Source organism: Streptomyces sp. NPDC046349, assembly GCF_055587885.1.
Map to the genome: position 1 here is coordinate 48442 of NZ_JBVJFK010000008.1, position 54951 is coordinate 103392.

General features: G+C 72.1%; 58 protein-coding genes and 2 pseudogenes (1 of these 60 only partly in view). 33 read left to right on the forward strand and 27 right to left on the reverse strand.

Annotated elements, in window-relative coordinates; all coding sequences use genetic code 11:
* From ACZ6JS_RS19620 to ACZ6JS_RS19660, 9 genes and pseudogenes are all read right to left on the reverse strand, one after another.
* Positions 1-1606 (reverse strand): annotated as a pseudogene (locus ACZ6JS_RS19620) (hypothetical protein); the annotation flags it as partial.
* A 151-nt stretch (positions 1607-1757) separates the two neighbouring features.
* Positions 1758-1916: a DUF6760 family protein gene (locus ACZ6JS_RS19625; protein WP_199820559.1), complete on the reverse strand. Its 159-nt coding sequence runs from the start codon at positions 1914-1916 to the stop codon at positions 1758-1760.
* Positions 1913-2410, reverse strand: coding sequence for a zinc-ribbon domain-containing protein (locus tag ACZ6JS_RS19630; protein WP_031153515.1), 498 nt, complete (start codon positions 2408-2410; stop codon positions 1913-1915). The genes ACZ6JS_RS19625 and ACZ6JS_RS19630 overlap by 4 nt, the downstream gene beginning before the upstream one ends.
* Complete coding sequence (locus ACZ6JS_RS19635; protein ID WP_030031999.1) at positions 2407-2847, reverse strand: phage tail protein; 441 nt, start codon at positions 2845-2847, stop codon at positions 2407-2409. Before ACZ6JS_RS19635 ends, ACZ6JS_RS19630 begins: the two co-directional genes overlap by 4 nt.
* A 53-nt stretch (positions 2848-2900) precedes the next feature.
* Positions 2901-4460 (reverse strand): phage tail sheath family protein, encoded by a 1560-nt coding sequence (locus tag ACZ6JS_RS19640; RefSeq protein ID WP_469299489.1) that lies wholly within the window; start codon positions 4458-4460, stop codon positions 2901-2903.
* Positions 4461-4641: 181 nt separating this feature from the next.
* Positions 4642-6864: an AAA family ATPase gene (locus tag ACZ6JS_RS19645; RefSeq protein WP_469299491.1), complete on the reverse strand. Its 2223-nt coding sequence runs from the start codon at positions 6862-6864 to the stop codon at positions 4642-4644.
* Positions 6861-7565 (reverse strand): Pvc16 family protein, encoded by a 705-nt coding sequence (locus ACZ6JS_RS19650; protein WP_469299492.1) that lies wholly within the window; start codon positions 7563-7565, stop codon positions 6861-6863. The genes ACZ6JS_RS19645 and ACZ6JS_RS19650 overlap by 4 nt, the downstream gene beginning before the upstream one ends.
* A complete protein-coding gene (locus tag ACZ6JS_RS19655; protein ID WP_469299494.1) occupies positions 7562-10690 on the reverse strand; it encodes a hypothetical protein in 3129 nt (1042 codons plus the stop codon). Before ACZ6JS_RS19655 ends, ACZ6JS_RS19650 begins: the two co-directional genes overlap by 4 nt.
* Positions 10691-10951: 261 nt before the next feature.
* The gene (locus ACZ6JS_RS19660) at positions 10952-11665 is read right to left on the reverse strand and encodes a helix-turn-helix transcriptional regulator (protein ID WP_469299495.1); all 714 of its coding nucleotides are present in this window, start codon (positions 11663-11665) and stop codon (positions 10952-10954) included.
* Between the two features lie 187 nt (positions 11666-11852).
* On the opposite strand from ACZ6JS_RS19660, the gene ACZ6JS_RS19665 reads away from it, so the two are divergent.
* Positions 11853-13196: a COG1470 family protein gene (locus ACZ6JS_RS19665; protein ID WP_469299496.1), complete on the forward strand. Its 1344-nt coding sequence runs from the start codon at positions 11853-11855 to the stop codon at positions 13194-13196.
* 336 nt (positions 13197-13532) lie between these two features.
* Here ACZ6JS_RS19665 and ACZ6JS_RS19670 read toward each other — a convergent pair whose 3' ends face one another.
* Positions 13533-14141 carry a hypothetical protein gene (locus tag ACZ6JS_RS19670; protein ID WP_387117521.1) on the reverse strand — a complete coding sequence of 203 codons (609 nt, stop codon included), beginning with the start codon at positions 14139-14141 and terminating at the stop codon, positions 13533-13535.
* 133 nt (positions 14142-14274) lie between these two features.
* Between ACZ6JS_RS19670 and hemL the strand changes: the two genes are divergently transcribed.
* The 8 genes from hemL to ACZ6JS_RS19710 all read left to right on the forward strand — a co-directional run bounded on the left by hemL (position 14275) and on the right by ACZ6JS_RS19710 (position 22562).
* Complete coding sequence (hemL, locus tag ACZ6JS_RS19675) at positions 14275-15597, forward strand: glutamate-1-semialdehyde 2,1-aminomutase (protein WP_469299498.1); 1323 nt, start codon at positions 14275-14277, stop codon at positions 15595-15597.
* Positions 15594-16292 (forward strand): histidine phosphatase family protein, encoded by a 699-nt coding sequence (locus tag ACZ6JS_RS19680; RefSeq protein WP_469299500.1) that lies wholly within the window; start codon positions 15594-15596, stop codon positions 16290-16292. Before hemL ends, ACZ6JS_RS19680 begins: the two co-directional genes overlap by 4 nt.
* Before the next feature lie 230 nt (positions 16293-16522).
* Positions 16523-17749: a polysaccharide deacetylase family protein gene (locus ACZ6JS_RS19685; protein ID WP_469299907.1), complete on the forward strand. Its 1227-nt coding sequence runs from the start codon at positions 16523-16525 to the stop codon at positions 17747-17749.
* A gap of 77 nt (positions 17750-17826) precedes the next feature.
* A complete protein-coding gene (locus ACZ6JS_RS19690; protein WP_469299502.1) occupies positions 17827-18453 on the forward strand; it encodes a TlpA family protein disulfide reductase in 627 nt (208 codons plus the stop codon).
* 4 nt (positions 18454-18457) lie between these two features.
* Positions 18458-19231 (forward strand): cytochrome c biogenesis CcdA family protein, encoded by a 774-nt coding sequence (locus ACZ6JS_RS19695; RefSeq protein ID WP_469299503.1) that lies wholly within the window; start codon positions 18458-18460, stop codon positions 19229-19231.
* Positions 19232-19244: 13 nt separating this feature from the next.
* Positions 19245-20942, forward strand: a complete 1698-nt coding sequence (gene resB / locus ACZ6JS_RS19700; RefSeq protein WP_469299505.1) for a cytochrome c biogenesis protein ResB — start codon at positions 19245-19247, stop codon at positions 20940-20942.
* On the forward strand, positions 20939-22021 hold the full coding sequence (gene ccsB / locus ACZ6JS_RS19705; RefSeq protein WP_469299507.1) for a c-type cytochrome biogenesis protein CcsB: 1083 nt from the start codon (positions 20939-20941) through the stop codon (positions 22019-22021). The genes resB and ccsB overlap by 4 nt, the downstream gene beginning before the upstream one ends.
* A gap of 25 nt (positions 22022-22046) precedes the next feature.
* Complete coding sequence (locus ACZ6JS_RS19710; RefSeq protein WP_469299509.1) at positions 22047-22562, forward strand: SRPBCC domain-containing protein; 516 nt, start codon at positions 22047-22049, stop codon at positions 22560-22562.
* Between the two features lie 55 nt (positions 22563-22617).
* On the opposite strand, the gene ACZ6JS_RS19715 is transcribed toward ACZ6JS_RS19710, so the two are convergent.
* Positions 22618-23094: a MarR family winged helix-turn-helix transcriptional regulator gene (locus ACZ6JS_RS19715; protein WP_469299510.1), complete on the reverse strand. Its 477-nt coding sequence runs from the start codon at positions 23092-23094 to the stop codon at positions 22618-22620.
* 88 nt (positions 23095-23182) lie between these two features.
* Here ACZ6JS_RS19715 and ACZ6JS_RS19720 point away from each other — a divergent pair, with 88 nt between their 5' ends.
* A complete protein-coding gene (locus tag ACZ6JS_RS19720; protein ID WP_469299512.1) occupies positions 23183-23548 on the forward strand; it encodes a cupin domain-containing protein in 366 nt (121 codons plus the stop codon).
* 35 nt (positions 23549-23583) lie between these two features.
* On the opposite strand, the gene ACZ6JS_RS19725 is transcribed toward ACZ6JS_RS19720, so the two are convergent.
* Positions 23584-23925 carry a PLD nuclease N-terminal domain-containing protein gene (locus ACZ6JS_RS19725; RefSeq protein WP_469299513.1) on the reverse strand — a complete coding sequence of 114 codons (342 nt, stop codon included), beginning with the start codon at positions 23923-23925 and terminating at the stop codon, positions 23584-23586.
* A gap of 90 nt (positions 23926-24015) precedes the next feature.
* Here ACZ6JS_RS19725 and ACZ6JS_RS19730 point away from each other — a divergent pair, with 90 nt between their 5' ends.
* Genes ACZ6JS_RS19730 through mqnP form a run of 3 tightly spaced genes read left to right on the forward strand, consistent with a single transcriptional unit; the run spans position 24016 to position 26863 of the window.
* Positions 24016-25473, forward strand: coding sequence for a menaquinone biosynthesis decarboxylase (locus ACZ6JS_RS19730; protein WP_046779341.1), 1458 nt, complete (start codon positions 24016-24018; stop codon positions 25471-25473).
* Positions 25470-25943, forward strand: a complete 474-nt coding sequence (locus ACZ6JS_RS19735; protein WP_469299515.1) for a hypothetical protein — start codon at positions 25470-25472, stop codon at positions 25941-25943. Before ACZ6JS_RS19730 ends, ACZ6JS_RS19735 begins: the two co-directional genes overlap by 4 nt.
* Positions 25940-26863, forward strand: coding sequence for a menaquinone biosynthesis prenyltransferase MqnP (mqnP, locus tag ACZ6JS_RS19740; protein WP_469299516.1), 924 nt, complete (start codon positions 25940-25942; stop codon positions 26861-26863). The genes ACZ6JS_RS19735 and mqnP overlap by 4 nt, the downstream gene beginning before the upstream one ends.
* A gap of 430 nt (positions 26864-27293) precedes the next feature.
* Here mqnP and ACZ6JS_RS19745 read toward each other — a convergent pair whose 3' ends face one another.
* Positions 27294-27905 carry a rhomboid family intramembrane serine protease gene (locus tag ACZ6JS_RS19745; protein WP_469299518.1) on the reverse strand — a complete coding sequence of 204 codons (612 nt, stop codon included), beginning with the start codon at positions 27903-27905 and terminating at the stop codon, positions 27294-27296.
* Between the two features lie 86 nt (positions 27906-27991).
* On the opposite strand from ACZ6JS_RS19745, the gene ACZ6JS_RS19750 reads away from it, so the two are divergent.
* Positions 27992-28696 (forward strand): UbiX family flavin prenyltransferase, encoded by a 705-nt coding sequence (locus tag ACZ6JS_RS19750; RefSeq protein WP_469299520.1) that lies wholly within the window; start codon positions 27992-27994, stop codon positions 28694-28696.
* On the opposite strand, the gene ACZ6JS_RS19755 is transcribed toward ACZ6JS_RS19750, so the two are convergent.
* A complete protein-coding gene (locus ACZ6JS_RS19755; RefSeq protein WP_276615830.1) occupies positions 28693-28827 on the reverse strand; it encodes a hypothetical protein in 135 nt (44 codons plus the stop codon). The genes ACZ6JS_RS19750 and ACZ6JS_RS19755 overlap by 4 nt on opposite strands.
* Positions 28828-28949: 122 nt before the next feature.
* Between ACZ6JS_RS19755 and ACZ6JS_RS19760 the strand changes: the two genes are divergently transcribed.
* From ACZ6JS_RS19760 to ACZ6JS_RS19780, 5 genes are all read left to right on the forward strand, one after another.
* Entirely contained in the window at positions 28950-29405 is a 456-nt protein-coding gene (locus tag ACZ6JS_RS19760) for an Lrp/AsnC family transcriptional regulator (RefSeq protein WP_030026281.1), read from the forward strand.
* Between the two features lie 61 nt (positions 29406-29466).
* Positions 29467-30630 carry an aminofutalosine synthase MqnE gene (gene mqnE / locus ACZ6JS_RS19765; RefSeq protein ID WP_030026283.1) on the forward strand — a complete coding sequence of 388 codons (1164 nt, stop codon included), beginning with the start codon at positions 29467-29469 and terminating at the stop codon, positions 30628-30630.
* Positions 30631-30739: 109 nt separating this feature from the next.
* Positions 30740-31264, forward strand: a complete 525-nt coding sequence (locus tag ACZ6JS_RS19770) for a GNAT family N-acetyltransferase (protein ID WP_469299522.1) — start codon at positions 30740-30742, stop codon at positions 31262-31264.
* A 195-nt stretch (positions 31265-31459) separates the two neighbouring features.
* A complete protein-coding gene (locus ACZ6JS_RS19775) occupies positions 31460-31732 on the forward strand; it encodes a DUF4229 domain-containing protein (RefSeq protein WP_051700822.1) in 273 nt (90 codons plus the stop codon).
* 370 nt (positions 31733-32102) lie between these two features.
* Positions 32103-33446: a dicarboxylate/amino acid:cation symporter gene (locus tag ACZ6JS_RS19780; RefSeq protein ID WP_469299524.1), complete on the forward strand. Its 1344-nt coding sequence runs from the start codon at positions 32103-32105 to the stop codon at positions 33444-33446.
* 88 nt (positions 33447-33534) lie between these two features.
* On the opposite strand, the gene ACZ6JS_RS19785 is transcribed toward ACZ6JS_RS19780, so the two are convergent.
* The 6 genes and pseudogenes from ACZ6JS_RS19785 to ACZ6JS_RS19810 all read right to left on the reverse strand — a co-directional run.
* Positions 33535-34065 carry a hypothetical protein gene (locus ACZ6JS_RS19785; protein WP_469299525.1) on the reverse strand — a complete coding sequence of 177 codons (531 nt, stop codon included), beginning with the start codon at positions 34063-34065 and terminating at the stop codon, positions 33535-33537.
* 38 nt (positions 34066-34103) lie between these two features.
* Positions 34104-34442 (reverse strand): hypothetical protein, encoded by a 339-nt coding sequence (locus tag ACZ6JS_RS19790; RefSeq protein ID WP_469299526.1) that lies wholly within the window; start codon positions 34440-34442, stop codon positions 34104-34106.
* Positions 34415-34735 (reverse strand): hypothetical protein, encoded by a 321-nt coding sequence (locus ACZ6JS_RS19795; protein WP_469299528.1) that lies wholly within the window; start codon positions 34733-34735, stop codon positions 34415-34417. Before ACZ6JS_RS19795 ends, ACZ6JS_RS19790 begins: the two co-directional genes overlap by 28 nt.
* Positions 34732-34878 carry a hypothetical protein gene (locus tag ACZ6JS_RS19800; protein ID WP_469299529.1) on the reverse strand — a complete coding sequence of 49 codons (147 nt, stop codon included), beginning with the start codon at positions 34876-34878 and terminating at the stop codon, positions 34732-34734. The genes ACZ6JS_RS19795 and ACZ6JS_RS19800 overlap by 4 nt, the downstream gene beginning before the upstream one ends.
* Positions 34879-35015: 137 nt before the next feature.
* On the reverse strand, positions 35016-35207 hold the full coding sequence (locus tag ACZ6JS_RS19805; protein ID WP_469299530.1) for a DUF397 domain-containing protein: 192 nt from the start codon (positions 35205-35207) through the stop codon (positions 35016-35018).
* Positions 35204-35596 (reverse strand): annotated as a pseudogene (locus tag ACZ6JS_RS19810) (Scr1 family TA system antitoxin-like transcriptional regulator); the annotation flags it as partial. The gene ACZ6JS_RS19805 and the pseudogene ACZ6JS_RS19810, both read right to left, overlap by 4 nt.
* 14 nt (positions 35597-35610) lie before the next feature.
* On the opposite strand from ACZ6JS_RS19810, the gene ACZ6JS_RS19815 reads away from it, so the two are divergent.
* On the forward strand, positions 35611-35859 hold the full coding sequence (locus tag ACZ6JS_RS19815; protein ID WP_469299948.1) for an ATP-binding protein: 249 nt from the start codon (positions 35611-35613) through the stop codon (positions 35857-35859).
* Between the two features lie 324 nt (positions 35860-36183).
* Positions 36184-36969 carry a helix-turn-helix domain-containing protein gene (locus tag ACZ6JS_RS19820; protein ID WP_469299531.1) on the forward strand — a complete coding sequence of 262 codons (786 nt, stop codon included), beginning with the start codon at positions 36184-36186 and terminating at the stop codon, positions 36967-36969.
* 27 nt (positions 36970-36996) lie between these two features.
* Here the strand turns inward: ACZ6JS_RS19820 and ACZ6JS_RS19825 are convergent, their stop codons facing one another.
* Positions 36997-37335, reverse strand: coding sequence for a CPCC family cysteine-rich protein (locus ACZ6JS_RS19825; protein ID WP_469299533.1), 339 nt, complete (start codon positions 37333-37335; stop codon positions 36997-36999).
* Between the two features lie 126 nt (positions 37336-37461).
* Here ACZ6JS_RS19825 and ACZ6JS_RS19830 point away from each other — a divergent pair, with 126 nt between their 5' ends.
* The 3 genes from ACZ6JS_RS19830 to ACZ6JS_RS19840 all read left to right on the forward strand — a co-directional run bounded on the left by ACZ6JS_RS19830 (position 37462) and on the right by ACZ6JS_RS19840 (position 41484).
* Positions 37462-39336 carry an AMP-dependent synthetase/ligase gene (locus ACZ6JS_RS19830; protein ID WP_469299909.1) on the forward strand — a complete coding sequence of 625 codons (1875 nt, stop codon included), beginning with the start codon at positions 37462-37464 and terminating at the stop codon, positions 39334-39336.
* 77 nt (positions 39337-39413) lie between these two features.
* Positions 39414-39899: a MarR family winged helix-turn-helix transcriptional regulator gene (locus ACZ6JS_RS19835; protein WP_469299534.1), complete on the forward strand. Its 486-nt coding sequence runs from the start codon at positions 39414-39416 to the stop codon at positions 39897-39899.
* A 106-nt stretch (positions 39900-40005) separates the two neighbouring features.
* A complete protein-coding gene (locus ACZ6JS_RS19840) occupies positions 40006-41484 on the forward strand; it encodes an MFS transporter (RefSeq protein WP_469299536.1) in 1479 nt (492 codons plus the stop codon).
* Between the two features lie 213 nt (positions 41485-41697).
* Here the strand turns inward: ACZ6JS_RS19840 and ACZ6JS_RS19845 are convergent, their stop codons facing one another.
* Positions 41698-41898 (reverse strand): hypothetical protein, encoded by a 201-nt coding sequence (locus tag ACZ6JS_RS19845; RefSeq protein WP_469299538.1) that lies wholly within the window; start codon positions 41896-41898, stop codon positions 41698-41700.
* A 331-nt stretch (positions 41899-42229) separates the two neighbouring features.
* Between ACZ6JS_RS19845 and ACZ6JS_RS19850 the strand changes: the two genes are divergently transcribed.
* Complete coding sequence (locus tag ACZ6JS_RS19850) at positions 42230-42730, forward strand: hypothetical protein (protein WP_469299540.1); 501 nt, start codon at positions 42230-42232, stop codon at positions 42728-42730.
* A gap of 51 nt (positions 42731-42781) precedes the next feature.
* Here ACZ6JS_RS19850 and ACZ6JS_RS19855 read toward each other — a convergent pair whose 3' ends face one another.
* Positions 42782-43378 (reverse strand): dihydrofolate reductase family protein, encoded by a 597-nt coding sequence (locus ACZ6JS_RS19855; RefSeq protein WP_469299542.1) that lies wholly within the window; start codon positions 43376-43378, stop codon positions 42782-42784.
* Positions 43379-43816: 438 nt separating this feature from the next.
* Here ACZ6JS_RS19855 and ACZ6JS_RS19860 point away from each other — a divergent pair, with 438 nt between their 5' ends.
* Complete coding sequence (locus tag ACZ6JS_RS19860; protein WP_469299543.1) at positions 43817-45478, forward strand: lytic transglycosylase domain-containing protein; 1662 nt, start codon at positions 43817-43819, stop codon at positions 45476-45478.
* A gap of 212 nt (positions 45479-45690) precedes the next feature.
* Here ACZ6JS_RS19860 and ACZ6JS_RS19865 read toward each other — a convergent pair whose 3' ends face one another.
* Positions 45691-45894 carry a cold-shock protein gene (locus ACZ6JS_RS19865; RefSeq protein ID WP_030012116.1) on the reverse strand — a complete coding sequence of 68 codons (204 nt, stop codon included), beginning with the start codon at positions 45892-45894 and terminating at the stop codon, positions 45691-45693.
* Positions 45895-46131: 237 nt separating this feature from the next.
* Between ACZ6JS_RS19865 and ACZ6JS_RS19870 the strand changes: the two genes are divergently transcribed.
* From ACZ6JS_RS19870 to ACZ6JS_RS19885, 4 genes are all read left to right on the forward strand, one after another.
* Entirely contained in the window at positions 46132-46995 is an 864-nt protein-coding gene (locus tag ACZ6JS_RS19870) for a menaquinone biosynthetic enzyme MqnA/MqnD family protein (protein ID WP_469299545.1), read from the forward strand.
* Between the two features lie 205 nt (positions 46996-47200).
* Positions 47201-48958, forward strand: coding sequence for a serine/threonine-protein kinase (locus ACZ6JS_RS19875; RefSeq protein ID WP_469299547.1), 1758 nt, complete (start codon positions 47201-47203; stop codon positions 48956-48958).
* Positions 48959-49036: 78 nt separating this feature from the next.
* Entirely contained in the window at positions 49037-50236 is a 1200-nt protein-coding gene (gene mqnC, locus ACZ6JS_RS19880) for a cyclic dehypoxanthinyl futalosine synthase (RefSeq protein ID WP_469299548.1), read from the forward strand.
* A 19-nt stretch (positions 50237-50255) separates the two neighbouring features.
* Positions 50256-50900: an imidazolonepropionase-like domain-containing protein gene (locus ACZ6JS_RS19885; protein WP_469299549.1), complete on the forward strand. Its 645-nt coding sequence runs from the start codon at positions 50256-50258 to the stop codon at positions 50898-50900.
* Here ACZ6JS_RS19885 and ACZ6JS_RS19890 read toward each other — a convergent pair.
* Both ACZ6JS_RS19890 and ACZ6JS_RS19895 read right to left on the reverse strand, forming a co-directional pair.
* Entirely contained in the window at positions 50866-51252 is a 387-nt protein-coding gene (locus ACZ6JS_RS19890; RefSeq protein ID WP_469299551.1) for a response regulator transcription factor, read from the reverse strand. The genes ACZ6JS_RS19885 and ACZ6JS_RS19890 overlap by 35 nt on opposite strands.
* 55 nt (positions 51253-51307) lie before the next feature.
* The gene (locus tag ACZ6JS_RS19895) at positions 51308-52213 is read right to left on the reverse strand and encodes a DUF3152 domain-containing protein (RefSeq protein ID WP_469299553.1); all 906 of its coding nucleotides are present in this window, start codon (positions 52211-52213) and stop codon (positions 51308-51310) included.
* Positions 52214-52478: 265 nt separating this feature from the next.
* On the opposite strand from ACZ6JS_RS19895, the gene ACZ6JS_RS19900 reads away from it, so the two are divergent.
* A complete protein-coding gene (locus ACZ6JS_RS19900) occupies positions 52479-53171 on the forward strand; it encodes a demethylmenaquinone methyltransferase (RefSeq protein WP_469299554.1) in 693 nt (230 codons plus the stop codon).
* Between the two features lie 16 nt (positions 53172-53187).
* A complete protein-coding gene (locus ACZ6JS_RS19905; RefSeq protein ID WP_469299911.1) occupies positions 53188-54117 on the forward strand; it encodes a glutaminase in 930 nt (309 codons plus the stop codon).
* 25 nt (positions 54118-54142) lie between these two features.
* Here ACZ6JS_RS19905 and ACZ6JS_RS19910 read toward each other — a convergent pair whose 3' ends face one another.
* Positions 54143-54685 (reverse strand): GNAT family N-acetyltransferase, encoded by a 543-nt coding sequence (locus ACZ6JS_RS19910; RefSeq protein WP_469299556.1) that lies wholly within the window; start codon positions 54683-54685, stop codon positions 54143-54145.
* A 97-nt stretch (positions 54686-54782) separates the two neighbouring features.
* On the opposite strand from ACZ6JS_RS19910, the gene ACZ6JS_RS19915 reads away from it, so the two are divergent.
* Positions 54783-54951: the beginning of a geranylgeranyl reductase family protein gene (locus ACZ6JS_RS19915; RefSeq protein ID WP_469299558.1), read on the forward strand. It continues 1115 nt past the right edge of the window; only the first 169 of its 1284 coding nucleotides appear in the window; the start codon lies at positions 54783-54785; its stop codon lies off the right edge, out of view.

The window sequence follows — 54951 nt, forward strand, 5'->3', positions numbered from 1 at the left end:
CGGTGAGTGGTGCTCCGAGTGGGGCGCGGGTACGTACCGGCTCTTCCGGAGTCGGAGTCGGGGTGTTCGCCGTGGGTGCGGCGTGGCGTTGCACGGTGGGCATGGCCGGGGTTGCCGGTGCCGGTGCCGGTGCCGGGTCGGTGGCGGTGGGCTGGGTCTGCCGTTGCACGGCCGGTGTGGCGCTGGCTGTGGCTGGCAGGTCGGTGAGTGGTGCTCCGAGTGGGGCGCGGGTACGTACCGGCTCTTCCGGAGTCGGAGTCGGGGTGTTCGCCGTGGGTGCGGCGTGGCGTTGCACGGTCGGCACGGCCAGGGTTGCCGGTGCCGGTCCCGGGCCGGTGGCCGCGGGTTCTGCCCGGCGTTGCACGGTGGGCATGGCCGGGGCCGGGGTGGCTGGTGCGGGGTTCGGCGGCGTCGTGGTGGCCGGGAGGTCGGCCGGCGGCGCTCCGAGCGGGGCGCGGGTGCGTACCGGCTGCTCCGTGGCCGGGGCGGCAGGTGTTGCCGGGGCGGGGACGGTGACAGTCGGTTCCGCCTGGCGCTGCACCGTCGGCATGGCCGGTGCGGCAGTGGGGACGGGGGGCGTCGGGGGCGCGACCGGGGGCGCCAGCTCGGTGGATGGGGTGCCGAGCGGGGCGCGGGTCTGCGCACGCTGCACCGGCATGTCGGGGCCGGCCGCGGGCAGAGCCGGGAGGCGGACAGCGGCCACATGGCGGCGGGGTGCCGCGGGGGCCCGCGCGGCGGTGAGCGCCGGCCCGACCGGGCGGGGCCGGACCACGGTGGCGCGGGGGGCGGCGCCGGGAGCCCCCTCGCCCGTACGAGCCGGCCGGGCGTCCGCGGCCGCACGTACAGGGGTGGAACCGGAGGCGCGCGCTGCCGAACGCTGGACCGGGGTGCCGGACACGCCCTCGGCGGTGGATGTTCCGGGGACCACCGCGATACGGCGGACCACCGGGAACTGTGCGGGTGGTGTCGCCCCGCGGCCGGGCTCGGTGGTCCGCTGCACGGCAGGTGCGGGAGCCCCGAGCACGGCAGCGGAGTGCGTGGACGTCAGGCCCCGCGCACCTGCCGCACCCGAGGGCCGGCCCGGCGCCGCGGCGCCGGAGGCCGTGTTCCGGGGCCGTACGCGATCGGTGCCGTGGGACGGTGCCGCGGATGCGGATGCGGGTGCGGGTGCGGGTGCGGGTGCGGATGGGGATGCGGGCGCCGGAGCCGTCGGCCGCGACGCGGACGTGCCCGCGCCGGGGTCCCCGGCAGGCGTGGGCACGTCCGCGGACCGGTTCGGCGAGGCGGCGCCGGGACGGACCCGGCGCGAGATCTGCGGGGTTTCACGTGCGGGCCCGGCCTGTTCGGGCTGCTGGTCGGCACCGGGCCCGGTGGGCTCCGGCAGCGCCCGCAGCAGCAGCGGTCCGCCGCCGCTCCGGGTGGGGCGGGCGGTGGCGGGGCGGGCGACCCCGCGGACGAGGCCCGCCGGGGCGGACGGCAGCAGGCCGTGGGCGAGTCCCGTGTCGAACGACGGGTTGCGCCACGCGGCCAGGCCGGAGCGGAAGGCGAGCCCGTCGCTGACCCCCGTGACCGACCGCGAGACGGTCAGCACGGGCGGGGCGGTCATGCGCCAGCCGCCGTCCCAGTCGCCGGGTACGGCGGGGACGGCGGGCCCGGCGACCGGGACTGCAGCACTGTCCGGTGCCGGTGCCGGTGCCGGTGCCCCGGCATCCGGCACGGCGGTGCGCCGCCGCAGCCTGTCCCGCCATGCCATCTGCTCAACCGCCTTCGTTCACACGGGTGTTGATACGAGCTATCTCGGTGACCCAGTCCTGCCGCTCGGCGTGGGTCAGGTCGAGGATCTCGTCGCGCCGCCAGTGGAAGTGGTAGGCGATGTACGCGATCTCCTCCCGGAGCCGGGGGAGCGCGTACGTCACGATTCCCCCAGGCGCCCACCGGAGAGGTCGACCTCGAAGCCGCCGTCGCAGTGCGGGCAGGTGACCGCCGCGCGGGTGTGGCCCTCGCTGTTGACGCGCCGGTAGAAGTCCTGGAGGAACGCGACGTCGGTCGCGTACATCCGCTCGACGACCCCGGCGTGCACGTCGGTGATGGTGCCGAGCCTGGTGATCACCTGGCTCAGCAGCACCACGCTCAGGTACGCCGGGTTCTCCTTGACCCGCAGGTCGATCTGCGGGCGGAGTTCGTCGCGCGCCGTGGCCAGGCGCATCGAGCCGTGCCGGTGCACCGTGCCCGCCTCGTCCACGTAGCCGCGCGGCAGCTCGAACTCGAACTCCGTGCGCAGCCCGTGGTCCTCACGGGGGGCCGGAGCGGCGGCGGCCGGGGGCGCCGCCGCCTGCTCCGGGGCTTGGGCGGGCGCCGTGACCTGGAGGATCTCCTCCAGGCTGCCCGCGGTGACCGTGCGGCGCCTCATTCGACGATGATCTCCTCGAACACGATGGTCACGGACTCGGTGGCCGCGGCGGACTCGCCCGCCTTGAGGGAGGGGCCCTCCCACTTGGACGCCCAGCCCTGCATCAGCTGGATGCGGCGGATCGTCGCGCCTGTGGAGTCCTTGATCTCGATCGTGAGGTTCTGCCGTGCGGTGTCGACGGCGCCGTTGTTCAGGGTCTCCTTGATCCACTTGGTGAACTCGCTGCTCTTGTCGAGTCCCCGGGTGATCGTGACCTCGCCCGCCTGGCGCGCGCCGGGCTGCTTGCGGATGATCTGCTTGCCCTCCGCGCTGACCTGGCGTACCTCGACGACCTCTTCCTCGACGGTCAAACCGCTGATCTCCTGGATCGATTCGACCAGGTAGCCGCCGAGCTGAACGCCGAAGATATGGGTGGAAAGAGCATCGCCCTCTGCCATGACTGTCCTTCACCTTTCCTTGCTGCTGCCGGTGCTGCCGCTGCCCCGGAGGGTCACTCGTCGACGAGGCTGGTGCTGTCGGAGAACTGGGCCAGCCGGAACACCACGAACTCGGCGGGCTTGACGGGCGACACACCGATCTCACAGACCACACGGCCCTGGTCGATGGACTCCTGCGGGTTGTTGTCCCGGTCGCACTTGACGTAGAACGCCTCCGCCGCCGTGCGCCCGAACAGCGCGCCGCGGCGCCACTCCTCGGTCAGGAACGCGGTGACGTTGCGCCGGATGCTGGACCAGAGCCGGTCGTCGTTCGGCTCGAAGACCACCCACTGGGTGCCCAGAAGGATGGACTCCTCCAGGTAGTTGAAGAGGCGGCGCACGTTCAGGTAGCGCCAGGCCGGGTCGGAGGAGAGGGTGCGCGCGCCCCAGATCCGGATGCCGCGGCCGGGGAAGGCCCGTACGCAGTTCACGCCGATCGGGTTGAGCAGGTCCTGCTCGCCCTTGCTCAGGCGCAGCTCCAGGTCCACCGCGCCGCGGATGACCTCGTTGGCGGGGGCCTTGTGCACGCCGCGCTCGGCGTCGCTGCGCGCCCACACGCCGGCGACGTGGCCGCTCGGCGGGACGGTCGTGTTGCGGCCCGACGCCGGGTCGAAGACCTTGATCCACGGGTAGTAGAGGGTGGCGTAGCGGGAGTCGTAGCCCGCCTCGTCGTTGCGCCAGGTGCGGACCTGCTGCGCGGACAGCGCGGGCGGGGTGTCCAGTACGGCCACCCGGTCGCCCATCTGCTCGCAATGGGAGATCACCGCGAGCTGTACGGTGCGCACGCCCTCGGCGTCGATGTCGCCGCGCTGGTAGGCGCTCATCAGGTCCGGCACCGCGACCATGGTGATTTCGTCGATGGTCTCCAGGCCGGCGAAACCGGTGCGGGCGCCCGCGTCGCCGACGTACTCGGCAGGGTCGAGCCGGGAGACGGTGCCCTGGCCGGTCGCGGTGGCCGCGGCGCCCGGGGCGTCGGGCAGGGCCACGGTCTGGCCGGCGGGCCGGGTCTGGGCGGCGGACCGCTGCTCGGTGACCTCGATCAGCTTCGAGGCGCGGGCCTGCGTGACGAGGTAGCCCTTGACGTTCTTGCGGGCGGAGGCCTCGTACGTCTCGGCGATCTGCTCGCCCTGGCGGACCAGGAGCTTGAAGCGGTCCTCCGGCGGGTTGTCCCCGTCGGCGTCGGCGATCTCCACGGACACACCGGTGATGCCCGGTCGCGCCGTGATCAGGAAGCCGCCGAGTTCGACGGGCTCCGCGGTGCGGGGCTGCGCGGCCGTTCCCGCGGCGGTCGGGGCGGAGGCGTCCGGGGCCGGCCCGCCGATGCGGACGACGTACGCGGCGCCGCCGCCGTTGGCGAAGTAGCCGTAGACCGCGTGGGGCAGGTAGGTGCCCTCGGTGAAGCCGCCGAAGTGCTGGGAGTACTGGTCCCAGTTGGTGACCAGCGTCGGTTCGTGGAAGGGCCCGCTCTGGGCGAACCCGACGAACGCGGCGACGGCGGTGCCGACCCCTTCGATCGGGCGAGCACCGGACTGCACCTCCTCCACGTACACGCCCGGGGTGAGGTACGTCGGCATGCTCGCTCCTTCGTCACGGCTTGCAATCAGGTCCGGTCACAGCCTTCCGCGCGACAGCATTCGCCGGCAGGGGCGTTCGGTCCTGGTCAGGGGCAAGTGCGCTGCCCTCCCGGTCGCCCCCGCCGGGCCGTCCAGGCAGCCGGTCCGCGGGCTCGGCCGGGGCCGGCCGGCACCCGGCCGGTCACACGTCCGCGACCTGGCCCAGGTACGGGCCGAACTCGCCCTCCAGGACCAGGCGACCGAGCTTGCGGTACTCCTGGGCGACGGCCGTCATCACCTGGCGCATGGTCAGCGGCTCACCGGACGCCGCCGCGAAGTAGGCGGCCGTCACCGCGCACGCCCGGATGGAGCCCCCTGCCAGTTCGAACCGGTCGGCGCAGAAGCCGAGATCGACGTCGTCGGCCCGCGGCAGCCGGCCGCCCAGGCAGCGTTCCCACAGGGCACGGCGCTGGGCGGCATCGGGCACCGGGAAGTCGGCGATCACGTCGAGGCGGCGGGTGAACGCCTCGTCGAGGTTGGCCCGCAGGTTGGTGGTCAGGATGGCGATGCCGTCGAAGGACTCCATCCGCTGGAGCAGGTAGGCCGACTCCATGTTGGCGTGCTTGTCGTGGGAGTCCTTCACGTCCGAGCGCTTCCCGAAGATCGCGTCGGCCTCGTCGAAGAGCAGCACCGCGTTGACGGCCGACGCCTCGGTGAAGATCCGTTCCAGGTTCTTCTCGGTCTCGCCGACGTACTTGTCGACGACCGTGGAAAGGTCCACCACGTACAGGTCCATGCCCAGGTCGGCGGCGACCACCTCGGCGGACATGGTCTTGCCGGTCCCGGAGGAGCCCGCGAACAGGGCGATCACCCCGCGCCCGCGCCCGCCCCCGGGCCGCATGCCCCACTGTCCGAGCACCTGGTCGCGGTGGCGTGCGCGTACCGCGAGGTCGCGCAGGCGGCGGTGGGTGGGGGCGGGCAGCACCAGGTCGTCCCAGCCCACGGCCGGCTCCACGCGGCGGGCGAGGCGGGCCAGGCCCGCGCCGTTCTGCGCCCGTACGGCGGACCGCAGGTCGTCGGGGGAGACGGGGCGGCCGTCGAGGGCTGCGGTACGCGAGGCGGTGTCGGCGGCGCGCCGCAGTTGCCCGGCGTCGAGGCGGTGCGCGGAAACGGACCGGGCGAGCGCCTCTGTTCCGCCCGTCTCCCCCGCCCGACCCGTGCCGCCCGTCGTGCCCGTCCCGCCCGTGCCGCCCGTCGTGCCCGTCCCGCCCGTGCCGCCCGTCGTGCCCGTCCCGCCGTGTTCGGCTGCGGCCCGGTCCAGCGCGTGCCGCCAGCGCACGGCCTGCCGGTCGGGGGAGGGCGCCGCCACCGTCAGGGAGACGGGGGTGGCGGCCGCCCAGGCGGGCTCCCACCCGCTCGTGCCGTGCGTGAACAGGGGGGTGCCGCGCAGCACCGTGCACAGGGTGCGCAGTAGCCGGGCCCGCTCGTCGGGCCTGTCGGGCAGTGCCTCCAGCGGCCCGAGCAGCACGCCGGCGCCCAGCAGCCGGGCTTCCCGGGCGGCGGCGCGGGCGAGTGCGGGCAGGGCGTGGGCGCGGTGGGCCAGCGCCGCCGGGTCCAGGGCCAGGGGGCGCAGTCCGCGGCTCCGCAGTGCGGCGGCGGCCAGGCCCTCGGGGTCGCCGCCGCGGGTGCGCAGGTGGACGTGGCCGGTGCCGTTCCCGGCCGCGGCGGCGGCCCGGTGCAGTTCGCCGGGGTCGACGGCCGGGTCGTCGGCGGCCTCGCCGAGCACCTCGGCCAGGTGCGGATCGGGCGCGGTGTCGCCGAGCAGGTGGGCGGTGACCCGGTCCGGGACGGCCAGCGCCCGGGACAGGGGCGGCCGTTCGGGCTCGGTGACCTCCAGCAGCCCGCCCGCTACGAGCGGTGCGCCGGGGGAGAGCCGGAAGCGGGCGGCGGCGGACCGGCCGCGGCCGCACAGTTCGAGGGCGAGTCCCACCGTCGGCCGACGCCGCGTCAGGTCGTCGTTGAGGTAGCCGTAGAGCCGCTCGAACCGGGCGTCCAGGTCCGGGGCGAGCGCGATCAGCAGCAGGTCCACGTCCAGGGGCTCCAGCCCGAACCGCGCGGTGAGGACGTCGAGCGGCGAGCCGGGTGGCGGCGGCCCGGCCGGTGCGAGGGCGGGCAGACCGGGGCCGTGCCCCTCGCCCTCGTCCAGGATCCGGGCGACCGCCTCGGGCGTGAGGTACTGCCCCCGGTAGGGGTCGTCCGGGTCGGGGTCCACGGCGCGGCGGGCCTCCACGGCCAGCCGGACCCGTTCCTCGACGAGCCCGAGCCGGGCCCACAGGTAGGGCACCTCGTCGCCGCGGACCGTGCCCCGGACCGGGTCCTGGGCGTGCTCCGGGCCCCGTGCCGGGGGCTGGAGGGTGTGCGTCACGGCTGGCGTTCTCCTCGTCGGCGGCGGGCGGGAGCCTTGGGCCGTTCCCGGGAGCCGCCGAAGCCTTCCGGCCCCGGCGCGCCCAGTTCGACGTAGCGCAGCCGGCGCGGGCTCCCGTCCCCGTCCGGCCCTGCCTGCGGTACGGAATGCACGACGAGGCCCTGGGTGACCGGCGGTGCGCTGACCTTGCTGATGCCGGCCAGCGGGGCCTTCACGCGCAGCCCGAGGGACGGCTTCAGTTCGCCGCCCAGCGCCGACCACACGTCGGAGGCGGCCGGCGCGTCCATTGCGGTGCCGCCCGCGTCCACGTCCACGAGCAGGCCGAGGTCGGCGAGCGTCCCGGTGAGCAGCCGCGGGGGCAGCGTGTCGGTGGCCACGAGGCAGGAGAGCACCTGGGACAGCAGCCGGTGTTCGTCCTGCGGCCTGCTCGCCCAGGCGGTGACCAGGTACGTCAGCTCGAACCAGCGCGGCGGGGTGCGGCGCGCGACGACGAAGCCGTCCGCGTCGTACACCTCGCCCGCGCCGCTGCCGCGCCGGGTCGGGTCCTCCCTGATGTCGTACAGGAACACGCAGACGGTGGGCGCGCTGCGGCGGGCGGCCCAGTCGCGGGTCGGCGCGTCGAAGACGACCTCGACCCCCGACGCCTCCAGACCGGATTCCGCGAGCAGCCGCCGCAGTCCTTCGTCGACCTCGTGGATCACCGGCGGGCCACCTCGTCGGGCGGTTGCACCGTGCCGTTGACCACGAGGAAGTCGGTCTGCACGGGGGAGAAGCCGGGTCCGCTCGCGGTGATGACGCGCGGACCGGTCTGGTCCTTGGCAAGGATCAGCAGCTGGCCGATGAACGTGCCGTCGGCCCGGGGGACGGTCGGCGCCGCCGCTGCCGTGATGCCCGGCTTCCACGCGAACCGCACCGGCGTGCCGGGCGGGAAGTCCTCGCCGCGTACCGAGGTGACGAAGCCGGGCTTGCCGATCGGCGGGACGGCGACGATGCGTGGCTGGAGGATGCGCAGCTGCTCCCGGGCGGTGTTGTCGCCGGGGTCGGCGTCCGTGCCGGTCGTGGTGAGGTTCGCGGTGACCTGGCCGGTGAGCGCCTTGTCGGGGCTGAGGACGATCCGCAGGAGGTTGCGGGCGCCCGGCGCGAGGTCCGGCAGCGTGCACGTCCAGTTCCGGTCGCAGCCCGGCGGTGGCCCGTCGTGGGGGACGCCCTCGGGCAGGCCGATGCGCAGCCGCAGTCCGGTGGCCAGGGCGCTGCGGCCGTTGGCGACGGTGAAGGTGACGACGACGCGGCCGCCGACGTAGCCGGGGTTCGGCTGCGCGGTGATGCCCACCCCGGGACCGGCCTCGGGCGCGGGCGGCTGCGGTGCGGGAGGGGCCGTCGTGGGCGGGGTCGTCGGCGGGGTCGGCGGCGCCGGCGTCGGGGTGGGCGGCGTCGGCTTCGGGGGTACGGGGGCCTCACGGACCGGCACCACGGTCCGGCCGGCGTTGTCACTGGGGCGGGGGTCGAGGACCGCGCCGGTGACCGACCACTCCACGGGCCGGTCTCCGGGGGTGACACCGGTGAGGGTGACGGTCACCGGGACGGCTGTACCGGGCGGCACGATGCCCAGGCTGCAGGTCAGCGCGGCGGCGTCGCAGGTGGCGCCGGGCGTGCCGGGTGCGGTGAGCGCGGTGACGCTCACACCGAGCGGGGGTGCGACGGTCAGCCGGGTGCCGGGGGAGGCCGCCGGACCCTGGTTGACGACGTCCACCCGGACGGTGGCCGAGCCGCCGACGGTGATCGGCGCGCTCTTGTCGGGCGCCCGCACCGCGAGGTCCACCGACTGCTGCACGCTGGGTTCCTTCTGACGACCCGGCAGGCCGGTGACGAGCAGGTTGTGGGCACCGGTCGCGACGTCCACCAGCTTCAGCTTCTCCGGGCTGTTGGCGGCCCGGGAGCCGCGGCCGGTGAGCACCAGGGACTTGCCGTCGGCGGTCCAGGCGGCATCGCGGGGCTGGTAGGGGCCGTTGCCGGTGGTCTCGGGCAGTTCGCGGCCGCAGGCAGCCGGCTTGTCGCGGGCGGCGTCGGGCAGCAGGACCCGGCAGGTGCCGCCCGCCGGGGATGCGAGCAGGATGCCGCTGCGCTCGTCGACGCGGCCGCCGCCGTTCTTGCGGTTGAAGGCGATGGTGGTGCCGTCCGGGGAGAACGCCGGGCTGTCGTCGATGACTTCACAGGCGCCGAAGCAGATCGTGGCGCTCAGGTCGCGCTGCCGGTCGAGGTGGTCCACGGGCACGGTCCAGATGTGCTTGTTGCCGCCGTGGCCGTTGATCACCAGGTTGCGGGTGAAGGCCAGCGTGGTGCCGTCGGAGGACCATGTGGGCTGGGCGTCGCCGCCCTTGGGCTGGTCCGCGGGCGGGATGATCTCGCCGCGGATCGCCCCGTTCGCGGCGTCCGCGATCAGGATGCGCCCGGGGCCGGCGGCCTGGCCGACGCCGCCGGGCGAGGTGCGGGTGAAGGCGAGGTACCTGCCGTCGGGGGAGAAGGTCGGGTCGGTGTCCCAGTCCTTCGGGCCTCGACCGGCGAGCGGCAGGGCCTCGGCGTTGGTGCCGTCGGCGTCCGCCGTCCAGATCCGCTGGATCCGGCTGCCGGGCTGGCCCTCGAAGCGGGTCACCACGATCCTGCGACCGTCGGGTGTGTAGTTCTGCCGTTCCGTCCACGGGTCGAAGTCGGGGCCGGGTCGGAACAGCGGGTCCTTGGCCGGGTCGGTGTTGGTGTCGGCCGCCGGATCCTCGTTGAGGATCGTCAGATTGAGGTCGCGGGGGTCGGAGCCGTCCATCCGCGCGTCCTGCAGGGTCACGACGTGCGGGCCGCCCGCCGAGATCCGCTCGACGACGGCGCCGCCGCCCTTGAGGGGGCCGAGCCAGGTGGGCGAGCCGATCTCGCGGTCCTCGCTGTACACGAGCTGCGGTGTGTCCGCCGAGTGCGCGGGCACCTGGAAGACGTGGTCCCAGTCGCCCTTGCAGTCACAGGTGCGGTCGGGGCTGAGGAAGAGCAGGCCGTTCCCGTCGGGCAGCCACGCTGCCCCCCGGGTCCGCCAGCCGGCCTGGGCGCCGGCCAGCAGCTGCCCGTCCGTGCGGCCGTTCGTCCACCGCAGGCGCGGCCCGGAGGCCCCGGTGGCGGTGTAGGCGATCACGTCACGGTTCGTGGCGTCGTCGACCGGGTTCCATACCGGTTCGGTGGCCCGGCCGTTCGCCGGGTCGGTGAGCCGGGTCGCGGCACCGCCGCGCAGCGGGCGTACGTAGACCTGGGCTCCGGCGGCCCGGTCGGCGTCGGAGGAGTACGCCAGGCGTCCGCCGTCCGCGGAGACCGTCGGGTGCTCCTCGTTCGCGGGGGTGTCGGTCAGCCGGGTCAGGCCGGTGCCGTCGGTGCGCACGAGCCACAGGTCGCGCTGGACGCCGCCGGCCGCGGCGCGCCGGGCCGAGTCGAAGACGACCGACCGCCCGTCGGGGGTCAGCCGCGGGTTGCCCGCGTCCATGCCGCTGGTCAGCCGGCGTACCGAGCCGTCCGCGGACCGCAGGTAGACCTGCGGGGTCCTCTCGTCGCGGCGGCTCGCGAAGACGAGCTTGTCGCCGAGCGCCGACGGCTGGACGTCCAGGTGGGCCGGCCCGTCGCCGAACAGCGGAGTGCTGGAGTCGGTGGTGCCGGCGGCCACCCGCCCCAGGCTGCGGTGGCGCGTACCGGCGTACGCGACCCTGCTGCTCCCGGCGTCGGCCGCGAGAGGCTGCGCCCCGGCGTCGTCCGGTCCGGCGGCCGCCGTCACCGCGAGCAAGGGCGCCAGCAGCAGCATCGACGCGCCGGCCCTCCCCCAGCGGTGTCGGCGACGGCCGGACCCATCCGTGCCCCTCACGGCCCACCTCACAGTCCGGTCCCGCATCCTGCCTGTCACCCCGCCACCCTGCCGGTCCGGCCGCGCGGACCGGCAGGGCCGCGGGGCCGGACCCGGGGGAAGCGTCTCCTGCGCTTTCGGGCAGTGGCGGGCGCTCGCCCCGCCCGAACAGCAGTCGGCGACGGCCCGCCCGGGCCGGCCCGCTGCGGGCCGTGCGTGCGGTCAGATCAGCCCGTTGCGCAGGGCGTAGCCGACCGCGTGCGTCCGATTGCGCAGTTGGAGTCGTGTGATGACCTCGTGGAGAACGTTCTTGACGGTCCGTTCGGAGTACGAGGTCTTGCGTGCGATCTCCGCGGTGTCCAGGCCCTCCGACACCAGGCGCAGCATGTCCGCCTCGCGCGAGGTCAGGGTGGACAGGGACACCGAGCGCGGGTCGAGCGTGGAGCGCTGCAGGCTGCCCATGTGGTCGAGGAGTTTCGCGAGCAGGTCGCCGGGCAGCACGCCCTCGCCGTTCGCGATCGCCAGGACCAGCCGCAGCAGCCGGTCCTGGTCGGCCTCGGCGCGCCGCAGCACAGCGCTGACCCCGCATTCGATGGCGCGCTGCAGCGCGTCCCCGGACTCGAACGTGCCGACCACGAGCCCGGTGCGGGTGTCGGGGTTGTGCCGCAGCCGGTAGAGCAGCGCGGCCGTCTCGTCGTCGACGCTGTCCACGGTCACGAGCGACACCTGCGCGGCGTCGGCGTCCGCGTCGGGGACGAGTTCGATCTCGGGGCGTTGGCGCAGCTGGTGGACGACCCCGACACGCAGGATCGGGTCCGAGGCGTACACGGCCACGGACACCCGCCGTCCCGTTCTGCGGGGAGGTGCCGGGGCGGGGGGCTGGCGTATGCCGGTGCCGGATGTGAGGACGGGGCTGTTGTTGTCAGCGCAGCGCATGTGTCGTACCTGTTCCGTGATGCGTACGTGGGTGACGGAATCGGCCGGCCCGGTCGGATCGCGACACTGGGATCCAACGGGCGGCCATGCATGAGGAGTTGGGAAAGTCTGTGGGGGCATCGGGACTGCCCGGGGCCTTGCCCCCGCGTCCGTGGTGGCGGCCGGGGCGGCGCCGTAGCGTCGTGGCGTGACATCCCCAGCTGCATCTCCCAGCCCTGGCGCGCCCGTCCTCGACATCGAGCCGGTGTCGGTGATGCCGGGCGGTACCGCCACCACGAGCCTGACCGTTCGCAACGACAGCGACATCGTCGAGGCGTACCGCCTGGAAGTCGTCGGCGACTGCGCTGCCTGGACCACGGTGGAACCCGAGCGCGTCTCGCTGTATCCGGGAACCTCGGAAACGGTGACGATCCGACTGGCGCCGCCCCGCTCCCCCCAGGTGCGGGCCGGGGACATACCGCTCGGCGTGCGCGTGCTCCCCACCGAGCAGCCCGAGGCGGTGCGGGTCCCCGAGACCACCGTGCACGTGGAGCGCTTCCGGGAACTGCGCGCAGAGAGCGCTCCCAGACGGCGCCGGGGATGGCTGCGGGGTCGCTACCGCATCGCCGTGCGCAATGAGGGCAACGCCCCGGTGACGGTGGGCTTCACTCCCGCGCAGCCGGGCGAGGAGCTGAAGTTCGACTTCGCCCCGCCCACGCTGAAGCTGGAGCCGGGCGAGTCCGCCGAGGTGGTGCTGAAGGTGCGCACCGCCGGCCCGGTGTGGTTCGGGTCCCCCGTCACCTGGCCGTTCACCGTGGAGGCGGCCGAGACCGCGGACGGCGGGGACGAGGACGCCGCGGCGCGCCCCGAGCAGGAGGCCGTACGGGCGCCGCTGGAGGTGGAGTTCGTCCAGATCCCGATCTTCCCGACGTGGCTGCTCGCGGTGCTGGCCGCACTGCTCGCGCTGCTGCTCGCCTGGTTCATGCTGGTGCGTCCGGCGGTGCGCAGCACGGCCAAGGAGGCCGCGGCCGAGGCCGCCAGGAACCCGTCGCCCGCCGCGGACGCGGCGGGGCAGACCCCGGTGACCGGTGACGGCAAGCAGCCGGGCGGCGCGGGTGCGGGCCCGGGCGCGGCCAAGGGCAACCAGCCCGGGGCGGGCGGCGCCGGTTCGGGTACGGGCGCGGCCGGCGGGGGCGGGCTGCAGAGCTCGGCCACCATCGACCTGCAGACCGGCGGCGGTCAGAGCAAGACCGGCTCGTACACGGTGCCCGCGGGCAAGGTGTTCGGGATCACGGACCTCGTGGTCGCCAACTTCCAGGGCGACGAGGGCGTGGTGACGATCAACTTCGGCGATCGGAAGATCACGACGATTGCGCTGGAGACGTTCCGAAACCAGGACTACCACTGGGTCACCCCCATCAGCATCACCGAGAGCCAGACTGTGACCGTCCAGGTGACCTGTGCAAAGCCGGGCACGCCGGCCACCGGCCGTCAGGCGCAGGAGTGCCACGAAGTCCTCAACGTGAGTGGTGTGCTGAGCGACCTCAGGTGACCCGAGCGGCACGGACATCGTCCGTCAGGCCCGGCCAGGAACAAAGCGGACCCGCACCGGTCCGTCCGGAAAGTGCTTACCGGGCGGACTGGTGACGGGTCGTCGCCATTCCCGCCCCTCCTGTGCGGTTGCGCCGTTCCACGGCTATTGCGCGCCTACTGGGCGGTAGCAAGGCGGTCGAAAAAATATGGCTGTATTCCGACTCTCGCGCCCCGCCTGCAACGGTCCCGCTCCCTGCCGCGCCCGGATCGTGGGAGCGGGCGGCGGCGTGTTCCGGCCAGGGCGGTGCCGCGCGGGTTCAGCGAGCCGCCGGACGCGGGGGAGGTGAGGGAGAGGTCAGGGCCAGACCAGGCAGTACGGCTGGTGTCCGGCTTCGTGGAGCCGGTGGCTGAAATCCTGCCACTCGTGGAGGAGCTGGTAGACGTTGAAGGCGTCGCTCGGGCCGCCGCGGTCCGGGACCGTGGACCAGATGAAGGCGGCGGCGCCCACGGACTCCTCGCCGATCCCGCGGAGCGGGTCGACCACCGTCATCGGGAGCTTGACCACCGCGTAGTCGGGGTGGAGGACGACCAGCTCCAGCGGGGGCACCTTGTGCAGGGGTATGCCCTCGATGCCGGTCAGGACCATCGCGGCCACCGTCTCCGGCTTGATCTTGGTGAAGAGGCCGCCCATGCCGAGTTCGTCGCCGCCGAGCTCCTCGGGCCGCATCGTCACCGGGACCCGCGCCGCCGTCGCACCGTCCGGGGCGCCGAAGTACTTGTACGTCACTCCCATGCCGCGACCCCTGGGCACGTCCTCCGGTGTCGTCGCGGGCTCCGGTACGGCGTCGGCCGCCTCGGTGGCGCGCCGGCGGTGCCTGCCCCGGCGGCGGGCCTCGCGGGCTTCGCGGGCGCGCTGCGGATCGAGGCCGTCCGTACCCTCGCCCGGTCCACCACCGCGTTGCATATCTCCACCCGACTGGTCTTGCTTGCCACGGCCCCGCGGCCTGCGCCACGCAGCCTGATCATCATGGCAGTGACCTCCCCCGCGGCGACGCGGTGAAACGCCCGCCCGCAAGTCTGTCGCAGCCTCTGAGACCATGGCTGGTGTGAGCTACCCGTACCCGTATGAAGCCCCAGTTTCGCAGACGCTCTTCGAGCGCGCCTCCCTCGTGACCCCCGGCGGCGTGAACTCTCCCGTGCGCGCCTTCCGCGCCGTGGGCGGTACGCCCCGGTTCATGGTGTCCGGCACCGGTCCGTACCTCACCGATGCCGACGGTCGCGAGTACGTGGACCTTGTCTGCTCGTGGGGGCCGATGATCCTCGGCCACTCCCACCCCGAGGTGATCGAGGCCGTCCAGACGGCCGTCGCACGCGGCACCTCCTTCGGTACGCCCGGTGAGGGCGAGGTGGCGCTCGCGGAGGAGATCGTGGCGCGCATCGAGCCCGTGGAGCAGGTGCGCCTGGTGTCCTCCGGGACGGAGGCGACCATGTCGGCGATCCGGCTGGCGCGCGGCTTCACCGGTCGCGCCAAGGTCGTGAAGTTCGCCGGCTGCTATCACGGTCACGTGGACGCGCTGCTGGCCGCCGCCGGTTCCGGGCTCGCCACCTTCGCGCTGCCGGACACCCCCGGCGTCACGGGCGCGCAGGCCGGCGACACGATCGTGCTGCCGTACAACGACCTCGAAGCGGTCCGGGCGGCCTTCGCCGCGCACCCCGGCGAGATCGCCTGCGTGATCACCGAGGCGGCGCCCGGCAACATGGGCGTGGTCACCCCGGCCGAGGGCTTCAACCAGGGACTCGCCGACCTCTGCCGCGAGAACGGCGCGCTCTACATCTCCGACGAGGTCATGACGGGCTTCCGGACCTCCCGCGCCGGCTGGTACGGCGTCGACGGGGTCAAGCCCGACCTGATGACCTTCGGCAAGGTCATGGGCGGCGGCTTCCCCGCCGCGGCGTTCGGCGGCCGCGCCGACGTCATGGGCCACCTCGCCCCCGCGGGCCCCGTCTACCAGGCCGGCACGCTCTCCGGAAACCCGATCGCCACCGCCGCCGGCCTCGCGCAGCTGCGGCTGCTCGACGCGGCCGCGTACGAGAAGGTCGACGCCGTATCGGCGGAGATCCAGGCCCTGGTCACCGGGGCGCTCGCGAAGGAGGGTGTGGCGCACCGCCTGCAGACCGCGTCCAACATGTTCTCCGTCTTCTTCACCGGGGACGCGGTGCGCAACTACGACGACGCGAAGAAGCAGGAGAGCTTCCGCTTCAACGCGTTCTTCCACTCGATGCTGGCGCAGGGCGTCTACCTGCCGCCGTCCGCCTTCGAGTCCTGGTTCGTGTCCACCGCCCACGACGAGAAGGCGATCGAGCGCGTCGCGGCAGCCCTGCCGGCCGCCGCCCGGGCCGCCGCGGAGGCCACCGCATGAGCGCCGTCGGCCGGGACGTGAAGTCCGACCTCACCGTCGTACACCTGGTGCGCCACGGTGAGGTGCACAACCCGGACGGGGTCCTGTACGGGCGCCGCGAGGGCTACCACCTCTCGGAGCTGGGCCGGCAGATGGCGGACCGGGTCGCCGAGCACCTCAAGGGCCGGGACATCGCCTACGTGGTGTCCTCGCCGCTGGAGCGCGCGCAGGAGACGGCGGAGCCGATCGCCAAGGCCCACGGCCTGGACCTGGCGACGGACTCGCGGCTGCTGGAGGCGGAGAACGTCTTCGAGGGCAAGACCTTCGGTGTCGGCGACGGCGCGCTGCGCAGGCCCGGCAACTGGAAGCACCTGACGAACCCGTTCAAGCCGTCCTGGGGCGAGCCGTACGTCGAGCAGGTGGTGCGGATGATGAGCGCGCTGGAGGCGGCGCGCGACACGGCCCGCGGCCGCGAGGCGGTGGCGGTCAGCCATCAGCTGCCGATCTGGATCGTGCGCAGCTTCGCGGAGAAGCGCCGGCTGTGGCACGACCCGCGCCGCCGCCAGTGCACCCTCGCGTCCCTGACGTCCTTCACGTTCCAGGGCGACAAGCTGGTGTCGGTGGGCTACAGCGAACCGGCGCGGGACCTGGTCCCGGCCCATCTGCTGGCCGGGGCGAAGCCGGTGAAGGGCGCCTCGAAGGCGTTCGGCGCCTGATCCGCGCCCGCCCCGCCCCTGGTCCGCCCCTGGTCCGCCCTGATTCGCCCTGATTCGGGCTCCCCCGGGGGGCGGTCCGACGGTCTGTTACGGGCCGTTACAGGCCTGTCTAATTAAATACAAGATGCGCGGGAATCACCGTGTCAGCACACATGTCCGGTCAACTTGTCCGTTTATAGGGACTTTGGTTCGGGTGTGGTGACGACGATGGGGACGGTGACATGCGTGACATCAGGGGAGTGAGCCGGAGGGGGTTGCTGGGACTGGGACTTGGCGCCGCGGCCGCGATGGGAGTCGCCGGCTGCGGATTGCCCGATGTGTCCGGTCCCGGCGCTCCCGGAACCGTGAAGAACCCGAAGTCCGGCGAGAAGGCGCCGGCCAGGCCCATCGGTGACGGCTCCACCGCCGACACCGGCCCGCAGCCCAACCAGCCCGACCGGCCCGTGCCCCTCCAGCCGGGCGAGACGCCGCCGCAGTTCGTCGTCTTCAGCTGGGACGGCGCGGGAGAGATCGGCAACGGTCTCTTCCCGCGCTTCCTCAAGCTCGCCAAGGACCACGGCGCGGCCATGACCTTCTTCCTCTCCGGCATCTACCTGCTGCCCGAGTCGAAGCGGAACCTCTACCAGCCGCCGAACAATCCCCTTGGCGCATCCGACATCGGCTACCTCAAGGACGAGAACGTCCGGGCCACCCTGCGCTACGTCCGCGAGGCGTGGCTCGACGGGCACGAGATAGGCACGCACTTCAACGGCCACTTCTGTGCGGGCTCCGGCTCCGTCGCCCGATGGACCCCGGCGGACTGGGAGAGCGAGATCGACCAGGCCGTGTCCTTCGTCACAGGCTGGCGCACGAACACCGGCTTCACCGATGTGGAACCGCTGCCCTTCGACTACCGCAAGGAACTGAACGGCGCCCGCACCCCCTGCCTCCTGGGCCGGGACAACCTCCTGCCCACCGCCCGGAAGCTGGGCTGGCGCTATGACTCCAGCTCGCCCGGAGGCCTCCAGGTCTGGCCCGTGCGCAGGTCGGGCGTCTGGGACCTGCCCCTGCAGTCCCTGCCCTTCCCGGGTCACTCCTTCGAGGTGCTGTCGATGGACTACAACATCCTCGCCAACCAGTCGAAGAACACCACGAAGGGCGTCCCCGCCCACTACCCGGCCTGGCGCGCCCAGGCCACGGCCACCTACCTCGGCGGGTTCCGCCGGGCCTACGAGACCAACCGCGCGCCGCTCTTCATCGGCAACCACTTCGAGGAGTGGAACGGCGGCATCTATATGGATGCCGTGGAGGAATCCCTCAAGGGCATGGCGGACAAAAGGGATGTAAGGCTCGTATCCTTCCGGCAGTTCACCGACTGGCTGGAGGTCCAGGACCCCAACGTGCTCGCCCGACTGCGTGCCCTCGGCCCCGGCCAGTCGCCCGCCGGCGGCTGGAACGCGTACCTCACCGCGGCCTGAACACCGCCTGACCAGGGCATTGACACCCGCCCGGGGGGTGCGGAAAATCCGCGAATTGCTCATGCGAAACTTTTCACATGAGCCTTAGCCGCGCCCCCCGACGCCGCTCACCCAGCGGCCGCGCCCTCCTGCTGACCGCGGTGACCGTCGCCGGCGCCCTCACGCTCACGGCGTGCAGTGGTTCGGACAGCGGCAAGCCGACCGGTACGGGCGGCAACTACGTCACGGGTGCGAGCGGCATCTCCACCTCGGCCCGGGGCGATCGCACCGAGGCCCCCAAGCTCGACGGCGAGACGGTCGACGGCAAGACCCTCGACACGACGGCGCTCAAGGGCAAGGTCGTCGTCCTCAACGTGTGGGGCTCCTGGTGCCCGCCGTGTCGTGCCGAGGCCCCGGCCTTCGCGAAGGTGTCGAAGGAGCTCGCGGACGCCGGCAAGGACGTCGTCTTCGTGGGCGTCAACGTCCGCGACAACAGCAAGCAGAACGCGGCCTCCTTCGAGGAGACCTTCGGGATCACCTACCCGAGCCTCTACGACCCCGACGGCAAGCTGCTGCTCCGCTTCCCCAAGGGCAGCCTCCACCCGAACGCCATCCCCTCCACGCTCGTCCTGGACCGGGAAGGCAAGATCGCCGCGCGCACCCTGGCCCCCCTGGGCGAGGACCAGCTGCGCTCGATGATCGACCCCGTCCTCGCGGAGCAGTGACCTCGTGGTCGAGTACGTCCTCGCCGCCGAGGCCACGGGTGTGAACGAGACGGTCCTGAACGGCGCCCTGCTGCTGGCGGTGCCGATCGCGCTCCTCGCGGGACTCGTCTCCTTCTTCTCGCCCTGCGTCCTGCCGCTGGTCCCGGGCTACCTCTCCTACGTGACCGGCGTCAGCGGCGCCGACCTCGCCGAGGCCCGCCGCGGGCGGATGCTGGCGGGCGCCGCCCTGTTCGTCGCCGGGTTCACCGCCGTCTTCGTCTCCACGGGAGCGCTCTTCGGGTACTTCGGCTCCGAGCTCCAGGAGAACAAGGAGATCATCTCCCGGGTCCTGGGCGCCCTGGTGATCGTCCTCGGCCTCTTCTTCATGGGCGCCATCCCCGGCCTGACCATGCGGGAGTTCCGCTTCCACAGGAAGCCGACCGCGGGCCTGCTCGGCGCGCCGCTGCTCGGCGTGCTCTTCGGTGTCGGCTGGACCCCCTGCATGGGCCCGACCCTCGCGGCCGTCAACACCCTCTCCGTCGACCAGGCGAGCGCCGGCCGCGGCGCCCTGCTCACCGTCGTCTACTGTCTGGGCCTCGGCGTGCCCTTCATCCTCGCCGCGATCGCCTTCCGCAAGGCGCTCGGTGCATTCGGCTGGGTGAAGCAGCACTATGCATGGGTGATGCGTATCGGCGGCGGCATGCTGATCCTCACCGGCCTGCTGCTCGTCACAGGTTTGTGGGACAGCATCGTCACCGACATGCAGAGCTGGACCCAAAGCTTCACGGTGGGGATCTGAGGAACCGACGGACATGAGTACGACAGACAAAGCGTCCACCGAGACGTCGCCCGAGCCCTCCCCGGCGGACCCCTCCGAGGCCGCGGCCGGCTCCCAGCTCTCCACCGCACCCGTCGAGGACAGCGGTCCCGTCGGCATCGGCGTGACCGGCTGGGTCCGCTGGTTCTGGCGGCAGCTCACCTCCATGCGGGTGGCTCTGATCCTGCTCTTCCTGCTGTCCCTGGGCGCCATCCCCGGCTCCCTCGTCCCACAGACCAACGTCGACGCGCTGAAGGTCGCCGAGTGGAAGCGGGAGCACGCGTCCTACGTCGGCGCCGCCGAGGCGCTCCAGCTCTTCGACGTCTACAGCTCCGTGTGGTTCTCCGCGATCTACCTGCTGCTGTTCGTCTCGCTGATCGGCTGCATCGTCCCGCGCGCCTGGCAGTTCGTCGGCCAGCTCCGCGGCCGCCCGCCGGGCGCGCCCAAGCGGCTCGACCGGCTGCCCGCCCACACCACGTGGCGTACCGGCAAGGCCCCCGACGAGGTCCTCTCGTACGCGAGGACGCTGCTCGCGGGCAAGCGCTTCCGCATCGAGGCGGGCAGCGGCACCGTCGCGGCGGAGAAGGGCTACCTCCGCGAGGCCGGGAACCTGATCTTCCACGTCGCGCTGATCGTGATGCTCGTGGCCTTCGCCTGGGGCCAGTACTTCAAGTCCGAGGGCGGCAAGCTGGTCCTGCGCGGCAGCGGCTTCTCGAACACGCTCACCCAGTACGACGACTTCAAACCCGGCACGCTCTTCCACCCGGACGACCTGCCGCCGTTCAGCTTCACGCTGGACCGCTTCGACGCCACCTATGAGATGTCCGGCCCGCAGCGGGGCACCCCGCGCGACTTCAAGGCGTACGTCACCCTCAGCGAGGGCGCCCACGGAACGCCGCAGAAGCGCGAGATCCAGGTCAACAAGCCCCTGGAGATCGACGGGTCCAAGGTCTACCTGCTCGGCCACGGCTACGCGCCGATCATCTCCGTGACCGACTCCACCGGAAAGGTCGTCTACAAGGACGCCGTCCCGGTGCTCCCGCAGGACGGCAACCTCACCTCCACCGGAGCCGTCAAGGTCACCGACGGCTACAAGGACAAGGACGGCAAGGCGGAGCAGCTCGGCTTCACCGCCGTCTTCGTGCCGACCTTCGCCGGCGAGGGCAAGGGAACGATGTTCTCGCAGTTCCCGGCCCTGCTGAACCCGCAGCTCATGCTCAACGCCTGGCACGGCAGCCTCGGCGTGGACTCGGGCCTGCCGCAGAACGTCTACCGGCTCGAAACCTCCAAGATGGAGATGTTCAAGGACGAGTCGGGCCAGCAGCTCATCAAGAGGCTGGCGCCCGGCGAGACGATGAACCTGCCCGACGGCGCGGGCACCGTGAAGTTCGAGGGCATCGAGCGCTGGGCCACGTTCTCCGTCACCCAGCAGCCCGGCAGCGGCCTCGCCCTCGCGGGCGCGATCGCAGCGATCGCGGGCCTGGCCGGGTCGCTGTTCATCCAGCGCCGCCGGATCTGGGTGCGCGCGGTGGAGGGCGAGGACGGCGTGACCGTCGTGGAGATGGCGGGCCTCGGCCGCAGCGAGTCCGCCAAGCTTCCGGAGGAGCTGGCGGACCTCGCCGCCACGCTGCACCAGCAGGCGCCCAGCGTGTCCGATCCTGTTGAAGAAACCCCTGAAGGAGAGCGCGGATGACGCCGCTCGCAGCCGCAGCCAACGAGAATCTGGCTGAGATCAGCAACTACCTGGTCTATTCGTCGATGGCGGTCTACACGCTCGCCTTCTTCGCACACATCGCCGAGTGGACCTTCGGCAGCCGCAGCAAAGTGGCCCGCACGGCCGCCGCGCTGACCGGCACCGCCGATGCCGCGGCACCGGCCGTGCAGGTGCGCGGCAAGGGCGGCGCCACCGCCGTACTGGACCGGCCCAAGGTCACCACCCGCTCCGGCGCGGGCACCCGGGACGTCCCGGACGGCCCCGGTGCCGCCGGCGGCACCGTGCAGGGAGACCTGTACGGGCGGATCGCGGTGTCGCTGACCGCGCTCGCCTTCCTCGTCGAGGCGGCCGGCGTGGTCACCCGCGCGATGTCGGTCGAGCGGGCCCCCTGGGGCAACATGTACGAGTTCTCGATCACCTTCTCCACGGTGGCCGTCGGCACGTACCTGGTGCTCCTCGCCCTGAGGAAGAACATCCGCTGGCTCGGCCTGATCCTGGTCACCACCGTCCTGCTCGACCTCGGCATCGCCGTCACCTGGCTCTACACCGACAGCGACCAGCTGGTCCCGGCCCTGCACTCCTACTGGCTGTGGATCCACGTCTCCACCGCCATCTTCTGCGGCGCCGTCTTCTACCTCGGCGCGGCCGGCGCCGTCCTGTATCTCTTCCGCGACTCCTACGAGGCCCGGCTCGCCGGCGGCGGCAAGCCCGGCAGGATCGCCTCGTCCGTCCTGGAGCGCCTGCCGTCGGCGGCCTCGCTGGACAAGTTCTCGTACCGCATCAACGCGGCCGTCTTCCCGCTGTGGACCTTCACGATCATCGCGGGAGCGATCTGGGCGGGCGACGCCTGGGGCCGCTACTGGGGCTGGGACCCCAAGGAGGTCTGGTCCTTCGTGACCTGGGTGGCGTACGCCTCCTACCTGCACGCCCGCGCAACCGCCGGCTGGAAGGGCCGCAAGGCCGCCTACCTGGCCCTCTTCGCCTTCGCCTGCTGGATCTGGAACTACTACGGCGTGAACATCCTGCTCAGCGGCAAGCACTCGTACGCGGGCGTCTGACCGACGGAAGTGGGACGCTGGTGGCATGTCCCTCGTGAGCCATGCCACCAGCGAACGGCGCGGCGAGAACCACTGGCTGCTCCGCTTCGAGCTGCACCTCCCCTACGCCTACGAGGCCCTCTGGCACGCCCTCACCACGCCCGACGGGCTGCGTGGCTGGCTGGCCGCGGCCGACGTCCTGGAACGGCACCTCGGCGGGGCCGTCACCCTGCGCTGGCTGAACACCGGCACCGTGGTGACCGGCCACGTCACGGCCTGGGACGTGGAGCGCGTCGCCGAGTACACGGTGAGCGAGCACGGGAGGATCCGCTTCCACCTGGAGGCGGTGGGCACCGATTCGACGGTCATCCGGTTCGTGAACGAGCGCGGCGGCTCCGACGAGGACCGCCTCGACTGCCTGGCCGCCTGGCACGAACACTTCGAGCTGCTGGACGCCGCCCTTGCCGGCCGCCCGACGGACTGGTCCGCCTGGACGGACACCCGCTGGGCGCGGCTGCGCGAGTCGTACGGGTCCTTCGGCACGGCCCGCAAGGCCTCCTGAGCGCCGTCCGCCGGTGGCCGGTGCCGCGTCCGGTCCGCGCTCACCACGGCCCCGCTCACCAGACCGGGCGCAGGGGCGGCAGCCCGTCCTGCCCGTGGAGCGCGCGCACGACGCGGGCCAGTTCCCGGCGCAGGGCGCCGACGTCCGCGCTGCCGGCGAGCTCGGCCTCCAGTTCGTGCAGGATCCGGCCCGCGACGGCGAGGTGTTCCCGGGCCGTCCCGGTGAGGACCACCAGCTTGCGGCGCCCCCCTTCCGGGTGCGGCTCGCGGCGGACGTAGCCGCGCCTCTCCAGGTCGTCGACGATCTGCCCGGCGGCCTGTTTGGTCACCCCGAGCCGCTCGGCGAGTTCGGTGGCGGTCGCGCCACGGCCCTTCAGGGCCTGGAAGGCCATACCGTGCACGGGTCGCAGGTCCGCGTACCCGACCTCGGCGAGGCGCCGGGTGAACTCGCCCAGCACCAGCTGGAAGCCCATGCCGAGCAGGAACGTCAGCTCGACGCCGGCGCCGCTCTCCATCGCGTCTTCTCTCGTCACACAAATATGGTGACACGGACAGGTCAAGCTGCTTTACTCGCTCTGAGTAAAGCAGCTTGACTCATTCGCAGGAGGACTCGCCTTGTACGTGATCACCACGTCCCCCGAGCACGTCACCACCACCCCGAACGCCACCATGACCGGCCTCGCCGCCCCCAGCCGCGGCAGCTTCGAACTCAGCACCTGGCAGGTCGACATGCCCGCCGGAGCCACCGGCCCCGAGCACTCCGTGAGCCGCGAGCAGGTCTGGACCCTCGCCGCGGGCTCCCTGGAGATCACTTTCGACGGCCGCACCGAGAAGGTCACCGCCGGCCAGACCCTGGTCCTGCCGGCGGACGCGCCGCGCAGGATCCACGCCGCCGAGACCTTCCGGGCCCACGTGGCGATGCGCGCGGACGGCGTGGTCTCGGTGCCGGGCGAGGAGGGGCCTCGCATCCTCCCGTGGGCCCGGTAGGGCCGCGCGGTAGGCCCGTCGGCCCGGCCCGTCGGCTATTCGGCGTCCTTGCCCGGGTCCTTGCCGTTGTCCTTGTCCCGGTCCCTGTCCCGGTCCTTGTTCTCCTGCTCCTCGCGCAGGGACTTCAGGAACTCCGGATTGTCGTCGGGAGCCACCCACTGGACGCGGCCCCGGGACCGCCTGCCGCCGCCGGAGACCACCCGCTTCTTGCCCGCCGCCAGCCACACCACCGGCCCCACGATGGAGAAGAGCAGGATGATGATCACCCACATCGCCTTGGGAAGGTGCTTGACCTCTTCCTCCGGCGTGTTCAGGCAGTCGATGAAGGCGTAGATGGTCAGCGCGATGATCAGCAGGAACGGCAGATAGCGCAGCACGGTGTGGGACCGACTCCCGGGCAGTGGCGGCGGACCCGCAAGGGGCCCCGGTGACGCTCCCAGCGTAGTTGGTGACGGATACTGGCCCCTATGGCTTACGACGATCTCCGCTCGCTGCTCCGGGCTCTGGAGCGAGAGGGCGACCTCAAGCGCATCAAGGCCGAAGTCGACCCGTACCTGGAGGTCGGGGAGATCGTCGACAGAGTGAACAAAGCGGGCGGTCCCGCGCTGCTCTTCGAGAACGTCAAGGGCTCGGCGATGCCGCTGGCCATGAACGTCTTCGGCACCGACCGCCGCCTCCTGAAGGCCCTCGGCCTGAAGTCGTACGCCGAGATCAGCGAGAAGATCGGCGGCCTGCTGAAGCCGGAGCTGCCGCAGGGCTTCATCGGTGTCCGCGAGGCCTTCGGCAAGCTCGGCTCGATGGTCCACGTCCCGCCGAAGAAGGTGAAGGGCGACTCCGCACCCGTCCAGGAGGTCGTCCTCACCGGCGACGACGTCGACCTGGACCTGCTGCCGGCCCTCTTCACCTGGCCCAAGGACGGCGGCTCCTTCTTCAACCTCGGCCTCACCCACACCAAGCACCCCGAGACGGGCGTGCGCAACCTCGGCCTGTACCGGCTCCAGCGCCACGACAAGCGCACCATCGGCATGCACTGGCAGATCCACAAGGACAGCCGCAACCACTACGCCGTCGCCGCCGCCAAGGGCGAGCGGCTGCCGGTCGCGATCGCCTTCGGCTGTCCGCCCGCCGTCACGTACGCCTCCACCGCGCCGCTGCCGGGCGACATCGACGAGTACCTCTTCGCCGGCTTCGTCGCGGGCAAGCGGATCGAGATGGTCGACTGCAAGACCGTCCCGCTCCAGGTCCCGGCCAACGCGGAGGTCGTCGTCGAGGGCTGGCTCGAACCCGGGGAGATGCTCCCGGAGGGCCCCTTCGGCGACCACACCGGCTTCTACACCCCGCAGGAGCCCTTCCCGGCCCTGAAGATCGACTGCATCACGATGCGCAGGCGTCCGCTGCTCCAGTCGATCGTGGTGGGCCGCCCGCCGACCGAGGACGGCCCGCTGGGCCGCGCGACGGAGCGCTTCTTCCTGCCCCTGCTGAAGATCATCGTCCCGGACATCGTGGACTACCACCTCCCCGAGTCGGGCGGCTTCCACAACTGCGCGATCGTCTCGATCGACAAGAAGTACCCCAAGCACGCGCAGAAGGTCATGCACGCCATCTGGGGCGCCCACATGATGTCGCTGACCAAGCTGATCATCGTGGTGGACAAGGACTGCGACGTCCACGACCTGCACGAGGTGTCCTGGCGGGCCCTCGGGAACACGGACTACTCCCGCGACCTCACCGTCGTCGAGGGCCCGGTGGACCACCTCGACCACGCCTCGTACCAGCAGTTCTGGGGCGGCAAGGCGGGCATCGACGCCACGAAGAAACTGCCCGAGGAGGGCTACACCCGCGACGGCGGCTGGCCCGACATGGTGGAGTCCGACCCCGCCACCGCCGCCCTCGTGGACCGCCGCTGGAAGGAGTACGGCCTGTGAGCCCGATCGCTGTGAGCGGCCCGGAACTGAACCTCGGCACCGCGGAGGCGTACGTGGTCCTGGCCCGCCCGAAGATCGATCCGACCCAGCCCGGCGTGGTCGTCGCTGCCCGGGACGCAGGCGTGAGCCCGGAGGAGTTCGCCGGCCCCGGCGACGTCTGGACGCTGATGTACGACGCGGACGGTGACGGCGACGGCTTCGAACTCCCGGGCGCACGGGACACCGAGGCCGACGCCTTCGCGGAGCAGTTGCAGCAGGCCCTGGCCTCGGCCGAGCCGTTCACCGTCGAGGCCGGCAACTTCCTGCGCCTGGACGCCCGGCCCGCCGGGTCCGAATGGACGGTCACCGCGCACGTCACCCCACCGGAGGGCGAGGAGGACGGCCCCGTCGCCCGGACGCTGGAACTCGGCGCGCTGCCGGCGTCGCAACTGCTCGCCGAACTCGAACAGTTCCGGAGGGAACTCGCATGATGGCCACCGCCGATGGAGTGGTCGGACAGGGTCCCGCGCCGGAGGCCGCCAACAAGGTCAAGGCGTTCCTGCGGCTGGTGATGATCGAGCACTCGGTCTTCGCGCTGCCGTTCGCCTACATCGCCGCGCTGACCGCCATGTTCCAGCTCGACCGGACCGTGCACTGGGGCGAGCTGCTGCTCGTCACCGTCTGCATGGTGGGGCTGCGGACGTTCGCCATGGCCGCGAACCGGATCATCGACCGCGAGATCGACGCCCGCAATCCGCGGACCGCGGGGCGCGAGCTGGTCACCGGTGCGGTGTCGGTCCGCTCGGCCTGGACCGGGGCGGCGATCGCGCTCGTGGTCTTCCTCGGCTCGGCGGCCCTGCTGAACCCGCTCTGCCTGGCGCTGGCGCCGGTGGCCGTCGTCCCGATGGTGGTCTACCCGTACGGCAAGCGGTTCACGAACTTCCCGCACGCCATACTCGGGCTGGCCCAGGCGATGGGCCCCGTCGGGGCCTGGCTGGCGGTCACCGGCGAGTGGTCATGGGACGCGGTCATCCTCGGCCTGGCCGTCGGCGTGTGGATCGGCGGCTTCGACCTGATCTTCGCCTGCCAGGACGTGGCCGCCGACCGCGCGGAGGGAGTCAGGTCCGTCCCGGCACGCTTCGGCGTCCCGGCCGCCCTCTGGGGCGCACGCGGCTCGCACGTCGTGACCACGGCCCTGCTGGCCTGGTACGCGCTCGCCACGGACGCGGGCCCGCTGTTCTGGGCCGGCCTGGCGATCGTCGTCGTCGCGTTCGTCTACGAGCACACCATCGTGAAGCCGCACGACCTGTCCCGCCTGAACCGTGCCTTCTTCACGGTCAACGGCTTCATCGGCATCGCCCTCTTCGTGTGCGCCCTGGCCGACCTGGTGGTTCGAGGCCTGACCTTCTGAGCAGCGTGCGGCCTGCCGTCGAGTGCATGGACCGGGATGCCGACGCGACCGTCTCGGAGATCGACCACAGACGTCGCGATGCCCCTTCGACGGCGAGAACGGGTTCTGCCCTGACCCGGCTGTCGTCCCCGCCGCGGAGGCGGACGGGAACCTCAGCGCCTGTCCGCCCGATCCGGTCGGCCGCCGAGGTCGTCTCCCGTGGCGGCATCCGCAACGACCACGACGTCAAGGCCCGGTTTGCGCCCGGCGGGGGATCCCGCACTACCTGATCCTCGACCCGCACAAGGGCGCACGGCGTGACCTGTGGGACCCCCGGCCCGGACGGCTGCCGGGGCCGGGACACCATCCCGTACGGCCGCGAGGCCACCGTCGAAACCGGCATCGGCAAGCTCGTGATCGACACCTCGGGCCTGCGTGGACCCTTCCGCCGTCAGCCCGTGAGGGCGGCCGGCCCCCGGGGGGCCGGGCGGCGGAAGTAGAGCGCCGTCACGATGCCGGCCACCAGACCGCACAGGTGGCCCTGCCAGCTGACGCCCGAATCCGTCGGGAGGATGCCGGAGACGATCGTGGTGCCCCACACGGCGGCGACGCCCACCGCCACCGCGATGCCCAGCGCCTTGCGCTCGACGAAACCCCGTACGAGCAGGTAGCCGAAGAGGCCGAAGACGATGCCGGAGGCACCCAGCGTCATGGTCCCGGACGGGGATATCAGCCAGGTGCCGAGACCGTCGGCCAGCAGGATCAGGCCGCACACCGCGAGGAACCGGCGGATCCCGGACAGGGCGGCTATGAAGCCGAGGACCAGCAGCGGGACGCTGTTGGAGGCGACGTGGTCGAAGCCGAAGTGGAGGAAGCCCGCGGAGACGACGCCGCTGAGGCTGTCGGGGTCGCGGGCGACGATCCCGTACTGGTCGAGAGCGTGGCCGGTGGCGTAGTCGACGGCCTCCAGCACCCACAGCAGGGCCACCCAGCCCAGCATCAGCTTGGCCGCCGCCTTCGTCCGGTCGGTCTGCGTCCGGCCGGTATTCACCGTCGTGCTCATCTTCGCCCCCTTCGTGGCTCCCCCCACGGGAACGTGTGGTCACCTTACTGAGTGCCCGCCGGGCGTGGCCGGATAGTCTCGGAGGTATGACAGAGCGCAATCGCACCCCGTGGGTGGTCGGGGTTTCCGGAGCGTCCGGGACGCCGTACGCGGCGGCGGTGCTCCGCGGCCTGCTCGCCGCGGGGGAGAGCGTCGACCTGGTCGTGAGCCGGGCCTCGCGCCTCACCCTGCTGGACGAGACCGGCATCGCCTTCCGCGACGCGCACTGGCGCGAGGACCTCGCGGAGTGGCTGGCGCGCGGAGCCGACGGGAAGCCGGCGACCTTCGAGGGCCTGACGGCCGACGCGGACGTGCGGTACTGGGGTGCCGGGGACCTGGCCGCCGGCCCGAGCTCGGGCTCGTACCGGGTCAAGGGGATGCTCATCGTCCCGGCGTCCACGGCCTGCGTGGCGGGGGTGGCGCTCGGGCTGTCGAAGGACCTGCTCCAGCGCGTGGCGAGCGTGACGCTCAAGGAGCGGCGCCGGCTGGTGGTAGCGGTGCGGGAGACCCCGCTGAACGGGCAGACGCTGAAGCATCTGGTGGCGCTGGACGAGGCGGGCGCCGTCGTGCTGCCCGCCTCTCCGGCGTTCTACGCGGGTGCGACGCACATCCAGGATCTGGTGGATTTCGTCGCGGGGCGGGTGCTGGACGCGGCAGGGGTGCCGCACCGGCTGTACCGCCGTTGGGAGGGGGAGCTGGGAGGCTCCCGATCCCCCCGGGAACCGAACGGTGGTGGCCGGGCCGGTGACTAGGCCTTCTTGCGGCCCAACGGCTTGCGGGCCCTGTCGACGCGGGCGGCCGCGGCGGGCTGGTGGGCTCGGGATCGGTTGGCCAGCTCCTGGAGCTGTCGCATGTGTGCGTGCGCCATCTCGATCGTGAACACGGTGTACCACTCCTGAAGATCGTTATCGATCTGCTGAAAGAAATCGCAGGGTGTTGACCCTGTGTGCCTTAGATTCTATACCTAGACTTGCAGGATCGCCGAATAATGGAAGGCTCCACGTAATGGACACGGTGGACAGGCAGCTCATCCAGGCACTCCGGGAGAACGGTCGCGCCTCATACGCGGAGCTGGGCCGTCTCGTGGGCCTCTCCGGCCCCAGCGTCACCGACCGCATCAACCGTCTGGAGACGGCCGGCGTCATCACCGGCTACCGCGCGACGGTCGACTCCGCCTCGCTCGGACTCGGTGTCACCGCGCTGATCGGCATCTCCCTCTCCGACGCCGCCGACCACGAGGACGTGGCGCGGCGGCTGCGCGACCTCGCGGAGATCGAGGACTGCTGGTTCATCGCGGGCGACGACTCCTACATGCTCAAGGTGCGCGCCAGCGACGTGGACGGTCTGGAGAAGATCATCCGCAAGCTCTCCGGCACCAAGGGTGTCTCGCGCACCCGCACCACCATCGTGCTCTCCACGAAGTGGGAGAACCGGGTCGGGGAGCTGCCCGAGGAAGCCTGAGAGTACGGTTGGTCAGGGTTTGCAGGACAGGCAAGAGGCATCTAGAGGAGGCGACCGGTACATGGACGCTGGGCTCAAGCGTGAGCTGGAGGAGAAGGTCCGCTCCGGCGAGCGGCTGACCCGTGAGGACGGCATCGCCCTCTACGAGTCGGACGACCTGGCCTGGCTCGGTGGCCTCGCCCACGAGGTGCGCACGCGCAAGAACGGTGACGTCGTCCACTTCAACGTCAACCGCCACCTCAACATGACGAACGTGTGCACCGCGTCGTGCGCGTACTGCTCGTTCCAGCGCAAGCCGGGCGAGAAGGACGCGTACACGATGCGCATCGAGGAGGCCGTGCGCCTGGCCAAGGCCATGGAGACGGAGAACCTCACCGAGCTGCACATCGTCAACGGCCTGCACCCGAACCTGCCGTGGCGCTACTACCCGCGCTCGCTCTCCGAGCTGAAGAAGGCGCTGCCGAACGTCTCGCTGAAGGCGTTCACGGCGACCGAGATCCACCACTTCGAGACGATCTCCGGGATGTCGGCCTCCGACATCCTGGACGAGCTGATCGAGGCCGGCCTGGAGTCGCTCACCGGCGGTGGTGCGGAGATCTTCGACTGGGAGGTCCGTCAGCACATCGTCGACCACCGGACCCACTGGGAGGACTGGTCGCGCATCCACCGCCTCGCGCACTCGAAGGGCCTCAAGACCCCCTCGACGATGCTGTACGGGCACATCGAGGAGCCGCGCCACCGCGTGGACCACGTGCTGCGGCTGCGCGAGCTCCAGGACGAGACCGGCGGTTTCCAGGTCTTCATCCCGCTGCGCTACCAGCACGACTTCGTGGACATGCAGGACGGCAAGGTGCGCAACAAGCTCCAGGCGCGCACGACGATGGCCACCGGCGCCGAGGCGCTGAAGACCTTCGCCGTCTCGCGGCTGCTGTTCGACAACGTGCCGCACGTCAAGGTCTTCTGGGTGATGCACGGCGTGCAGACCGCCCAGCTCGCGCTCCAGCACGGTGCGGACGACATGGACGGCTCGGTCGTCGAATACAAGATCACCCACGACGCCGACAACTACGGCACCCCGAACAAGCTGGGCCGTGAGGATCTGCTCGAGCTGATCAGGGAGGCCGGCTTCCGCCCCGTCGAGCGCAACACGCGCTACGAGATCATCCGCGAGTACCCCGGCCCGGACGCGGACCTGCGCGAGACCCCGCAGGCGATGCGCGTCTGACCCGCGCGCCAGGCGCGCCCCAGCCGCTCCCGGCGAGTTAACCCCGGCCCATGGGCCGGGGTTTAGCTTTTTCTGGACGGGCCGATGAGGTAATGGTTAAACTTGCGAAATGACCCTTACTTTCACCCTGGATCCGGTCGTCGGACCCTCCCTGCGTGATGGAATCCTCGAGCTCTGGACGGACGTCTCCAATGCGGGCGGCGCCGTGGGCTTCGTACCGCCGGTCACTCACGACGACGTCCGCCCCTCGCTCGCCAAGCACCTCGCCGGCGTCGCGGACGGGAGCTGCCGGCTGCTCGTCGGGCACGACGAGGGCGGCGCGGTCGCCGCGACCGCGTTCCTCACCCACAACACGCACCGGCTCCAGCGGCACTGGCTGTGGGCGTACACGGTGATGGTCCACCCGCGCCACCAGGGCAAGGGCCTCGGGCGCGACCTCATGGCCGCCACCGAGGCGGCGGCCCGCTCGATCGAGGGCATCGACGCCGTCCGCCTCACCTGCCGCGGCGGCCTCGGCCTGGAGCACTTCTACTCCTCCTGCGGCTACAAGGAGGTCGGCCGCGTCCCCGGCGCCGTGCGGGTGGCCCCGGGCGACGACCGCGACGACATCACGATGCTGCTGCCGCTCTACTGACGGCGGCCGTCCGCACGTCCGGCGGCCGGCTCCGGGCCTGCGGGCCGTACGGGCGTGCGCACCCCGGCGGGCCGCGGCCGGGTCCCGGCGTGCTTCACTGGACGGGCACCGTGCGACGCACGACCTGACGACCACGACGAGAGAGAAGGGGTCACCGTGTCCCTCAAGCCGAGCGCAACGATCCGATACACCGCGATGCGCCTGGGCATCTTCGTGGGCTGCCTGGCCGTCGTCGCGGTCCTCGTCCGGTTCGGCCTGGTCCCCGCCGGACTCGGCGACGCCAACGGTGCCTGGGTCGTGCTGCTCGCCCTCGTGCTCTCCGCCCCGCTCTCCTTCGTCCTCCTGCGCAAGCAGCGCGACGAGATGTCCGCGCAGATCTCCGGGCGCGTCGCGGGCGCGAAGCAGAAGCTCGCCGAGAACCGCAGCCAGGAGGATCAGGCGGACGACGCGGCGCGCGTCGGGTCGTAACGCCCCAGTTGGCTTCATCACACACCGAACCGCCCCAGCATCGGGTCCACCGCCCGTAACGCTGGGGCGGTGGTGTTTTCCGGGCCTCCGCAAGAGGGACCTGTGCGCCGTTGTCTCAAAGCACCCCTTTGAGATTCTCAAAGGAGAAGTGTTAGCGTGTTCAACATGTTGACCACAGCTGCGCATTCGATGATCACGAGCGTCCCGCTCGTGACGCGCCTGCACGTCGACCTCTGCCGCCGCGCGTCCGCGGCCTGTTGCTGTTGAGCTGAATCGATACAGCAGCGGTCCCGGCCGGCCCTTCCTGGCTGCTGCCGCACCGCAACACCATGCAGAACCACCCCCCTCACTATGTGCGCACCTCCGGAGAGTGTCCGTGTCCGCGACCCCGCAGGCCCCTGCCAAGGCCTCGTTCAAGTTCCCCTTCTGGGCCCAGATCGTCGCCGGTCTGGCCCTGGGCGTCCTCTTCGGATGGATAGCCCGCAGCCAGGACGTCAGCTGGCTCGGTACCACCCTGGAGAAGACCGGGGACATCTTCGTCCAGCTGCTCAAGCTGGCCATCGCCCCGCTCGTCTTCTTCGCCATCCTGGTGTCGATCACCAACCTGCGGAAGGTGAACAACGCGGCGCGCCTCGCCTCCCGCACCCTCCTCTGGTTCATGATCACCTCGCTGATCGCGGTCGGCATCGGCATCGCGATCGGCCTGCTGACCGACCCCGGCTCGGGCACCGGCCTCACCGCCGCCGACGGCAAGGAACCGAAGAAGACCGGCTCCTGGATCGACTTCCTGACCGGCATCGTCCCGACGGACATCGTCACGCCGTTCACCGAGCTGAAGGTCCTTCAGATCGTCTTCCTGGCCGTCGTCGCCGGCATCGCCGCCCTCCAGCTCGGCGCCAAGGCCAAGCCGGTCCTCGACCTCGCCGAGTCCGCCCTGGAGCTTCTCCAGAAGGCCCTGTGGTGGGTCATCCGCCTCGCCCCGATCGGCACCATCGGCCTGATCGGCACCGCGATCGCCACCTACGGCTGGGACCTCATCGGCAAGTACGCCACCTTCACCGCCGACGTCTACATCGGCTGTGCCCTGGTGATGTTCGGCGTCTACCCGCTGCTGCTCGCGACGGTCGCCAAGGTCAGCCCGATCCAGTTCTTCAAGGGCGCCTGGCCCGCCATCCAGCTGGCCTTCGTCTCCCGCTCCTCCGTCGGCACCATGCCGGTCACCCAGAAGGTCACCGAACGCCTCGGCGTCCCGAAGGAGTACGCCTCCTTCGCCGTCCCGTTCGGCGCCACCACGAAGATGGACGGCTGCGCAGCGATCTACCCGGCGCTCGCCGCGATCTTCATCGCGCAGATCTTCGACGTGCAGCTGGGCATCAAGGAGTACCTGCTCATCGTCTTCGTGTCGGTCATCGGCTCCGCCGCGACGGCCGGCCTGACGGGCGCCACCGTCATGCTGACGCTGACCCTCTCCACCCTGGGCCTCCCGCTCGCCGGCGTGGGCCTGCTGCTGGCGATCGACCCGATCCTCGACATGATCCGCACGGCCACGAACGTCGCAGGGCAGGCGCTGGTCCCGGTGATCGTCTCGGCCCGCGAGGGGATCCTGGACAGGGAGGCCTACGCCAACGCCTCGGCCTCCCCCCTGGACGAGCCCGCCGCCCCGGCCGTCGTCGTCGACGCCGCCGCGCCGCAGCCGGCCGCCGCGACCGCCTGAGCGGCCCGCCCTTCCCGCTCGCTGCGGCCCCCGCCCCCGTCCGGGCGGGGGCCGCGGCGTGTCCATCGGGCGCTCACCGGGACAGTGCTCAGTCGACACCGCGGAGGTAGACCCGGCTGGTGCGGTCGTCGACCCGCGCCACCGCCACCCTCAGCCAGTTGAGATCCTCCTCGCACGGCGCGCACACCTGACCCTCGCGGACCGGCGCCAGCACCTCGGGTTCCGGCAGCCCGAGGCGTGAGAACGGCGTCGTCGGGTTCGTGCTCAGGGTGAGCGGCTGCGCCCGCAGCACGAGCGGCCGTTGCGGCTTCAGACGATCGACGAACGCGTCCACGTCTGCCGTCGGCAGGACGAATGCCAGGATCAAGCCGTCGTCCTGCAAACCCTGCAGGTGTGCCGCCCTCGCCTCGGTCGCCGCCTCCGGCAGCCGCACCCCGAGCGTCCCGGCGACCGACTCCACGGTGGCCCCCTCCACCCACTGCGACAGCTGCCCCGACGAGCGCTCCGCGGCCGGAACACCGTTCTGCGCGGCCCCCGCGCATCCGCTCACCAGCCCGCAGACCAGGACCGGCCCGCAGACCAGCACCGGACGCCACCTGATGCGCCGCTCCTTGCTCATCGGGCGTTGAGCCCCCTTCAGGATCGATACCGCGTCGGTCAGACCGTGCCGGCGCGGAAGTAGGAGATCGTCGCGATCAGGACCGGGGCCGCGAACCACCAGCGGCCCATCGTGCGGTGGTAGAGCGGGGTGCTGGTGAGCAGCAGGCCCACCAGGCACAGGAAGACCGAGAAGCCGCCCATGAACCGGGCGTCGTCGCGCAGCCGGTCGTACGGCGAGGCAGGACGCACGGCCAGGGCGAGGCAGCAGGAGTACACCGCGGGGACGTAGAGCACGACGAGCGGTATGCCGAGCACCCGGCGCAGGCAGCCGCGGTCCTCGAGCAGGTCGACGTCCTCGCGGGGAAGCCTCAGCCGAGCGTCTCGATACGCACCCATGCGATCACCCCCAGGAGGACCGGCGGCGCGAACCACCACGGGCCCAGCGCCCTGCGGACCGGCGGGACGATCGTGATCAGGACCCCGAGCACGCTCAGGCAGAGGGCGAGGAAGACGGCCGCCGCCGTGCCCTCGTACCCCTGGTGGTCCCACTCGGCCTGCGGACCGTGGGACACGGCGGCGTAGACGAACACGGCGTTCAGGGCGTGCACGAGGGCGAGGGGGAGCCCGAACGCCCAGCGCACCCGCCGACGGTCCCCGGGCGGGAGGGTGGTCCCGCTGCCGTCTGTCATCGCATCGCGTCCTTCACCTTGCCGTGAGCCTCGCCGAGAGCGTTGCCGCAGGCCCGGGCCTGGTCCGACTGCCGGTACGGGCCGACGTTGTGGCGGGCGGCGATCTCGATCCGGGGGTTCGGGTTGCCGCTGCCGGCGGGCACCGCCGCCCGTCTCGGGCGCCGCGGGATCGAGCTGCCTCTCGGTTACCGACCGGGCGAGGGCCGTCCCCCGCACGGTTGGCGACCTTCGGACCGGGAGACGCCCGACGGGAACATTCGGTTCCAGGCCGTACGGGCCGTCAGGCGCCGGACGCGTGGGCGACGAAACCGGCCCACGCGGGTCGGCCGAAGGCAAGGCCGGCGCGCTCGATGTCCTTGGAGTCGCGGACCAGGACGGCGCGGGGGGTGGCGGCCATCTCGACGCAGTCGTCCCTCTCGCTGCTGTCGCTGTAGCTGCTCTTGAACCAGTCGAGCCCGCGGTTGTCGGTCATGTCTCTCGCAGCAGTTCCTCGACGAAGGGCCGTGATTCCCGGGGTGTGAGCGCCTGAGCTCGGATGATGCCGTAGCGCAGTGCAGGGATCCGGAGCTGCCTCGGGTCGGAGACCGTTGGGCCGTGGAACGCGCCGTCCGATCGTCCGATCGCCGAGCCATCGGCGAACTTCAGGACTTGGATTCGTCCCCCCATGCCCGCGTGCTCCTCGCGGTTGGTGGGCATCACCTGGAACTCGACGTTCGGCAACTGGAGCACCTCCAGGAGGTGTTCCAGCCGGCGGCGCAGCACCATTGTGCCTCCGATCGGACGGGTCAGCGTGACCTGTTCCCGGACGAAACTGAGCGCAGGGCCGGGCGTGCGTTCGAAGATGGATCGCCGCCAACGCCGTGACCCATGGGGGCGTGCCCGGCCGCGATTTCCGGCTGGCCGTGACGGCGACCCCGCAGACGCTGCTGATCGAGGTGACGGACGCGCGCGGCGACCGGATCCCACGGATCCGCGACGCGGGGTTCGGGCTGGTCATCGTCGAGGCGCTGGCAGCCCGTTGGGGCGTCAGGGAAGGGCCGTTGCCCTGCAAGGTGGTGTGGGCGGAGGTGTCCCTCGCCCCGCTGGTCGCCGGGTCACGGGGGTCCGCGACCCGGCGGGCTTAGACGCATAAAGACCCAAAGAACCGAGGGAAAGAACCAACCCGCCAACCAAACCCGGCCCGCATCGCTCGGTCGGGTGAAAGGTGCCAACTGGGCTGGATTTCAGGTGGGTTGCCGGGCATATGCTCGCCGCGACAACTCCAGACATGAGACGGCCCCCGGTGGGACTGGCATCCCGGCCGAGGGCCTGACCAACAAGGAAGAAGCAGCTTCCCAATGGCTCCCCAGCAGCCTAGCGCGCCCTCGCGCGCCACGTGCCGAGTTCCCTCCCGCACCGCCCGATCCGGTGTCATCCACGTCAACACCTGGCACGCGAGTCACTACACCGTGGTCGGCAACCACCTCCTCCAGCACCGCGAGCTGTCCGCGACGGCGATCGGTGTCGCGGGGTACATCCAGTCGCTGCCGGACGGGGCCCCGGTCGGCATCAAGGCCCTCGCCGCCCGCTTCCCGGAGGGGGAGGTGCGGATCGCCTCCGCCCTGCGGGAGCTGGAGAAACACGGCTACCTGGAACGGCGGCGCGAGAGGCTTGAGGGCGGGCGGGTGGTGACCCGCACGTACTCGTACAACCAGCCGGACTCCGCCTCTGCCGGGCCGCCTCCGCCGCCGGGCCGGGAACCCGTACCGGAGCCGACTGCGTCTCCCGACCCGGCCCCGGCCCCGGCCCCGGCTCCGGCCGCGAGTCCGGCCCCGGCTCCGAACCCCGACCCGGCCCCGGAGGCCGCGGCGGGCCCCGAAGTGCTGCCGCTGCACCCTGGTGCGGCCGACCTGCTGGCCGGGCTGCGGCGCCGCGATCCGCGGCTGCTGCTGGCCGAACGCGACGTACGACGGCTCGCGCCGCTCGCGTCGGCCTGGCTGGAGCGCGGCGTGGACCCCGAGGTCGTGGGACGGGCCCTGTCGGCGGGGCTCCCCGAGGACATGTGCCACCCCGCCTCCGTCCTCGCATACCGGCTCACCGCCCTGATCCCGCCGCACCTGCCACCGGCCCCGCCGAGCCAGGGGATCCGGCCGCCCGCCCGTCCGGACCCGCTCCAGAACTGCGACGGCTGCGACCGCGCCTTCCGCGCCCCGGCCCCGGGCCGCTGCAGAAGCTGCCCGCCGGTCGCTGCGTAAGGGCCTCACGGCTGGATGCCGTCCGTCCTACTCGACGTCGTCGTACATCTGGCGTCGGGCGTCCGAAATCCACAGCCCGTCCCCGCCGTGCGCCATGGACTCCTCGCATTCCTCGGCCACTTCCTCGAGGTAGTCCAGCCGGGCTTGCGCCAGACTCAGCCTGCCGTCGGGTCCGCCCCGTACGAGGTGGGCGTCCGCGTCGTCCTGCCTGTCGTCCTCCCAGCCGCACTCCGGGCAGATCTCGAAATCGGCGCGCTTTGCCAGCGTCCGCCGGAAGCAGCAGGGGCATGGGAGGGGGCCGGCGGCGGCGTCGGACGGACCGGCGGGCGTTTCTTCAATGGCCGCACGCGGCGCGGCCCTCCTCAATTCCCTCGCGCGGTGCGGTGGCGGCGGTGGCGGAGTGGAGCGTCGGTGAAGAAGGGCTCGGAGGGGTGGTCGGACGAGGTTTCGCCTCCGTAGATTACCGGCGGTAACACTCGTGTGAGCCGAGGAGTGTGCGCCGTGGAAGCGGAGCCGAAGCTGGTGGAGCCCGTCCGGACCGTCGTCGACGGAGTGGTGCGCGAGGTACGGGTACCCGCACTCGCCGCGGCCCCCGCGCACGGATCCCTCGGGGACATCCCCTTCGACAACGCGGCGCAGGCCCCGAACGAGGCCGTACTCGCCCGCAAGGAGGCCGACGGGTCCTGGCACGACGTCACGGCCGCCGAGTTCGCGGCCGAGGTGCTCGCCGTCGCCAAGGGCCTGATCGCCGAGGGGCTGCGCCAGGGCGACCGGCTGGCCATCATGGCCCGCACCACCTACGAGTGGACCCTGCTCGACTTCGCGGGCTGGGCCGCGGGGCTCGTCACCGTACCGATCTACCCCACCTCCTCCGCCCTCCAGGCCCGCTGGATCATCCAGGACTCCGGCGCCGTGGCCTGCGCCGTCGAGGACACCGCGCAAGCCCGCATCATCAGCGCCGAACGGATCAACCTGCCCTGGCTGGCGCACCTCTGGGAGTTCGACACCGGCGCGATAGGCCGGCTGGTGAAAGCGGGGGAGCGCATCCCCGACGCCCTCGTGCACGCGCGCCGGGGCAACCGCACCCCGGACTCCGTCGCCACCCTCATCTACACATCGGGCACCACCGGCCGGCCCAAGGGCTGCGTCATCACCCACGCCAACTTCTTCGCCGAGGTGGACAACGCCATCGAGCTGCTCCACCCCGTCTTCAAGTCGGTCAGCAAGGACCCCGCCTCGACCCTGCTGTTCCTGCCGCTCAGCCACGTCTTCGGCCGCATGGTGGCGGTCGGCTGCCTGCGGGCCCGCGTCAAGCTCGGGCACGCGCCCAGCATCCGTACCGAGGACCTCCTCGCCGACCTGGCAGGCTTCCGCCCGACCTTCCTGCTCGCCATCCCCTACGTCCTGGAGAAGGTCTACAACACCGCCCGCGCCACCGCCGAGAAGATGGGCCGCGCCTCCTCCTTCGACCGGGCCGCCCGCATCGCGCGCCGCTTCGGCGAGAGCGTCGAGGGCACGGCGCCCGGACCCGTGCTGCGCGCAGCACGGGCGCTGTACGACCCGCTCGTCTACCGGCGGATCCGCACCGCGCTCGGCGGCCGCGTCCGCTACATCCTGAGCGGCGGATCGCCCCTGGGGCGCAGGCTCGCCGCCTTCTACACCGGCGCGGGGATCGAGGTCTTCGAGGGCTACGGGCTCACGGAGACGACCGGCGCCAGCACCGTGACCCCGCCGCAGCGGCCCCGGCTCGGCACGGTGGGCTGGCCGCTGCCCGGGACGGCCGTGCGGATCGCGCCGGACGGGGAGGTGCTGCTGGGCGGCCGGCACGTCTTCGCGGGCTACTGGAACAGCGGGCAGGCCCTCCCGGACGGCAGCTGGCTGGCCACCGGGGACATCGGGGAGCTCGACGCGGACGGATACCTCACCATCACCGGCCGCAAGAAGGACCTGATCATCACCTCCGGCGGCAAGAACGTGGCCCCGGCACCGCTGGAGGACTGGCTGCGGGCCCACCCGCTGGTCGGACAGTGCATGGTGGTCGGCGACAACCGGCCCTACATCGCGGCGCTGATCACCCTGGAGCCCGACGGGCTGTGGCACTGGCGCCAGATGCGGAAGAAGCAGAACATGCCGATGCGGGAGCTGGTGCGGGACGCGGAGCTGCTCGCCGACCTCCAACGGGCCGTCGACGAGGCGAACCAGCTCGTGTCGCGGGCCGAGTCGATCCGCCGGTTCGCCGTCCTGCCGGGCGACTTCACCGAGGCGCGCGGCCACCTGACGCCGTCGCTGAAGCTCAGGCGGGGTGCGATCGCGCGCGACTACGCAGACCGCATCGACGAGCTGTACCGGGGGCCGCGCGAGGCGTGAGCCGCCATGGACCGGCCGCCACAGGTCGTCCGTCTGCCGATAATCCGCGACGGATCGAGTTTCGTTACGCTGGCGACATGACAGCCATGGCACCCACCCGCACCGAACCGGATCTGTCCTTTCTCCTGGACCACACCAGCCACGTGCTGCGCACCCGGATGAGCGCGCAGCTCGCCGAGATCGGCCTCACCCCGCGGATGCACTGCGTGCTCGTCCACGCCCTGGAGAAGGAGCGCACCCAGGCGCAGCTCGCCGAGATCGGAGACATGGACAAGACCACGATGGTGGTGACCGTCGACGCGCTGGAGGAGGCCGGCCTGGCCGAGCGCCGTCCGTCCAGCACCGACCGGCGAGCGCGGATCATCGCGGTGACCGAGGCGGGGGCGAGGGTCGCGAAGGAGAGCCAGAAGATCGTCGACAGCGTCCACGCCGGCGCCCTCGACTCCCTGCCCGCCGCTGAGCGGGAGGTGCTGCTCCGTGCGCTGAACCGGCTGGTCACCGGTCACCTGGAGACCCCGGTCGAGGGACCGCGGCCGGCTCGGAGGGCACGCCAGAAGGGGTGACGGCGGGAAGGGCGTCGGCGCAAGCCTAGGTCCGTAGAAGATAGTCTGCAACAAAACTATCTGCTACGGTCTCTCCTGTTGGGTCCCGACGACAGGAGAGACCGCGATGACCGCCACCTCCGCATCAGCAGCCGCACCCCCCGCAGCCGCCCCCGCCGCAATCGCGCCGACCGCGCGCACCTCCCGCCGGCTCGCCCTCGGCGTCCTGGCGACCGGGATGCTCATGACCGTCCTCGACGGCAGCATCGTCACCGTCGCCATGCCGGCCATCCAGGACGACCTCGGCTTCACCCCGGCCGGGCTGAGCTGGGTCGTGAACGCCTACCTCATCGCCTTCGGCTCGCTGCTCCTGCTCGCCGGCCGGCTCGGCGACCTGATCGGCCGCAAGCGGATGTTCCTCGCGGGCACCGGACTCTTCACCACCGCGTCCCTCCTGGCCGGCGCCGCCGCCTCCCCCGGGGTCCTGATCGCCGCACGCTTCCTCCAGGGCGTCGGCAGCGCGATGGCCTCCGCCGTCAGCCTCGGCATCCTCGTCACGCTGTTCACCGGGCCCCGCGAACGGGCCAAGGCCATCGCCGTGTTCAGCTTCACCGGCGCGGCAGGCGCCTCGATCGGCCAGGTTCTCGGCGGCGTCCTCACCGACGCACTCTCCTGGAACTGGATCTTCCTCATCAACCTGCCCATCGGCATCGCGACACTCCTCGTCGCCCTTCCCGCCCTCCCCGCCGACCGCGGCCTCGGCCTGAAGGCCGGCGCCGACACCTTCGGCGCGCTGCTCGTCACCTCCGGACTCATGCTCGGGATCTACACCGTCGTCAAGATCGACCAGTACGGAGCGGCCTCGGCCCACACGCTCGGCCTCGGCGGCCTCTCCCTCGCCCTGCTCGCCGGCTTCCTCGCCCGCCAGGCCACCGCCCGCACCCCGCTCATGCCCCTGCGGATCTTCCGCTCGCGCAGCGTCACCGGCGCCAACCTGGTCCAGATGCTGATGGTCGCCGCCCTCTTCTCCTTCCAGGTCCTCGTCGCGCTCTACATGCAGAACGTGCTCGGATACGGAGCCGCCCGGACCGGCCTGGCGATGCTGCCGGCCGCCGCCGTCATCGGCGTGGTCTCCCTGACCGTCTCGGCCCGCCTCAACGCCCGCTTCGGCGAACGCAGGGTCCTCCTGACCGGGCTGGCCCTCCTGATCGGCGTACTCGGCCTGCTCACCCGGGTCCCCGCCGACGCCGCGCAGTCCCACTACGTCACCGACCTGCTCCCCGTGATGCTCCTCGCCGCCGGCTTCGGCCTCGCCCTGCCCGCCCTCACCTCCCTGGGCATGTCCGGGGCGAAGCAGGAGGACGCCGGCCTGGCCTCCGGGCTCTTCAACACCACCCAGCAGATCGGCATGGCCCTCGGCATCGCGGTCCTCTCCACCCTCGCCGCCTCCCGCGCCGAGTCCCTCACCGCGGCCGGCCGCCCCGCCTCCGAGGCCCTGGCCGGCGGCTACCACCTGGCCTTCGCGGTCGGCGCGGCCCTCCTCGTCACCGCCCTGGCCGTCGCCGCCACCGTCCTGCGCCGCCCGCCCCGCACCCCCGCGCCCTGACGCACCGGGGGGGGGGGGGGGGGGGGGGGGGGAAGGGGGGGGGGGGGGGGGGGGGGGGGGGGGGGGGGGGGGGGGGGGGGGGGGGGGGGGGGGGGGGGAACGTCGTACCCCCCCCCCCCCCCCCCCCCCCCCCCCCCCCCCCCCCCCCCCCCCCCCCCCCCGCCCCCCCCGCACCCCCCCCCCCTTTCCCCCCCTGCCCCCCCCGCCGGTGCGTCAGGCGACGTCGGACCAGCAGCTGCGCAGTGACGCCCGCACCGAGTGCCCCGGCCCGCCCCGGGACTCGGGCCGCATGGGGATCAGGGTGCCGGTCGCGGCGCGCCGCACCACGGAGTCTGCGACCGCGCCGGGCGCCACGCGCAGGGCTCCCACGGCGATGGCGGCCTTCAGGAGGGCGAGACGGTGGATGCTGGTCATGACGTTCTCCTTGGCGCTGCGGGGGAGCGGTGGCGGCCGGCCTGCGGGGCCGAACCTCGTACGACCATTGCGCCCCGCCGCCCCCGCCCCGTCACGCCACGGCATCTCGGGGCTTGACACCGCCTGCACCCGAACCCCGCGGCAGCCGCCCCGCCGCGCCTGCCACCCCCACCCCACCCCACCCCACCCCCGCCCCGCCCCGCTGCCACCCTGCTCCGACCCCGCCGCGTACGCACTCGCCCCCGCGGGTATCGGCCTGCACGGGAGAGGGGGCGTTGTGCGAGCTGTTGTGCGGGGGTTGGGGCGGGGCGTGGCCGGGGTCGGGGGGGTCGTGACGCTTGCGGTGGCCGGGTGGCTGATGTGGGTGCTGCCCGGGCCGCAGATGGGGGCGGTGCTCGGCTTCGGGCCCGTGGACGGGGTCGTCTCGGTCCACCGCTGCTACGAGGCCACCGACGCCGAGGGCTACACGACCGGCACCGACTGCACGGGCTGGTACACCCCTCGGCGGCCGGGGCCGGGAGAGGCGGCGCGCGAGATCGTGCTGGACACGGCCGCCGACGCATACCGGCGGGGTGCCGAGGTGGAGGTGCGGACGGCGAGGGGCAGGGCCTACGAGCTCTCGGGGACCGCCGTGTTCAACTTCGGCACGGCGGCCGGCCTGTTGCTCGTGCCGTTCCTGACGCTCGCGGCCTGGCTGTTCACCTGCGCGCGCAGCGGCACGGTGGAGAGCGCCGACGGCTATTTCCTCGTTTCCCTGGTCGGCCTGTTCGCCGCCATCGTGCTGGCGGCGGTCGCCGGAATCCTGGTCGGGATCGCCACCGCCGTGTTCTGACGACGGAAAGGCGCGGACGGTCGGTCTCCGGTCCGTCGGCGGACCGATCGGTCAGGCGCCCCCGATCGGGCGGTAGGTGCACACGTGCACACCCGCAGGGCTGATGGCCGTGGAGGCCAGTTCGAGGGTGTGCAGACCGCCGTCCTGCGGGAAGATCGACTTACCGCCGCCCAGCAGCACCGGCATGACCATGAGCCGGAGTTCGTCGACGAGCCCCTCGCTCAGCAGGGTGCGGGCGAGGGTGGGACTGCCCATGACCACCAGGTCGCCGCCCTCGCCGTCGCGCAGCTCGCGGATGCGGGCAACGGCCTTGGCGCCGTCGATGCGCGTGGTGTTGGTCCAGGTCAGCTCCTCGTCGCCGAGGGTGTCGGACACGACGTACTTCGGGAGGGCGTTCATCCGGTCGGCGAAAGGGTCGCCGGCCCGCTCGGGCCACGCCGCTGCCATGTTCTGCCAGGTGCGGCGCCCGTACAGCAGTGCGTCGGCCTTCTCCAGGGCCTCGGTGAAGGAGCCGCCGACGACCTCCGGGTCGAAGAAGGGGTGGGTCCAACCGCCGTGGGCGAAGCCGCCGTCGTTGTCCTCGCCCTGGCCCCCCGGTGCCTGCACGACGCCGTCGAGGCTGATGAATTCAGTGATGACGATGCGCATGGGGATCGTTCCTCTTCCGTCCGGGTCGGTGGGTACGGAAGTAGGACCGCCGGGCGCTGCGGAATCCATCGGCCCCCCGGGCTCTTCTCGAGTGATCCGTGTCACATCGGAGTGGGTGGGTGTGTGGAGTCCCCTGGAGCCTGCGGGCTCGTCGCGGGGTGACGGCGGGTGGGCCGGCGGCGGCGCGGTCCCGCTGGTCTGTTCGTGGCTTCGAACAGACGGGATCCGGCTGGAAACAGGTTGTCATCGGGCCATTTCGGGCGGAGGGTTGGGATCGTTGTCCGTTCTGTCGTCAGACCCCGGTGAAGGCGAGACGAATGGTGCGTCACATCTGCCGGGCGGACGGCGAGTCGGGTCGGAATACCTGATAGACAGTGGATATTCACGGCCAGACCGGCCGCATACCCTTGAACGGCTCCTTGGGGGGATCGCCGCACTGTGAAGCCGCTTCACCGCCACATCGTCAACACCTCGCGCAAGGTCCTGTGCACGGCCGCGCTCGCGGCCAGCCTGACCACTGCCGCGGTCGTGTCCACTCCGTCGACCGCGGATGCGGGAGAGTCCGAACCGACCCCGGACAGTCCGCAGGCCACCGACCGCGGTGACGCCCGGCTGGACCTGCCGGACATCGTCGCCGACCCGCCACCCGCCGCGGGGACGGGCACACAGGAGGCCGGCGCCAGCGGCATACCCGCGACCGCCCTCGACGCCTACAACCGTGCCGAGGTCGCCGTGGCGGCGGCGCTCCCCAACTGCAAGCTGCCCTGGCAGCTGCTCGCGGGCATCGGCCGGGTCGAGTCCGTCCACGCCTCCGGCTACGGGCTCAAAGCCGACGGCTACACCGAGAAGCCGATCCGCGGCCCGCGCCTCGACGGCAACGGCTTCGCCGAGATCCGCGACACCGACCGGGGCGAGTTCGACGCGGACGTGGTCTACGACCGTGCCGTCGGCCCGATGCAGTTCATCCCCTCGACCTGGGCCACCTGGGGCGCCGACGGCAACGGCGACGCCAAGCGGGACCCGAACAACATCTACGACGCGGCCCTGGGCGCCGGCCTCTACCTGTGCGCGGGCGACCGCAACCTGTCCGTGGCCGCCGAGCTCGACAAGGCGATCCTCAGCTACAACAACTCCCGTGAGTACGTGAACACCGTGCTCGGCTACATGCACCAGTACCAGCAGGGAGCCACCGAGGTCGCCAACCCGCCCGTCGGGAACTACCCGCCGGCGCAGCCGGGCACCCTGCCCACGCCCCGCACCCAGAACCCGGTCACGCAGACGCCGACCCCCAAGCCGACGCCGACGCCCACTCCCAAGCCGACCCCCACTCCCACGCCGACTCCGACGCCGACTCCGACCCCGGAGAAGCCGGCCCCGCACCTGGCCGAGCTGACGGTGCTGGACGGTCCCGGCCTCACCGCCGAGGCCGGTACGGCCTTCACCGTCGCCCCGCGGGTCAAGCTGCTCCTCAGCGACGGCAAGCCCGCCGCGGACCGCGAGGTGATCTTCGCGGTCGAGGAGGACGCCACCGGCACCCTTTTCGGGACGGCGAAGTCCCTGGTGGTCAAGACGGGAGCCGACGGCATCGCCGCCGCGCCCGGCCTGAAGGCCGGCGCCACGGCGGGCACCTTCACCCTGCGCGCCTCGGCCTACGACACCACCAGCAGGCTCACCGTGAACTTCGCGGGCAAGGTCACGGCGCCCGCCGCCGACCTGCTCGCCCGCCCGGACGGCTCGAAGCCGATCGCGGCGGTCGCCGGAACGAGCATCAAGGGCGTCGAGGTCCGGGCAACGGCCGAGGGCAAGGCGGTCGCCGTGTCCGGCGTCGTCGCCGGCCTGGGCCAGGAGAAGGACGGGAAGTGGGTGCCGGCCGACCCGGCGACCGCGAAGGGCCCGTACTTCAAGGACGAGACCGGCAAGAAGGTCTTCGGCCTCACCCTGGCGGCGACCGCGGCCGACGGCCGGATCGTCCTGCCGGAACTCTTCACGGACGCGGACCTCGCTCCGGGCACCTACCAGCTCCGCCTGGTGACCCCGGAGGACGTGACCCTGATCCTCGACATCGAGATCACCGCCCCGCCCGCGGCCACCGCGAAGTGATTCCGGCGCCCGGGCCGCCATGGCCCGGGCGCGTCCGGCCCGGCGTTCAACGCCCTGGGGCCCGCACCGTGCACACGGTGCGGGCCCCAGGGCGTGTCCGTCCCCCCACCCCGGAGGGGAAAGGCAGGAGCCCCGCCGCTCCGCTCGCGCGGAAGTGACAGGGCTCCTTGGGTACTGCTTTTCCAACCCGCGATTGAGGTTGGCCCAGGCGACTAGGCCGGGGTGACGTTCTCCGCCTGCGGGCCCTTCGGACCCTGCGTGACGTCGAAGTTCACCGTCTGGTTCTCCTCGAGGGAGCGGAAGCCAGAGGCGTTGATCGCGGAGTAGTGGACGAAGACATCCGGGCCGCCGCCGTCCTGGGCGATGAAGCCGAAGCCCTTTTCAGCGTTGAACCACTTCACGGTTCCGGTAGCCATGAGCCCTCCTATGGGCCAAAGGGTCGCCCTGCTCCAGAACCTGCTAAGAAGTCTGAAAACTACAAAAGCCTGCGGGTCACATTCTCCGCAGGCCTCGTACTGCAAGGGAAACCAAACTGCAACTTGCGTCGAGCCTAGCACGCACCATGCGGCCGAGACCAGAGGGAAAGATCACGTCACCCGGACGTTTGAGACCCGCCTCAAGGCTGACGCAGACCGTGGGACTAGTCTCGCGATGTGGACGTCTACCGCAGCCGGCCCCGCGTCGGCCACATTCAGTTCCTGAACTGCCTGCCCCTCTACTGGGGGCTCGCCAGAACCGGCACGCTGCTGGACCTGGAGCTGACCAAGGACACCCCCGAGAAGCTCAGCCAGCGGCTCGTCGACGGGGAGCTGGACATCGCCCCGATCACCCTCGTGGAATTCCTCCGCAACGCCGACCGGCTCGTGGCCTTCCCCGATCTCGCGGTCGGCTGCGACGGCCCCGTGATGTCCTGCGTGATCGTCTCGCAGGTCCCCCTGGACCGGCTCGACGGAGCCCGCGTCGCCCTCGGCTCGACCTCCCGTACGTCCGTACGTCTGGCCCAGCTACTGCTCTCCGAGCAGTACGGCGTACGGCCCGACTACTACACCTGCCCTCCCGACCTGGGAGTGATGATGCAGGAGGCCGACGCCGCCGTACTGATCGGCGACGCCGCGCTGCGGGCCTCGCTCCACGACGCGCCCCGGCTCGGACTGACCGTCCACGACCTGGGGCACATGTGGAAGGAGTGGACCGGGCTGCCGTTCGTCTTCGCCGTCTGGGCCGCCCGCAAGGAGTACCTGGCCCGCGAGCCCGCCGTCGTGCAGAAGGTCCACGAGGCCTTCCTCGCCTCCCGTGACCTCTCCCTCGAAGAGGTCACCAAGGTCGCCGAACAGGCGGCCCGCTGGGAGGCCTTCGACGCGGAGCTGTTGGAGCGCTACTTCACGACCCTCGACTTCCGCTTCGGACCCGACCAGCTGGCCGGCGTACGGGAATTCGCCCGCCGAACGGGACCGACGACGGGGTATCCCGCGGATGTGTCCGTGGAGCTGCTGAGCGCGGCGGTCCGGGAGTGCTGACCGGGTTTACCGACGGGTGGATCAAAGCGTCCGGCAGGTGAATGCCCGGTTTCCCGGGAATTCCCGCCCTTTCCGCATTCCTCCGCGGGGAGGGGGAAATGCAAAAGGGTGGCGGCCGCACCCTCCCCCCGCCCCTCACCCCCTAGGCTGCTGCTCGGCCGGGTGCCACAAGGCGCCCGGGATCACGGGGAATTGGGGGGACGCGATGCATCCGCTGGAAGCCGGTGAGCCGCGGACCATCGGCGCGTACCGGTTGCTCGGCCGGCTCGGCGCGGGTGGCATGGGCCGGGTCTACCTGGGCCGCAGCGCGGGCGGCCGGACCGTCGCCGTCAAGATCGTGCACCCGCACTTCGCCTCCGACGAGGAGTTCCGGGCCCGGTTCCGCCGCGAGGTGGAGGCGGCCCGGCGGGTCGGCGGCGAGTGGACCGCGCCGGTGCTGGACGCGGACCCGGAGGCCCCGGTCCCGTGGGTGGCCACCGGGTACGTGGCGGGGCCCTCCCTGGACCGCGCGCTCGCCTCGCACGGCCCCCTCCCCGAGCTCGCGGTGCGGGCCGTCGGCGCGGGGCTGGCCCGCGCCCTGGTGGCCGTGCACGGGCTCGGGCTCGTCCACCGGGACGTGAAACCGTCGAACGTGATGCTCACCCTTGACGGGCCCCGGCTGATCGACTTCGGGATCGCGCGGGCCACGGACGGAACGGCCTCGCTCACCTCCACCGGCGTCTCCGTCGGCTCGCCCGGCTACATGTCGCCCGAGCAGATCCTCGGCAAGGGGATCACCGGGGCGGCCGACGTGTTCTCGCTGGGCGCGGTGCTGGCCTTCGCGGCGACCGGCCGGCCGCCCTTCACCGGGGACAACTCGGCCACCCTCCTCTACAAGGTGGTGCACGAACCGCCCGAGCTCGGCGCCCTCCCCGCCGGGGACCTGCGCGACCTGATCGAGGCCTGCCTCGCCAAGACGGCCTCCGACCGGCCCGCTCCCGAGGCGGTCGCCGCCGCCCTGGCCGGGTCGCTCGGCGTCCCGGGCTGGCTCCCCGCACCCCTGGTCGAGGAGGCCAGCCGGGCCGCGGTGGCCCTCCTCGACCTCGACGCCGATTCCCCCGGGGGCGCCGCGGGAGCCGGACGGGCTCCGGCCGGGGCCGCGGCCGCACCGGAGGCCGGGTCGGGCCCGGTCCCCTTCACCGCGGGGTCGTACACCCCCGCCGGCGGCGGCTTCGGGGCGCCGGACCCCTCGTACGGGAGCCAGGGCTCGGGCTTCCCGTACGCCGCCCCGGCCGCGGGCCCGTACGGCAGCCGCACCGAGACCCCAGGCGGGGGCCCGGCGGGTGGCGCACTGCCGCATCCGCGTACCGAGACCGGCGGGAAGCAGGTCACCGTCAGCGCCGCGGGGCGCCGGTTCAGCTGCACCCTCGTCCTGGCCGCGGCGGCCGCCCTGGCCGTGCTGTCCGGCGGACTGTTCTGGATGGACCTGCTGCCCGGGCAGGGCGGCGACGGGCAGCGGGACCTGGCCGACGCCGGCGCGCGGCCCTCCGCCTCCTCGCCCGCCCCGGGCGCCTCGGCCCCGGCGCCGGGCGCGAGCTCCGCGTCGCCCGCGCCCGGGACCCGTACCGACGTCCCCAAGGAGCTCATCGGCACGTGGAAGGGCACGGTCACCACCGCCCGCCTCGGCCTGTCGTCGGAGTTCGAGATCACCATCAAGGGCGGCAAGGTCGGCGAGGTCGTGGCCCGGGACAAGTCGGTCCTGGCCGTCCTGGGCACCGACTGCAGCGGAGACTGGAAGCTCTCCTCGGCCACCGACCGCTCGCTGGTCCTGGACACCTCGGGCGGACCCAACCCGGCCCCCGGCGTGTGCTCCAACGGCTCCGCCGACGAGCGCTTCACCCTCAACCCCAACGGCACGCTCCACTACAAGTCGGGCGACTCCCCGGCCGGGAACCCCGAGGGAGACCTCACCCGCAGCCCCTGAAATCCGCCGCGGGGACCCTGGCGTAGGCTGGCTCGGTCCGGACCTTGACACAGACACACCGCCGAAAGGTGACTCCCGGTGACCGACCTGGCCGTTCTCCAGTCTGTCCTCGACCGCGCCGCCGCGGGGGGCCGGATCACCAAGGAAGAGGCGCTCGACCTCTACCGCCACGCGCCGCTGCACGCGCTGGGGCAGGCGGCCGACGCGGTGCGCCGCCGCCGCTACGCCGGCACCGAGCACATCGCGACGTACATCATCGAGCGGAACATCAACTACACGAACGTGTGCGTCACGGCGTGCAAGTTCTGCGCCTTCTACGCGGCCCCCAAGGACACGAAGAAGGGCTGGTCCCGCGACCTCGACGACATCCTGCGCCGCTGCGCGGAGACCGTCGAGCTCGGCGGCACGCAGATCATGTTCCAGGGCGGGCACCACCCCGACTACGGCGTCGAGTACTACGAGCACCACTTCTCCGCCATCAAGAAGGACTTCCCCCAGCTGGTCATCCACTCCCTCGGCGCGTCCGAGGTCGAGCACATGGCCCGCATCTCGGGGGTCTCGGCGGAGGAGGCCATCAAGCGCATCCACGCGGCCGGCCTCGACTCCTTCGCGGGCGCCGGCGCCGAGCTGCTGCCGGCCCGGCCGCGCAAGGCGATCGCCCCGCTCAAGGAGTCCGGCGAGCGCTGGCTGGAGATCATGGAGATCGCCCACAAGCTGGGGGTGGAGTCCACCTCCACCATGCTGATGGGCACCGGCGAGACCAACGCCGAGCGCATCGAGCACATCGCGATGATCCGGGACACGCAGGACCGCACGGGAGGCTTCCGCGCCTTCATCCCGTACACCTACCAGCCCGAGAACAACCACCTCAAGGGCCGGACCCAGGCGACGATCTTCGAGTACCTGCGCATGATCGCGATCGCGCGCCTGTTCCTCGACAACATCGCCCACATCCAGGGCTCCTGGCTGACCGTCGGCAAGGAGGCGGGCCAGCTCTCGCTGCACTACGGCGCGGACGACCTCGGCTCGATCATGCTGGAGGAGAACGTCGTCTCCTCGGCCGGCGCCAAGCACCGCTCCAACCGCCAGGAGATCATCGACCTGATCCGCAAGGCGGGCCGTACCCCGGCGCAGCGCGCGACGACGTACGAGCACCTCCTGGTCCACGACGACCCGGCGAACGACCCGGCCGACGACCGCGTCGTCTCGCACATCTCCTCCACCGCGATCGAGGGCGGCACCGCGCACCCCGAGCTGAAGCTCATCTCCGCGAACTGACGCGTCCGACACGATCACGATGCTGACGCTGCACGCCGCCGAACTGCTGGTGACCGGACCGGGGTCCGCGCCGCTGGCGGGCGGTGCGGTCCTCGTCGAGGGGGACCGGATCGCCCGCGTGGGCACGTACACGGACCTCGGTGCGGCCCATTCGCACGCCCGGGTCCGCCGCTGGCCCGGGGTGCTCACCCCGGGGCTGCTGGTGCGCGGGGCGGACGAGCTGCTGGAGCGGACGTACTACCCGGACGACCCGTACGAGGTCACGGAACTCGGCGCGGACCCGATCACCGGCGGGGAGGCGCTGGACGCCCTGAAGCTGACCGAGTCGCGGTGGGGCAACAGCGCCCGGCGCGGCACGCAGCGGCTGCTGGCCCGCGGGGTGGTAGCGGTGTGCGGCCGCTTCACGGTCGCGGCGGTGCGTACGGCGGTGTCCCGCTCGGGGCTGACGATCCTGCCGCCGGCGCCCTACGAGGGGCGGCCCGACCTGGATCCCTTCGCGGGCCGGGAGTCGGCGGCGGAGGCCTTCCACGGGGTGTTGGAGCCGGGCGCGGCGGCGCGCTTCGCGGTGTTCGCGGTGGCGGACGAGGCCGAGCTGCTGAGGCGGGGCGCGACCGCGTGCGTGGCCACGGTCATCGGGGGACGGCTGCTCCACCGGCGGCGCTGAGCCCGCCGTCGTTCTCGAGGGGCCCGTTTTCGCCGTGTGCGCCCTCGCCGGGCCCGCCGTCGGCGGGCCGGCTGCCCTCCCGGGCGAGGGCGGCCAGCAGGCAGGCCTGGAGGCGGCTGATCCCGCCGAGCTTGGCCCGTATGTTCACGACGTGGAACTTGACCGTGCTGACGGACAGTTGGAGTTCCTCCGCGAGTTCCCGGTTGGAGGCGCCGGTGGCCAGGCACAGGAACACCGCGGACTCCTGCTCGGTCAGCAGTGCTTGCCAGTGCTGCGCGTGCTGCGCCGGCGGCCCGTCCGGCTCCTCGTACGAGGGGAACCACGCAGGGACGCTGAAGCTGACGACGCGCACGGTTCCCACTCCTCGATGCCCCCCGGTCGGCCCCTTGCGGAGGGCCGGCCTTTCCCTAGAGGACGGGCGGACCGGACAGATAGGTTCCATTCGCGTCGAAGGGCCAGGCGTTCGACTTGCATCCCTCAAGGCCCTTGATCTGCTGCATCATCGCCGGGGCGGGCTTTCCGGGGCCGGGGCAGCCCTCGTGGCCGCGGCCGATCTCGTGCCCGACCTCATGGTTGACGATCAGGGCGCGGTACTCCTCCACGGAGCCGCTGAACTGGGGCGAACCCTCCTTCCAGCGCTTGAGGTTGACCACCACGACATGGCCGACCCGGCAGTTGGTCTCGCCGATGAGCTCGGGGGTGACCACGTCGCACAGGAGGTCGGTGGTTTTCGGCGTCGCGATCTTGACCGTGAAGTCCACCGGCTGGCCCGCTCCCACGAGTTGGAAGCCGTAGCGCGGGTCCCTGGTCCAGCCGCGCGGGTCCCCGAGGATCGCTTCGACGGAACGGGCGGCGGCCTCCGGGTCGATCCCGCTGCCCTCCTCCACCTCCAGCCGCCAGCGCCGCGTCGTCCCCTTGCCCTGCGCGCTGCCGGAAGCGGACGATCCGGTGAAGGTGCCCGGCTTGCCGGGGGTCACGGGGGCGCCGGTGGACGGTGAGGGCGAGGCGGGCTGCTGCGAGGGTGCGGCGGGGGACGGAGCGGCCTCGGGGGACTTCGCTCCGCCCTGCGGGAGCGGGTTCCCCGCGGCGTCGGTGCCTTCCCCGTCCGGTGCGTCGGCCTGTGCTGCGGTGCGGCCCTTGGCGGCCGTGGTGGTCTCGTCCTCGGGCAGCACCGCGTAGGCGGTCGCCGATACGGCGACCAGCGCCGCCGAGCCGAGGAGGATCGTGCGCCGCAGCCGTCTGCGCCGCTCGGCCCGGCGCCTGGCGCGCGGGCCGTCACGGCGGGAGCGACCGGTGGAATGGCCTGCCGGCATCGTGAAGCTTCCTGTTCGCGGCGGCCACTGCCGGACCCGCCCACGGTTGTGGTCCTGATCCGGTGGGTGACCCTCACCGGGCCGCACGCTGGCAGTCAACGCGTATGCGGCGTAGCAGCGTAACTGTCCTTCGGAACAGTTCTACGGTCGGGTACGGAGCCGCCACGGCGCGGTACGGCGCAGCCCGCGCCGTCCGGGCCCGCGCGGCCTGAGAGGATGGGGCCCTACCCGCCGATCCGCATCGCAACACGAGGGGCGAACGCCAGTGACAAGGGCCTCCCTGGACAAGCAGCCGCACGAAGTCGCCTCCATGTTCGACAGGGTCGCGGCGAACTACGACCTGACCAACGACGTCCTCTCCCTCGGCCAGGACCGGGTGTGGCGCAAGGAGGTCGCCAAGGCGGTCGACGCGCGCCCCGGGCAGAAGGTCCTCGACCTGGCCGCCGGTACGGCGACCTCCTCGCTGCCCTTCGCGGCGACCGGCGCGTACGTCGTCCCGTGCGACTTCTCCCTGGGCATGCTCATGGAGGGCAAGAAGCGGAACTCCTGGCTTCCGCTGACCGCCGGCGACGCGACGAGGCTGCCGTTCAAGGACGGCGTCTTCGACACGGTGACGATCTCCTTCGGCCTGCGCAACGTCCAGGACACCGACGCGGCGCTGCGCGAGCTGTACCGGGTGACCAAGCCCGGCGGGCAGGTCGTGATCTGCGAGTTCTCGCAGCCCACCTGGGCGCCGTTGCGGACGGTCTACACCGAGTACCTGATGCGCGCGCTGCCGCCCGTCGCCCGCGCCGTGTCGTCCAACCCCGACGCGTACGTGTACCTCGCCGAGTCCATCCGGGAATGGCCCGACCAGCCGGCGCTGGCCGGCCTGCTGCAGAAGGCCGGCTGGTCCAAGGTCGCCTGGCGCAACCTCAGCGGCGGCATCGTCGCGCTGCACCGGGGCACCAAGGCCTGACGCCGTGCCAGACGCCATGCCCGACGCCGGGTCCCCGGACTACAAGCCGCTGCTGGAGCGGATCGCCGCCGACGTCGCGCCGCTGCTGGGCAGCGGGACACCCGCCGAGTACATCCCGGCGCTCGCCGCGGTGGACCCGCGGCAGTTCGGGATGGCCGTCGCAGATCTCGACGGAAACGTCTTCGGGGTGGGGGACTGGCAGGTGCCCTTCTCCGCCCAGTCGATCACCAAGGTCTTCGCGCTCGCCCTGGCCCTGGCCGAGGGCGGCGACAGCCTGTGGGAGCGGGTCGGCCGGGAGCCCTCGGGCAATCCGTTCAACTCGCTCGTGCAGTTGGAGTACGAAAACGGCATTCCGCGCAATCCGTTCATCAACGCGGGCGCCCTCGTGGTCACCGACCGGCTCCAGACGCTGACCGGCGACGCGAGCAGCGAGGTGCTGGAGTTCCTGCGGCAGGAGAGCCAGAACCCGGACATAGGCTTCGACGCCGAGGTCGCCGCCTCCGAACAGGGGCACGGGGACCGCAACGCGGCCCTCGCGCACTTCATGGCCTCGTACGGCAACATCGACAACCCCGTGCCCGCGCTGCTGGAGCACTACTTCTGGCAGTGCTCCATCGAGATGAGCTGTGCGGACCTGGCCCGCGCCGGGCGGTTCCTGGCCCGGCACGGGCTGCGCGCCGACGGCTCGCGGCTGCTCACGCGCAGCGAGGCCAAACAGGTCAACGCGGTGATGATGACCTGTGGGACGTACGACGCGGCGGGCGAGTTCGCCTACCGCGTCGGGCTGCCCGGCAAGAGCGGGGTGGGCGGCGGGATCGTCGCCGTCGTCCCCGGGCACTGCACCCTCGCCGTGTGGAGCCCCGGGCTGGACGCCCGGGGCAACTCGGTCGCGGGCGTCGCCGCGCTGGACCGCTTCACGACGCTGACGGGCCTGTCCGTCTTCTGACGGCCCCGATCCGCCGCCGGGACGTTCACCGGGGCAGCGGCAGGTCCCGCAGGTCCAGGGCGTAGCGGCGGGCCGGGTTCCCGCCCGGCGTGGTGAACTCCTCGGCCAGGGCCATGCCCAGCCGCTCCGCCACCGCCACGGAGCGGGCGTTGCGGGCGTGGATCATCGCCACCACCCGCTCGATCCCGGCCTCGCGGACCCGCTCCAGGGTGGCCAGCGCCGCGGCGTACGCGTAGCCGCGGCCCCAGGCCGCCCGCCCGAGCCGCCAGCCGATCTCGATCTCCCCGACCGGCCCCCAGGCCTTGTCCGCCGGCCAGGGCTGCGCTCCGGTGAAGCCGATCACCTCGCCGTCGCCGTCCAGCAGCGTCCACAGACAGAGGCCGAGCTGCGCGTCGTGCATGCGCTGGCGCGCGGTGAACTCCTCGTACTCCGACAGCTCGGCGGGACCGCCGAGGAACTCCATCACATCGGCGTCGTTGAAGACGCGGTGCCAGCTGTGGGCGTCCTCATCGGTGGGCACGCGCAGCCCTACCGCCGGGAGCGGGGGCCGGGTCGGCGAAGTCGTCATCGGGGCAGCCCTTCGGATCGCGATCTCTCTCGCTGCATAGACTGCACATGTCCGGTGCCGCCTGGCACCCTTTATCGAGCCTTCGGGAGACCCCGCAGTGACCGAGCTCCTCTCCGAACACTCCGCGGACGTGATCGTCGTCGGGGCCGGGCCCGCCGGCTCGACCACCGCCTACTACCTCGCCAAGGCCGGATTGGACGTCCTGCTGCTGGAGAAGACGGCGTTCCCGCGCGAGAAGGTCTGCGGCGACGGACTGACCCCGCGCG

Bases quoted from the DNA above. Each gene is read 5' to 3' on its own strand.
- ACZ6JS_RS19910 (WP_469299556.1), bottom strand. From the start codon at position 54,685: ATGACGACTTCGCCGACCCGGCCCCCGCTCCCGGCGGTAGGGCTGCGC.
- ACZ6JS_RS19770 (WP_469299522.1), top strand. From the start codon at position 30,740: ATGACCCTTACTTTCACCCTGGATCCGGTCGTCGGACCCTCCCTGCGT.
- ACZ6JS_RS19680 (WP_469299500.1), top strand. From the start codon at position 15,594: ATGAGCGCCGTCGGCCGGGACGTGAAGTCCGACCTCACCGTCGTACAC.
- ACZ6JS_RS19660 (WP_469299495.1), bottom strand. From the start codon at position 11,665: ATGCGCTGCGCTGACAACAACAGCCCCGTCCTCACATCCGGCACCGGC.
- ACZ6JS_RS19855 (WP_469299542.1), bottom strand. From the start codon at position 43,378: ATGCGCATCGTCATCACTGAATTCATCAGCCTCGACGGCGTCGTGCAG.
- ACZ6JS_RS19635 (WP_030031999.1), bottom strand. From the start codon at position 2,847: ATGGCAGAGGGCGATGCTCTTTCCACCCATATCTTCGGCGTTCAGCTC.
- ACZ6JS_RS19795 (WP_469299528.1), bottom strand. From the start codon at position 34,735: ATGACAGACGGCAGCGGGACCACCCTCCCGCCCGGGGACCGTCGGCGG.
- mqnE (WP_030026283.1), top strand. From the start codon at position 29,467: ATGGACGCTGGGCTCAAGCGTGAGCTGGAGGAGAAGGTCCGCTCCGGC.
- ACZ6JS_RS19670 (WP_387117521.1), bottom strand. From the start codon at position 14,141: ATGCAACGCGGTGGTGGACCGGGCGAGGGTACGGACGGCCTCGATCCG.
- ACZ6JS_RS19840 (WP_469299536.1), top strand. From the start codon at position 40,006: ATGACCGCCACCTCCGCATCAGCAGCCGCACCCCCCGCAGCCGCCCCC.
- ACZ6JS_RS19750 (WP_469299520.1), top strand. From the start codon at position 27,992: ATGACAGAGCGCAATCGCACCCCGTGGGTGGTCGGGGTTTCCGGAGCG.
- ACZ6JS_RS19845 (WP_469299538.1), bottom strand. From the start codon at position 41,898: ATGACCAGCATCCACCGTCTCGCCCTCCTGAAGGCCGCCATCGCCGTG.
- ACZ6JS_RS19640 (WP_469299489.1), bottom strand. From the start codon at position 4,460: ATGCCGACGTACCTCACCCCGGGCGTGTACGTGGAGGAGGTGCAGTCC.
- ACZ6JS_RS19655 (WP_469299494.1), bottom strand. From the start codon at position 10,690: ATGCTGCTGCTGGCGCCCTTGCTCGCGGTGACGGCGGCCGCCGGACCG.
- ACZ6JS_RS19875 (WP_469299547.1), top strand. From the start codon at position 47,201: ATGCATCCGCTGGAAGCCGGTGAGCCGCGGACCATCGGCGCGTACCGG.
- ACZ6JS_RS19745 (WP_469299518.1), bottom strand. From the start codon at position 27,905: ATGAGCACGACGGTGAATACCGGCCGGACGCAGACCGACCGGACGAAG.
- ACZ6JS_RS19775 (WP_051700822.1), top strand. From the start codon at position 31,460: ATGCGCCTGGGCATCTTCGTGGGCTGCCTGGCCGTCGTCGCGGTCCTC.
- hemL (WP_469299498.1), top strand. From the start codon at position 14,275: ATGGCTGGTGTGAGCTACCCGTACCCGTATGAAGCCCCAGTTTCGCAG.
- mqnP (WP_469299516.1), top strand. From the start codon at position 25,940: ATGATGGCCACCGCCGATGGAGTGGTCGGACAGGGTCCCGCGCCGGAG.
- ACZ6JS_RS19865 (WP_030012116.1), bottom strand. From the start codon at position 45,894: ATGGCTACCGGAACCGTGAAGTGGTTCAACGCTGAAAAGGGCTTCGGC.
- ACZ6JS_RS19895 (WP_469299553.1), bottom strand. From the start codon at position 52,213: ATGCCGGCAGGCCATTCCACCGGTCGCTCCCGCCGTGACGGCCCGCGC.
- ACZ6JS_RS19710 (WP_469299509.1), top strand. From the start codon at position 22,047: ATGTCCCTCGTGAGCCATGCCACCAGCGAACGGCGCGGCGAGAACCAC.
- ACZ6JS_RS19730 (WP_046779341.1), top strand. From the start codon at position 24,016: ATGGCTTACGACGATCTCCGCTCGCTGCTCCGGGCTCTGGAGCGAGAG.
- ACZ6JS_RS19630 (WP_031153515.1), bottom strand. From the start codon at position 2,410: ATGAGGCGCCGCACGGTCACCGCGGGCAGCCTGGAGGAGATCCTCCAG.
- resB (WP_469299505.1), top strand. From the start codon at position 19,245: ATGAGTACGACAGACAAAGCGTCCACCGAGACGTCGCCCGAGCCCTCC.
- ACZ6JS_RS19805 (WP_469299530.1), bottom strand. From the start codon at position 35,207: ATGACCGACAACCGCGGGCTCGACTGGTTCAAGAGCAGCTACAGCGAC.
- ccsB (WP_469299507.1), top strand. From the start codon at position 20,939: ATGACGCCGCTCGCAGCCGCAGCCAACGAGAATCTGGCTGAGATCAGC.
- ACZ6JS_RS19835 (WP_469299534.1), top strand. From the start codon at position 39,414: ATGACAGCCATGGCACCCACCCGCACCGAACCGGATCTGTCCTTTCTC.
- ACZ6JS_RS19905 (WP_469299911.1), top strand. From the start codon at position 53,188: ATGCCCGACGCCGGGTCCCCGGACTACAAGCCGCTGCTGGAGCGGATC.
- ACZ6JS_RS19790 (WP_469299526.1), bottom strand. From the start codon at position 34,442: ATGGGTGCGTATCGAGACGCTCGGCTGAGGCTTCCCCGCGAGGACGTC.
- ACZ6JS_RS19885 (WP_469299549.1), top strand. From the start codon at position 50,256: ATGCTGACGCTGCACGCCGCCGAACTGCTGGTGACCGGACCGGGGTCC.
- ACZ6JS_RS19760 (WP_030026281.1), top strand. From the start codon at position 28,950: ATGGACACGGTGGACAGGCAGCTCATCCAGGCACTCCGGGAGAACGGT.
- ACZ6JS_RS19785 (WP_469299525.1), bottom strand. From the start codon at position 34,065: ATGAGCAAGGAGCGGCGCATCAGGTGGCGTCCGGTGCTGGTCTGCGGG.
- ACZ6JS_RS19690 (WP_469299502.1), top strand. From the start codon at position 17,827: ATGAGCCTTAGCCGCGCCCCCCGACGCCGCTCACCCAGCGGCCGCGCC.